The sequence below is a fragment of the Prevotella sp. RM4 genome, assembly GCF_000701965.1.
GTDB lineage: Bacteria > Bacteroidota > Bacteroidia > Bacteroidales > Bacteroidaceae > Prevotella > Prevotella ruminicola.
The window spans coordinates 576,715-634,385 of record NZ_JNKG01000007.1 but is presented as its reverse complement, the minus strand read 5'-3'; the positions used below and the strand labels follow the sequence as shown (position 1 = coordinate 634,385).

45 protein-coding genes (2 of these 45 only partly in view) are annotated in these 57,671 nt (G+C 49.1%); 17 read left to right on the top strand and 28 right to left on the bottom strand.

The genetic code is table 11. From position 1 onward, the window contains the following. The 5 genes in view from T499_RS0103890 to T499_RS0103870 are tightly spaced (at most 28 nt apart) and all read left to right on the top strand, a layout consistent with a single transcriptional unit that may run on beyond the window. Positions 1 to 639, top strand: partial view of a tagaturonate reductase gene (locus tag T499_RS0103890; RefSeq protein ID WP_013064280.1) — the 3' portion only. The gene continues 801 nt to the left of window position 1, outside the view; the window shows 639 of its 1,440 coding nt (coding positions 802-1,440); its start codon lies off the left edge, out of view; it ends in the stop codon at positions 637 to 639. Between the two features lie 6 nt (positions 640 to 645). Continuing rightward, positions 646 to 3,441, top strand: coding sequence for an excinuclease ABC subunit UvrA (gene uvrA / locus T499_RS0103885; protein WP_033149802.1), 2,796 nt, complete (start codon positions 646 to 648; stop codon positions 3,439 to 3,441). A gap of 16 nt (positions 3,442 to 3,457) precedes the next feature. After that, complete coding sequence (locus T499_RS0103880; RefSeq protein WP_157054499.1) at positions 3,458 to 5,491, top strand: DUF5686 family protein; 2,034 nt, start codon at positions 3,458 to 3,460, stop codon at positions 5,489 to 5,491. Beyond that, positions 5,485 to 8,712 (top strand): UvrD-helicase domain-containing protein, encoded by a 3,228-nt coding sequence (locus T499_RS0103875; RefSeq protein ID WP_033149800.1) that lies wholly within the window; start codon positions 5,485 to 5,487, stop codon positions 8,710 to 8,712. Before T499_RS0103880 ends, T499_RS0103875 begins: the two co-directional genes overlap by 7 nt. 28 nt (positions 8,713 to 8,740) lie before the next feature. Beyond that, a complete protein-coding gene (locus T499_RS0103870) occupies positions 8,741 to 11,380 on the top strand; it encodes a PD-(D/E)XK nuclease family protein (protein ID WP_033149799.1) in 2,640 nt (879 codons plus the stop codon). On the opposite strand, the gene T499_RS0103865 is transcribed toward T499_RS0103870, so the two are convergent. Next, the gene (locus tag T499_RS0103865) at positions 11,381 to 12,556 is read right to left on the bottom strand and encodes an MFS transporter (protein WP_033149798.1); all 1,176 of its coding nucleotides are present in this window, start codon (positions 12,554 to 12,556) and stop codon (positions 11,381 to 11,383) included. A 113-nt stretch (positions 12,557 to 12,669) separates the two neighbouring features. Between T499_RS0103865 and T499_RS0103860 the strand changes: the two genes are divergently transcribed. Genes T499_RS0103860 through T499_RS0103850 form a run of 3 tightly spaced genes read left to right on the top strand, consistent with a single transcriptional unit; the run spans position 12,670 to position 14,749 of the window. After that, the gene (locus T499_RS0103860; RefSeq protein WP_033149797.1) at positions 12,670 to 13,479 is read left to right on the top strand and encodes an RsiV family protein; all 810 of its coding nucleotides are present in this window, start codon (positions 12,670 to 12,672) and stop codon (positions 13,477 to 13,479) included. Next, positions 13,476 to 14,102, top strand: a complete 627-nt coding sequence (gene rsmG / locus T499_RS0103855) for a 16S rRNA (guanine(527)-N(7))-methyltransferase RsmG (protein WP_013063284.1) — start codon at positions 13,476 to 13,478, stop codon at positions 14,100 to 14,102. The genes T499_RS0103860 and rsmG overlap by 4 nt, the downstream gene beginning before the upstream one ends. Then, positions 14,102 to 14,749 (top strand): MBL fold metallo-hydrolase, encoded by a 648-nt coding sequence (locus T499_RS0103850; protein ID WP_033149796.1) that lies wholly within the window; start codon positions 14,102 to 14,104, stop codon positions 14,747 to 14,749. The genes rsmG and T499_RS0103850 overlap by 1 nt, the downstream gene beginning before the upstream one ends. A 16-nt stretch (positions 14,750 to 14,765) precedes the next feature. On the opposite strand, the gene T499_RS0103845 is transcribed toward T499_RS0103850, so the two are convergent. Continuing rightward, complete coding sequence (locus T499_RS0103845; RefSeq protein ID WP_033149795.1) at positions 14,766 to 16,463, bottom strand: SulP family inorganic anion transporter; 1,698 nt, start codon at positions 16,461 to 16,463, stop codon at positions 14,766 to 14,768. A gap of 170 nt (positions 16,464 to 16,633) precedes the next feature. Here T499_RS0103845 and T499_RS0103840 point away from each other — a divergent pair, with 170 nt between their 5' ends. Beyond that, positions 16,634 to 17,260, top strand: coding sequence for a hypothetical protein (locus tag T499_RS0103840; protein WP_033149794.1), 627 nt, complete (start codon positions 16,634 to 16,636; stop codon positions 17,258 to 17,260). A gap of 12 nt (positions 17,261 to 17,272) precedes the next feature. Here the strand turns inward: T499_RS0103840 and T499_RS0103835 are convergent, their stop codons facing one another. From T499_RS0103835 to T499_RS0103780, 12 genes are all read right to left on the bottom strand, one after another. Next, positions 17,273 to 18,022, bottom strand: a complete 750-nt coding sequence (locus T499_RS0103835) for an exodeoxyribonuclease III (RefSeq protein WP_033149793.1) — start codon at positions 18,020 to 18,022, stop codon at positions 17,273 to 17,275. Next, complete coding sequence (locus T499_RS0103830) at positions 17,979 to 19,085, bottom strand: PDC sensor domain-containing protein (protein ID WP_084162878.1); 1,107 nt, start codon at positions 19,083 to 19,085, stop codon at positions 17,979 to 17,981. The genes T499_RS0103835 and T499_RS0103830 overlap by 44 nt, the downstream gene beginning before the upstream one ends. A gap of 87 nt (positions 19,086 to 19,172) precedes the next feature. Then, positions 19,173 to 20,585, bottom strand: coding sequence for a glycoside hydrolase family 57 protein (locus tag T499_RS0103825; protein WP_033149791.1), 1,413 nt, complete (start codon positions 20,583 to 20,585; stop codon positions 19,173 to 19,175). A 39-nt stretch (positions 20,586 to 20,624) separates the two neighbouring features. Beyond that, positions 20,625 to 21,893 (bottom strand): glycosyltransferase family 4 protein, encoded by a 1,269-nt coding sequence (locus T499_RS0103820; protein WP_033149790.1) that lies wholly within the window; start codon positions 21,891 to 21,893, stop codon positions 20,625 to 20,627. 12 nt (positions 21,894 to 21,905) lie between these two features. Then, the gene (locus T499_RS0103815; protein WP_084162877.1) at positions 21,906 to 23,855 is read right to left on the bottom strand and encodes a glycogen debranching enzyme N-terminal domain-containing protein; all 1,950 of its coding nucleotides are present in this window, start codon (positions 23,853 to 23,855) and stop codon (positions 21,906 to 21,908) included. 152 nt (positions 23,856 to 24,007) lie between these two features. Beyond that, positions 24,008 to 24,943, bottom strand: a complete 936-nt coding sequence (locus tag T499_RS0103810) for a diacylglycerol/lipid kinase family protein (RefSeq protein WP_033149788.1) — start codon at positions 24,941 to 24,943, stop codon at positions 24,008 to 24,010. 37 nt (positions 24,944 to 24,980) lie between these two features. Beyond that, positions 24,981 to 25,913: a tRNA (adenosine(37)-N6)-dimethylallyltransferase MiaA gene (gene miaA, locus T499_RS0103805; protein WP_033150181.1), complete on the bottom strand. Its 933-nt coding sequence runs from the start codon at positions 25,911 to 25,913 to the stop codon at positions 24,981 to 24,983. Between the two features lie 19 nt (positions 25,914 to 25,932). Beyond that, positions 25,933 to 26,952 carry an AAA family ATPase gene (locus T499_RS0103800; RefSeq protein WP_013064924.1) on the bottom strand — a complete coding sequence of 340 codons (1,020 nt, stop codon included), beginning with the start codon at positions 26,950 to 26,952 and terminating at the stop codon, positions 25,933 to 25,935. Positions 26,953 to 26,955: 3 nt separating this feature from the next. After that, positions 26,956 to 28,335 carry a TMEM43 family protein gene (locus T499_RS0103795; RefSeq protein WP_033149787.1) on the bottom strand — a complete coding sequence of 460 codons (1,380 nt, stop codon included), beginning with the start codon at positions 28,333 to 28,335 and terminating at the stop codon, positions 26,956 to 26,958. A gap of 66 nt (positions 28,336 to 28,401) precedes the next feature. Beyond that, positions 28,402 to 29,829, bottom strand: coding sequence for a bifunctional metallophosphatase/5'-nucleotidase (locus T499_RS0103790; RefSeq protein WP_033149786.1), 1,428 nt, complete (start codon positions 29,827 to 29,829; stop codon positions 28,402 to 28,404). A 40-nt stretch (positions 29,830 to 29,869) separates the two neighbouring features. Further along, positions 29,870 to 30,073, bottom strand: a complete 204-nt coding sequence (locus T499_RS0103785; RefSeq protein ID WP_033149785.1) for a hypothetical protein — start codon at positions 30,071 to 30,073, stop codon at positions 29,870 to 29,872. Between the two features lie 80 nt (positions 30,074 to 30,153). Then, positions 30,154 to 31,797 (bottom strand): DUF2207 family protein, encoded by a 1,644-nt coding sequence (locus T499_RS0103780; RefSeq protein WP_084162876.1) that lies wholly within the window; start codon positions 31,795 to 31,797, stop codon positions 30,154 to 30,156. A 140-nt stretch (positions 31,798 to 31,937) separates the two neighbouring features. Between T499_RS0103780 and T499_RS0103775 the strand changes: the two genes are divergently transcribed. The 6 genes from T499_RS0103775 (at position 31,938) to T499_RS0103750 (ending at position 36,170) form a co-directional block, all read left to right on the top strand. Further along, entirely contained in the window at positions 31,938 to 32,342 is a 405-nt protein-coding gene (locus tag T499_RS0103775) for a PaaI family thioesterase (RefSeq protein WP_033149783.1), read from the top strand. 22 nt (positions 32,343 to 32,364) lie between these two features. Then, entirely contained in the window at positions 32,365 to 32,958 is a 594-nt protein-coding gene (locus T499_RS14040; RefSeq protein ID WP_052173354.1) for a TlpA family protein disulfide reductase, read from the top strand. A gap of 274 nt (positions 32,959 to 33,232) precedes the next feature. Beyond that, positions 33,233 to 33,424 carry a hypothetical protein gene (locus T499_RS14810; protein ID WP_198021235.1) on the top strand — a complete coding sequence of 64 codons (192 nt, stop codon included), beginning with the start codon at positions 33,233 to 33,235 and terminating at the stop codon, positions 33,422 to 33,424. A gap of 35 nt (positions 33,425 to 33,459) precedes the next feature. Next, positions 33,460 to 34,479, top strand: coding sequence for an IS3 family transposase (locus T499_RS0103760; RefSeq protein WP_232221042.1), 1,020 nt, complete (start codon positions 33,460 to 33,462; stop codon positions 34,477 to 34,479). 667 nt (positions 34,480 to 35,146) lie between these two features. Then, positions 35,147 to 35,440 (top strand): HU family DNA-binding protein, encoded by a 294-nt coding sequence (locus T499_RS0103755; protein WP_052173353.1) that lies wholly within the window; start codon positions 35,147 to 35,149, stop codon positions 35,438 to 35,440. Positions 35,441 to 35,612: 172 nt separating this feature from the next. Continuing rightward, positions 35,613 to 36,170: an outer membrane beta-barrel protein gene (locus T499_RS0103750; protein WP_033149781.1), complete on the top strand. Its 558-nt coding sequence runs from the start codon at positions 35,613 to 35,615 to the stop codon at positions 36,168 to 36,170. A 74-nt stretch (positions 36,171 to 36,244) separates the two neighbouring features. Here the strand turns inward: T499_RS0103750 and T499_RS14035 are convergent, their stop codons facing one another. Both T499_RS14035 and gap read right to left on the bottom strand, forming a co-directional pair. Beyond that, the gene (locus T499_RS14035; protein ID WP_049769120.1) at positions 36,245 to 37,297 is read right to left on the bottom strand and encodes an alpha/beta hydrolase; all 1,053 of its coding nucleotides are present in this window, start codon (positions 37,295 to 37,297) and stop codon (positions 36,245 to 36,247) included. 112 nt (positions 37,298 to 37,409) lie between these two features. Further along, positions 37,410 to 38,435 (bottom strand): type I glyceraldehyde-3-phosphate dehydrogenase, encoded by a 1,026-nt coding sequence (gene gap, locus T499_RS0103740; protein WP_013063865.1) that lies wholly within the window; start codon positions 38,433 to 38,435, stop codon positions 37,410 to 37,412. A 259-nt stretch (positions 38,436 to 38,694) separates the two neighbouring features. On the opposite strand from gap, the gene mscL reads away from it, so the two are divergent. Continuing rightward, positions 38,695 to 39,093, top strand: a complete 399-nt coding sequence (gene mscL, locus T499_RS0103735; protein WP_033149780.1) for a large-conductance mechanosensitive channel protein MscL — start codon at positions 38,695 to 38,697, stop codon at positions 39,091 to 39,093. A gap of 38 nt (positions 39,094 to 39,131) precedes the next feature. Here the strand turns inward: mscL and T499_RS0103730 are convergent, their stop codons facing one another. From T499_RS0103730 to T499_RS0103710, 5 genes are all read right to left on the bottom strand, one after another. Continuing rightward, entirely contained in the window at positions 39,132 to 40,892 is a 1,761-nt protein-coding gene (locus tag T499_RS0103730) for a RagB/SusD family nutrient uptake outer membrane protein (RefSeq protein WP_198021234.1), read from the bottom strand. A gap of 13 nt (positions 40,893 to 40,905) precedes the next feature. Then, positions 40,906 to 44,124, bottom strand: a complete 3,219-nt coding sequence (locus T499_RS0103725) for a SusC/RagA family TonB-linked outer membrane protein (RefSeq protein WP_033149779.1) — start codon at positions 44,122 to 44,124, stop codon at positions 40,906 to 40,908. A 208-nt stretch (positions 44,125 to 44,332) separates the two neighbouring features. Next, positions 44,333 to 45,937, bottom strand: a complete 1,605-nt coding sequence (gene guaA / locus T499_RS0103720; protein ID WP_013065020.1) for a glutamine-hydrolyzing GMP synthase — start codon at positions 45,935 to 45,937, stop codon at positions 44,333 to 44,335. Positions 45,938 to 45,979: 42 nt separating this feature from the next. After that, a complete protein-coding gene (locus tag T499_RS0103715) occupies positions 45,980 to 46,741 on the bottom strand; it encodes a nucleotidyltransferase family protein (RefSeq protein ID WP_033149778.1) in 762 nt (253 codons plus the stop codon). Between the two features lie 103 nt (positions 46,742 to 46,844). Then, positions 46,845 to 49,805 (bottom strand): TonB-dependent receptor, encoded by a 2,961-nt coding sequence (locus T499_RS0103710; RefSeq protein WP_033149777.1) that lies wholly within the window; start codon positions 49,803 to 49,805, stop codon positions 46,845 to 46,847. A 156-nt stretch (positions 49,806 to 49,961) separates the two neighbouring features. Between T499_RS0103710 and aroB the strand changes: the two genes are divergently transcribed. Further along, on the top strand, positions 49,962 to 51,011 hold the full coding sequence (aroB, locus tag T499_RS0103705) for a 3-dehydroquinate synthase (protein ID WP_033149776.1): 1,050 nt from the start codon (positions 49,962 to 49,964) through the stop codon (positions 51,009 to 51,011). 92 nt (positions 51,012 to 51,103) lie between these two features. On the opposite strand, the gene T499_RS0103700 is transcribed toward aroB, so the two are convergent. The 7 genes from T499_RS0103700 to T499_RS0103670 form a co-directional block, all read right to left on the bottom strand. Next, positions 51,104 to 52,099 (bottom strand): AMP-binding protein, encoded by a 996-nt coding sequence (locus tag T499_RS0103700; protein WP_033149775.1) that lies wholly within the window; start codon positions 52,097 to 52,099, stop codon positions 51,104 to 51,106. Further along, positions 52,087 to 53,106 (bottom strand): o-succinylbenzoate synthase, encoded by a 1,020-nt coding sequence (gene menC / locus T499_RS0103695; RefSeq protein ID WP_369793364.1) that lies wholly within the window; start codon positions 53,104 to 53,106, stop codon positions 52,087 to 52,089. The genes T499_RS0103700 and menC overlap by 13 nt, the downstream gene beginning before the upstream one ends. A gap of 72 nt (positions 53,107 to 53,178) precedes the next feature. Continuing rightward, positions 53,179 to 54,030: a 1,4-dihydroxy-2-naphthoyl-CoA synthase gene (gene menB, locus T499_RS0103690; protein WP_028908209.1), complete on the bottom strand. Its 852-nt coding sequence runs from the start codon at positions 54,028 to 54,030 to the stop codon at positions 53,179 to 53,181. Further along, the gene (gene menD / locus T499_RS0103685) at positions 53,999 to 55,690 is read right to left on the bottom strand and encodes a 2-succinyl-5-enolpyruvyl-6-hydroxy-3-cyclohexene-1-carboxylic-acid synthase (protein ID WP_033149774.1); all 1,692 of its coding nucleotides are present in this window, start codon (positions 55,688 to 55,690) and stop codon (positions 53,999 to 54,001) included. The genes menB and menD overlap by 32 nt, the downstream gene beginning before the upstream one ends. After that, positions 55,677 to 56,717, bottom strand: coding sequence for an isochorismate synthase (locus T499_RS0103680; RefSeq protein ID WP_033149773.1), 1,041 nt, complete (start codon positions 56,715 to 56,717; stop codon positions 55,677 to 55,679). Before T499_RS0103680 ends, menD begins: the two co-directional genes overlap by 14 nt. Further along, positions 56,717 to 57,130, bottom strand: a complete 414-nt coding sequence (locus T499_RS0103675) for a PaaI family thioesterase (protein ID WP_013064861.1) — start codon at positions 57,128 to 57,130, stop codon at positions 56,717 to 56,719. The genes T499_RS0103680 and T499_RS0103675 overlap by 1 nt, the downstream gene beginning before the upstream one ends. Before the next feature lie 40 nt (positions 57,131 to 57,170). Continuing rightward, positions 57,171 to 57,671, bottom strand: the 3' portion of a protein-coding gene (locus T499_RS0103670; RefSeq protein WP_033149772.1) for an ROK family protein. It continues 480 nt past the right edge of the window; the window shows 501 of its 981 coding nt (coding positions 481-981); its start codon lies off the right edge, out of view; the stop codon is at positions 57,171 to 57,173.

The window sequence follows — 57,671 nt, the reverse complement described above, 5'->3', positions numbered from 1 at the left end:
CTCTTTGTACCATCAGAGGAACCATACCACAAGCGTAAGGTTACCCTGCTGAATGGTCCTCACACCGTATTGAGCCCTGTAGCATTCCTGAGTGGTGTTAACATCGTACGCGATGCCTGCAACCACGAGGTAATCGGCAAATATATCCACAAAGTTCAGTTTGAAGAGCTGATGCAGACACTCGACCTGCCTATGGACGAGCTCGAGAAGTTTGCTGGCGACGTACTGGAGCGTTTCGACAACCCATATGTTGACCACCAGGTAACCAGCATCATGCTGAACTCATTCCCCAAGTTCCAGGCTCGCGACCTGCCAGGCGTAAAGACATTCCTGGAGCGCAAGGGCGAGCTGCCTAAGGGATTGGTATTCGGTCTGGCTGCTATCATCACCTACTACAAGGGTGGTAAGCGCGAGGATGGCGTTGAGATTGTTCCAAACGACGACCAGAAGATTATGGACCTGCTGAAGGAGCTCTGGGCAACAGGCGACACACAGAAGGTTACCGATGGTGTGCTGGGCGCCGAGTTCATCTGGCAGGAGGACCTGAACAAGGTTCCTGGTCTGAACGCTATGGTGAAGCAGGATCTCGACCTCATTAAGAGCGTAGGCATGCTCGAGGCCGTGAAGAGTATTCTTTAATAATGAATGAGTGATTCAATAGAGATAAAAGGGGCGCGCGTTAATAACCTTAAGAATATTGACGTTAAAATTCCCCGAAACCAATTTGTTGTGATTGCCGGAGTCAGTGGCTCCGGCAAATCATCTTTGGCCTTCGACACATTGTATGCCGAAGGCCAACGCCGTTATGTAGAGAGTTTGTCGAGCTATGCCCGACAGTTCCTTGGAAGAATGAACAAACCAGAGTGTGATTTCATTCGCGGCATACCACCTGCCATCGCTATCGAGCAGAAGGTAATATCAAGGAATCCACGAAGCACCGTGGGCACCAGCACAGAAATTTACGAGTATCTACGACTGTTGTTTGCCCGCATAGGTCACACCTATTCGCCCATCAGTGGTTGCGAGGTGAAGAAACACTCTACCGAGGATGTGGTACAGAAGATGCTGGAGTTCTCGAAAGGCACCCGATTCGTGGTGATGGCCCCCATCCATCTGCGCGAGGGGCGCTCTATGGAGCAACAGCTTAAAACCTACCAGTTGGAAGGTTATGCCCGCATCTATGTAAACAATGATTTCCAACGAATAGATGATTATCTGGCAGCAGGAAAGTTCGACGACGAGAATATCTACCTGGTCATCGACCGTATGAGCGTAGATGATACCAAGGATGTGATTGCCCGTTTGGTCGACTCTGCCGAGACGGCTTTCTACGAAGGTCATGGCGAGTTGCGCTTGCTATTCCCACCCACCATCTTCTACGATTTCTCGATGAAGTTCGAGGCTGATGGTATGACCTTTGAAGAGCCTACCGACCAGATGTTCTCGTTCAATTCGCCAGCAGGTGCCTGTCCTGAGTGTCAGGGCTTTGGACGTATTGTTGGTATCGACGAGAAGCTAGTCATCCCCAACACCACTCTGTCTGTTTACGATGGCTGTGTGGTTTGCTGGCATGGCGAGAAAATGAAAGAGTGGCTCGACTGGTTCTGTCGCCACGCGGCCAAGGATGATTTCCCCATCTTTGAGCCCTATATGAACCTGACTCAGAAACAGAAGGACTGGCTATGGCACGGACTGCCCTCGGATAAAGGAAAGAAGGAGCGTCCATGTATCGATGCCTTCTTCGAGATGGTCCAGGAGAATCAGTACAAAATACAATACCGTGTGATGCTGGCACGCTATCGTGGCAAGACCACTTGTCCCAAGTGTCATGGCACACGCTTAAAGCCCGAAGCCGACTACGTGAAGATTGGCGGACGCAGCATTACCGACCTGGTACAAATGCCTGTGGTAAAGGTAAAGGAGTGGTTTGATCGCTTGGAGCTCGACCAGCACGATGCCGAGATTGGTAAGCGTCTGCTAACAGAAATCAAGAGTCGTCTGCAGTTCCTGCTCGATGTGGGTTTGGGTTATCTTACCCTCAACCGACTGTCGAACTCGCTCTCGGGTGGTGAGAGTCAACGTATCAACCTGTGTACATCGCTGGGTAGTTCGCTGGTTGGCTCGTTGTATATCCTCGATGAGCCTAGTATCGGCTTGCACTCAAGAGATACCGACCGCTTGATTCACGTGCTGAAGGAGCTGCAATCGTTAGGCAATACGGTGGTTGTAGTAGAGCACGACGAAGATATCATGCGTGCTGCCGACCACCTGATAGATATTGGTCCTGATGCAGGACGCCTGGGTGGTGAGGTAGTGTTTGATGGCGATGCCAAGGAGGTAAACGAAGCTTCGCTCACCAAGTGGCCTAAGAGCTACACGGTAAAATACCTGTTGCATCAGGAAGAGATTCCCGTGCCCGCATCGCGTCGCCCTTGGAACAGATTCATCACCATCAAAGGTGCTCGTATGAACAACCTGAAGGGTATCGATGTAAAGATACCTCTCAACGTGATGACGGTGGTAACAGGTGTTTCAGGTTCTGGTAAGTCGAGCCTCATCAAAGGCATACTGTATCCAGCCATGCGACGCCGCATTGGCGAAGCTTGCGATGCGCCAGGCGAATATCTGGGACTGGATGGCGACGTAGAGGCTATCAAGCATATTGAGTTTGTAGATCAGAACCCCATAGGTAAGAGCACACGCTCAAACCCTGCCACATATGTGAAAGCTTACGATGCCATTCGCGATCTGTATGCCCAGCAGCCACTGGCCAAGCAAATGGGCTTTACGCCACAATACTTCTCGTTCAACACCGATGGTGGACGTTGCGAGGAGTGTAAGGGTGCAGGAACCATCACGGTTGAGATGCAGTTCATGGCCGACCTGGTGCTGGAGTGCGAGGCTTGTCATGGTCATCGTTTTAAGAAGGAGATTCTGGATGTAAACTATCGTGGCAAGAGTGTTGATGATGTGCTGAATATGACCATCTCTGAAGCCATCACCTTCTTCGAAGAGGGTGGCGAGAACGTCATCGTTAAGCGTTTGAAGACGCTCGAGGATGTGGGCTTAGGCTACATCAAGCTGGGGCAGAACTCATCGTCGCTCTCTGGTGGTGAGAACCAGCGTGTAAAACTGGCCTACTTTATCGGACAGGAGAAACAGGAGCCCACGCTCTTTATCTTCGACGAGCCTACCACAGGTCTGCATTTCCACGATATACAACGCCTGCTGAAAGCCTTCGAGGCCCTGATAGCACGAGGCCATACCATCCTGATTATTGAGCACAACATGGAGGTCATCAAATGTGCCGACCACGTGATAGACTTAGGACCGGATGGTGGCGACAAGGGTGGTAACCTAGTAATAGCAGGAACGCCCGAACAAGTGGTGGCATGCAAAGAGAGTCTGACAGGTAAATACCTGAAAGAAAAACTGGAATAAAAAAAGAGTAACAACTTTGAGATACGATCAACTATTCACCAAAACACTACTGACCGCCATACTTACAAGTATGGTCATGAGTGTATCAGCGAGCAACAAACGTGACTCGCTGAATATCTTGAATCGTATCTACAATTACCAGCAGGCCAACACAGCAGCCATCGACAGTCTTGAGGATCAGGTGTATGCCAAATTCCGATATCATGTAGATAAGCGCAATGCCATACTGTGGCTCATCCCATCGATGTATGTGATGGCTAAGGACGAGAGGGATTATATACGCGAGTCGTACAGCAAGGTATTGTTTACGAATGCGCACGATTACGACATCACCAACCAGTTGCTGTCAGGCACCATCCGTCATAACCGCAAGGCACTCCCTACCCTGCTCAACTACATGACGCCCAACATCTACGATATCGACTTATACAATGGGCACATGCTCTCGCCCTTCAACAAATGCAACCGCAGGTATTACCGTTTTACCCAGAAGCTGCAGCACGACGGCACCACACGTCTGGAGTTCCGTCCGAAGATATACAACACGCAGTTACTGAATGGTTATGCCATCGTTGACACCAACACCGGGCGCATTATCCGTACACTGCTGAATGGCGAGTATGATATGCTCACCTTCCGCACAGAGATTACGCAGGGCGAGGAAGGCGGCCGATCTATCATGCCAGCCAAATGCACTACAGCGGCTACGTTCCGATTCATGGGCAACAGGATTTCTGCTCTGTTCGATGCCAACTATAACTGTAACAAGACGCTACCCGATTCTGTAGAAAGGATGGATAGCAGGGAGCTGATGGATGAGGTTCGTCCCACACCGCTTACAGAAACCGACAAGCATATATACGAGGCCTACGACCAGAAAAACCGTCAGGACTCGATGGTACAAGACACGCTGCCCAAGAAACAGCGACTTTGGAAGAAGATTTTCTGGGACACCATTGGCGAGAACCTAGTTACACCTATCAAGGCCGAATCGGAGGAAGCCAACTTCAGCATGTCGCCTATCATCAACCCGATGTATGTAAGTTACAGTCATGCCCGTGGTGTGCGTTATAAGATGCGCTTCCGCTCGCAGTACAACTTCTCGGCGCATCGTTATCTAACACTCAACCCCACGTTTGGTTACACCTTCAAGGAGCACCAGTTCTACTTTACGGCACCACTCCGTATGACGTATAACCCAAAGCGTAACGGATATACCGAGGTGATATTTGGTAATGGCAACCGTATCAGTACATCTACGGTGATGGATGTGATAAACGCTGCCCATCAGGACACCATCAACTTCGACAATACGGATATGGACAAGTTCAAGGACCAGCATTTCAGCATCATCAACAACATCATGGTGTTCGACTGGCTGGATATCGAAACAGGTTTCATATACCATCGCCGTTCGGCTGTTAACAAGGAGTTAATGAAGTGTTACGACATGCCAACAGAGTATCGAAGCTTTGCACCAAGCATCGGTCTGAAGTTCTCGCCTTGGCTGAATCGTGGCCCTGTACTTTCGGTAGATTACGAGCGAGGCGTGAAGGGTGTTAACAAGTCGGATTTGGAATACGAGCGCTGGGAGTTTGATGCCCAATGGAAGAAGAAAATTCCAGGCCTGCGATTGCTCAACATGCGTGCAGGTGCAGGTTTCTATACCAACAAGAAGGACAACCTGTTTGTGGACTTCGCTAACTTCCGCGACGAGAATCTGCCTGAGGGATGGGACGACGACTGGAGTGGTAACTTCCAACTACTGCGCAGTCGTGTGTATAACCAATCCGATTATTATCTGCGTGGCAACGTGTCGTACGAGTCGCCTATGTTGGTGGCTACATGGATTCCCTACCTGGGAAAATATATTGAGAAAGAGCGCTTCTACCTGAGTGGTGTATTACTGCAGGATTCGCGCCCCTATTACGAATTAGGCTATGGCTTTACCAACAGATATATCTCGGTTGGTGCCTTTGCCAGTTTCCGTAACACCCACTTCGACCGTATTGGCGTAGAGGTAGAATTTGAACTATTCAGAAGATGGTAAACGAAACACAGAAATCACTCACCGTATATAAAGCCAGTGCTGGAAGTGGTAAGACTTTCACCCTGGCCACCGAATATATCCGCCTGCTGGTAGAGAATCCGCAGAGCTATCGCAATATCCTGGCAGTAACCTTTACCAACAAGGCTACCGAGGAGATGAAGATGCGTATTCTCAGTCAGCTGTATGGAATCTGGAAACAGTTGCCTGAGTCGGACAACTATCTGCAGAACATCCAAACCAAGACTGGTCTTAAGCCAGAGGTTATCAGCGAGCGTGCTGGTATAGCCCTCAACAACCTCACCCACAACTACAACTATTTCCGTGTGGAGACTATCGACACGTTCTTTCAGAGTGTGCTGCGTAACATGGCACGCGAACTCGACCTAACCACCAACCTGCGCATTGGGTTGAACGATTATCAGGTGGAAGAGCTGGCTGTCGACCAACTGATTGAGGATCTGACCACAACAGATGTGATGCTGCAATGGATTCTGAAATATATCATGGAGAATATCTCTGATGATAAATCGTGGAACGTGATTGCTCAGATTAAGAAGTTTGGTCAGAACATCTTTAAGGACTATTATAAAGAGGTAAGCCTCACCCTCGAACAGAAGATGGGCGAGGAAGGATTCTTCGAGAACTATACCACCACCCTACGCGAGCTGAAGAAAGCTGCCGAAGGCTATATGAAAGAGATTGGCGAATCGTTCTTCGATACCCTCGAAGGCGAAGGCTTGAGTGCAGACGATCTGTCGAGTAAGCAGCGAGGTATCGCCAGTTACTTTAACAAGCTCCGTAAAGGCACTTTCGATCCAAGCATTATCACAACAACAGTAAATAATCATCTGGAGAATATAGAGAAGTGGTGCCCCAAAAACCACCCACAGCGCGATGCCGTACTGAACGTGGTTGAGGCATCGCTGTTACAGATACTGAAATGTGCTGTAGAGGCCCAGGAAAAACAATGGAAAATCTTCCAGTCGGCTAATCTCACCCTGCGCCATCTCAACCAGCTACGTCTGTTAAGCAGCATTGAGAAAAAGGTACGCGAGATTAACGAGACTGATAACCGCTTCTTGTTGAGCGACACCCAGCAACTACTCCACTCGCTCATTGATGGCAGCGACTCGCCTTTTATTTTCGAGAAGATTGGTACCCAACTCAAGCATGTGATGATCGACGAGTTTCAGGACACCTCTACCATCCAGTGGCAAAACTTCAAGGTGCTGCTTTCAGAGACCATGAGTCATGACGATGGCAGTAACCTGATTGTGGGTGATGTAAAACAGAGTATCTATCGTTGGCGCTCAGGCGACTGGCGCTTGCTGAATGGTATTGAGCAGCAGTTTAACTCTATGCTAATGGAAATTAAGTCGCTTTCAACCAATTACCGTTCTACGCGTAATGTCATCGATTTCAACAACCAGTTCTTTACCCACGCTGCCAACTTAGAGTATGCATCACTCGAGGAGTTGAACTGCGACGAGCGCGACCAGCTAAAGAAGGCCTATGCCGACGTAACCCAGCAGGTACCAGATGGCAAGCCACAAGAAGGCAAGATTACCATCGAGCTGTTGCCAAGCGAAGAGTATCAGGAAGAAGTTCTGGCCCACATGACTGAAAACGTGAGTGAACTCATCAGCCAAGGCGTTAGTCAGAAGGATATCGCCATCCTGGTGCGCTATAACTTCCACATACCCATTATTGCCCAGTATTTTCTGGAGCATCTGCCCTCAGTAAGCATTGTGAGCGATGAGGCATTCCGTCTGGATGCATCGAGTGCTGTAAGTCTAATGATTCAGGCCCTGCAACTCCTGCTCACACCCGACGACCAACTTACCAAGGCAGCAATCGTAAAAACCTGGCTCTGCACCGTTCAGGGCAAGGAACTGAGCGATAACGAGTTTATGATAGCAGGTGCCAACCTCGATACCTACCTGCCCGAGGCCTATATAGCTCACTTTGATGAGCTATTAACCCTTCCGCTCTACGAATTGGCTGAGAAGATATACGCTATCTTCGAATTGCATCGCCTAGAGGGGCAGGGTGCCTACCTGTGTGCCTTCTACGACCAGTTGGCTAACTACGTTAACGAGAATACTACTGATATCCAGGCTTTCCTGACAGAGTGGGAAGAATCGCTTTGCAAGAAGACTATCCAGAGCGATGAAACCAATGGTATCCGTCTGATCTCCATCCACAAATCAAAGGGTTTGGAGTTCGACCATGTGATTATTCCCTTCTGCGACTGGCCTTTAGAGAAAACAACTGATAATATTATCTGGTGCCAGCCTAACGAGGCTCCTTTCAACGATCTGCCCATTGTACCTATCGACTATAGTCAGAAGGCGATGTTAGGCACCATCTACGAGGGCGATTACCTGCACGAACACCTGCAGAACATGGTTGACAACCTGAACCTGCTGTACGTAGCCTTTACACGTGCTGCCAAGAGTTTGTATGTGATTGGTAAGCGCGGCGTTAAGAATTCGCGCTCAGCCTTGATAGAGCTCTGTCTGCCTTTAGTGGCTGGCGATATGCCCGATGCCCAGCTGGAAGGCATGGAGAACAATGATGCAGCGATTGTATTCTCGATGGGTTTGTTCTCAGTTGGAGCAACTGAGCAGAAAGAAAAAGCTCCTAGCAAGAACCCCTTTCTGCAGAAGTCAGAGCCTGTACATGTGGCCATCCGCAACTTCGAGAGCAAGGTAAACTTCCGTCAGAGTAATCGTAGTCGCGACTTTATCGAGGGCGACGAGCTGGATCAGCAGCACCGCTATATTCAGGCTGGTAGCGTGTTACACGAAATCTTCTCGACTATACAGACAGAGAAGGATATCCCTGAAGCCCTGCAGCGTTTGCAGTTCGAGGGTATTCTGTACGACGAGGAGATGACTGCCGAGAAGATTACCACCATGCTGCGTAAGCGCTTGGCCGATCCACGTGTAGCCTCGTGGTTCTCACCCCGCTGGACACTCTTTAACGAGTGTACCATTCTCTCAGTAGAAGATGGCGAAGTAAAGGAGCATCGCCCCGACCGTGTGATGACGGATGGCAACGAGTGGATAGTGGTCGACTTTAAGTTCGGCCATCCAAACCCTGAGTACCATGCCCAGGTGCGCCGCTATATGGACCTATTGCAGTCGATGGGTCACCAAAACATCAAAGGCTATCTGTGGTACGTATATAGCAATCAGATAGAGGAGGTAGAACATTAAACATTAAAGATTAAATATTAAACATTATATGGGTTCATTCCTTGAACATGTAGCAGAAGACCTGCTTTCCAGATATGGCACCAATCTATCACGAGTAGCTGTGGTGTTCCCTAACAAGCGTGCATCGCTGTTCCTTAACGAGCACCTGGCGCGCTTGGCGCAGAAGCCCCTATGGAGCCCTGCCTATATTACCATCAGCGATTTGTTCCGTTCGCACTCCAAACTGCAGGTGGCCGACCCTATCCTGCTGGTTTGTGAACTGCATCGTGTGTTCACAGCCTGTACAGGTATCGACGAGACGCTCGACCATTTCTATGGTTGGGGACAGCTGTTGCTTTCCGACTTCGACGATTTGGATAAGAACATGGCACCTGCCGATAAGGTGCTGGCCAACCTACGCGATATACACGAGCTCGACGACACCTCGTACCTCACACCTGAACAGCGCGAGATGATTAAACGCTTTTTCAGCAATTTCTCTGAGGAGCATAACACTGAACTGAAAGAGCGATTCCTACGCCTGTGGAGCCATATTGGTGAGATTTACCATGCTTACAACCAGCAGTTGGCCGAAAAGCAACTGGCCTACGAGGGTGCCCTCTATCGCCAGGTGGCAACAGACGAGACGTTAGAGTTTGAATACGATACTTATGTGTTTATTGGTTTCAACCTGTTGCAGAAGGTAGAACAAACACTCTTCAGCCGATTGGAGAAGCAGGGCAAGGCCATCTTCTATCAGGATACCGACGAGGTGCCACCACACCACATTAACCTGATTTCGGCTCCTACCGAGAATATTCAGGCACGCTATATCAGCGAGTGGTTGGATGCCGATCGCATTAACGATGGTCGCAAAACAGCCATTGTGCTTTGCAACGAGGGCTTGCTGCAAACAGTTATCCACTGTTTGCCCGAGAATGTTGACAAGATCAATATCACCACAGGTTATCCGCTTGGTCAAACCTCGATAGCGTCGCTCATCAACACGCTTATCAACATGCAGGTGCATGGCTATTCGCTGCGCAAGCAGACCTTTGCACGTAGATGGATTGAGAGCATCAAGCGCCATCCATACGCCACACTGATGCCCGATGATTTTGCCAGTCAGCGTTATACCGATATCCAGCCCTTACTGCATTGGCTCATTAGTCTTACGCAGACCATCGCCACCTCAAAGAGTCCTATCATCGACTCACCACTCGATACTGAGAGCCTGTTCCGTATGTACACCTTGCTTAACAGACTAAGCGGTCTGGTGGATAGTGGCGTGCTGAAAGTGGATGTGATTACGCTGCAACGCCTGGTTGTACAACTGATATCAACCACCTCTATTCCCTTCCATGGCGAACCTGCCGAAGGAATCCAGGTGATGGGTGTGCTCGAAACTCGAAACCTCGACTTCGACCATGTGCTTCTGCTCTCGTGCAACGAGGGTAACATGCCACGTGGCGTTAACGATACCTCGTTTATCCCCTATGCCCTGCGTAAGGCCTACGGACTGACCACAATCGATTACAAGGTATCCATCTACGAGCATTATTTCCATCGTTTGCTGCAACGTGCAAAAGATGTAACCATCCTTTATAACAATGCCACCAGCGATGGTAAAACAGCCGAGATGTCGCGCTTTATGCTGCAACTGATGGTTGAGAACAAGATACCTATCACGTTCGAAACCCTGAAGGCTGGACAAACACCTCAGCTCCATGCGCCTCAGGCCATTAACAAGACACCCGAGGTGATGAGTCAGCTGCAGCGCCGCTTTGCCAAAGATGCAGGCGGCATCAGTCCTACAGCCATCAACACCTATCTGCGCTGCCAACTGCGATTCTTCTATCGTTATGTATGCGAGTTGAAAGAGCCCGACAGCACAGAGGACGATTTGATTGACAACCGTTTATTTGGTAACATCTTCCATAAGGCAGCCCAATTGGTGTACGAGTATCTAGTAGCAACCAAAGCAACCATCACCACGATGGCTATCGACGATTTATTAAAGGAAGAGGTAACGATAGAACGTGTAGTAGATGAGGCCATCAAGCAGGAGTTCTTCCATATCAACGATGCCTCACGTCCACTGCCCCCACTCGATGGCTTGCAGCTTATTAACCGCGAGGTGATTATCAAGTACCTGCGCCAGCTGTTGGAGTGCGATCGCCGTTTGGCGCCCTTCAGCATCCTCGGTCTCGAAAAGCCTGTTAACATCACTTTGAATAATCAGTATATTGCTGGTGTCATCGACCGTTTGGATAGTATTACCGATCCAGAAACAGGACTGGAACGTATCCGTGTGGTAGATTATAAGACAGGTTCGCGCCAGATGAAAGCCATGCCCGATGTGGCAGCCATTTTCTCACAGGAGGCCATCAAGGATCATAGCGATTACTTCCTGCAAACCCTGCTCTATGCCCATATCGTGCGTAGCAAAACACCACAGATGGTGTCGCCATGCCTGCTGTTTATTCAGCATGCAGGTAGCGAGGATTACGACCCTACTCTGAAGATTGGAAAGGAAGCCATCACTGATATAGCAGATTATTCAGATGAGTTTATCACGCTGTTACGCCAACAGCTGGACGATATCTATAATGCCCAGATAGCTTTTGTGCCAACTGACGACCAGCATCGTTGCGAAACATGCCCCTACGCTGCACTCTGTCGAGGGTAATTATCTGTTCTTGTTGTTTGTAAACCAGTTGTGGGTAAAATGGTACATAGCCAAAGCAGCTATTACCAGTACCAAGGCAGCTATCAGTGCGGTTGTAATGTTGCCTTGGAAGATAGCCACACCTGCGCCTACACCCCAAGCGATACCACTCTCCCAGCCTAACAGGAAGGTGCTCTGCGAAGTGCCTCGCTGACAGTGGCGACTCAGTTTGATAAAGAACAGCAGGAAGCGCGAACCTATCAAACCAACGCCCATACCAATAAACAGCGGAGCTGCATACATCACGATAGGCAGATGGCGTGTGATCATCATCAGCAGGGCCACACCCATCAGTATCAAACCTGTTACCACCTCGCTCTTCAACTCAGCATTCTTAAACACAAAGCGCTGCGATAAGATGGCCACAGCAAAGCCCACCATCATCATCGAGTAGAACTGCTCAATCATTACTACCGACAGGATAATACCCACGGCCAAAGTAACCAGTTGCAGGTTTACAAACAGTGGGAATCCATGAGGCAGGAAGAAACGATCCAAGCTAACAGTAGGGATATCATCCTGAGGTGCACGGAAGGGGAAGTTTACCAGCAGCACCAGTACCACCACAGCCATAGCACAAGCCATAGTTGCCAACAGCACATAGTGGAAGCCGGCAATGCGCCCAATGAGCAAACCTGCCATAGGACCCATACTCAGGGCAAATCTCGAGAACCAGGCAGCCGAGTGGTTAGCTTCGGTACGCTGGAACGACTCGCTGGTATCGATAATCAGCGTGCTCGTCAGCACCATCTGGGCCAGTCCGAACACGGCTCCTTGTGCAAAACGCTGCACAAAAACCACCATAGGATTGGCCACACGCATATGCAAACCATCTATATAATACAGGGCTGTAATCAATAGTGCTTCAACCAGCACGGCAAATATGCACACTAAGTTTCTACGATAGTGCTGAACCATATAAGATATGAATGCACCAAGTGCAAACAGTCCTACTCCGAATGCAGCCATAGCAATACCTGCATCCTGAGCCGAGAACTGCTGGGCATCCATCAGCCAGCGGGGCATAGTAGGTACGAGCATATAGACCGTCATAGCCAACAGAAAGTTGGCGATGGCCATCAACCAAAAGTCTTTATGCCACAACCTGATATGTACGGGCGTACTCTGTGAATTCATTCTGGTTTTAATGATTCTTTTATTATTTCGGCTGCAAAAATAGTGATTTTTTATGAGAAATTTGCTATTTTCGAGATTTTAGTGTAATTTTGCGCAAAAATAAGTGCAAAAGTATGACAAACCAACTCAAATACACGCTCATTTTCGTTATTCTCGCCGTTTTTACGGGTTGTAGAAACGATGACGAAGGCAAACTGACTTTCGAGATGCTCGAGTCGGAAAAAACCATACGTCTATCAAACGAAGAGCTATCGCCAGTGTGCAATGTAAGTTTAAAACTGCCCTGCGCCACCAAAGAGAGTGGCGAGGTGGGAAAGAATATTAACGAGGCTGTGGTGTATCGCCTCTTTAACCAGGCCGATATGGGCATGCAAGGTGCCATGGACCAGTTTGCCGAGGCTTACACCATGAGTTATAAAACCAACATGCTGCCTCTCTACAATGCCGATCGTGCCGATACCACCAAGCGCTCGTGGTACGAGTTCCATTACATTATCAATGCCACTACCGAGCAAACCTCGAAGCGCACTTTGGCCTATCTGGCCACCATCGACTACAGCGAGGGCCATGCCAACAGCATCCATCAGCTTATCCCGCTTAATTTCAAAGTCGAGACAGGAAAAGAAATCAGGATGAAGGATATTTTTGTGGATGGCTACGAAACCCAGTTGCCACCCGTATTGCTGAAGGCACTCATGGAGAAAACTGAGAGCCAGAACCTTGACCAACTGAAGGAGAAAGGTTATCTGGACCAGGTAGAAATGTACGTACCTGAGAACTTTATTGTGAGCGATAATACCATCACTTTTATTTTCAACCCCTCCGAGATTGCCTCGTTGGAGTTAGGCACTATCGAGTTGGTGCTTACCTATGCCCAGCTTAAGAAATTAGTAAAACCCGCATTTATCAAATCAGTACAATGACAGCAGAGATTATTCAGAAATATTTTCCAGAGCTGAGCGACGAGCAGCGCCAGCAGTTCGACGCCCTCGATGCCCTTTATCGTGATTGGAACACCAAGATTAATGTTATTTCGCGTAAGGATATCGACCAGCTTTACGAGCACCACGTGCTCCACTCACTGGCCATCGCTAAGATGATTAACTTCCGTCCAGGCACACGCATTCTGGATTTTGGTACAGGTGGTGGCTTTCCTGGTGTACCCCTGAGCATTCTGTTTCCAGAGTGCCAGTTTAAGCTGATTGATGGCACAGGCAAGAAGATTCGTGTGGCCCAGGAGGTGTGCAATGCCATTGGCTTGAAGAACTGCCAGCCCACCCATCTGCGTGGCGAGGATGAGAAGGATAAGTACGACTTTATTGTGAGCCGTGCCGTGATGCCCCTCCCCGACCTGGTAAAACTGATGCGTAAGAACATCTCGAAGCAGCAGCAGAATGCCCTGCCCAATGGCGTTATCTGCTTGAAGGGTGGCGATTTGCAGGCCGAGTTGCAGCCCTATCATAAGATTGTAGAAGCCACAGAGATTTCGCAGTTCTTCAGCGAAGAGTGGTTTAAGGAAAAGTACGTTATCTATCTGCCACTATAATGCTACACGTAAAAACCTTCAGTTTTAATCTCCTGCAGGAGAACACCTACGTGGTTTACGACGACACCTACGAGTGTGTGATTATAGACTGTGGCGCCTATTATCAGGAGGAGCGCGATGCGTTGGTAAACTTTATCAACGAGCATCAGCTAAAGCCCGTACATTTGCTATGTACCCATGGCCATTTCGACCATAACTTTGGAATCAACACCGTGTTTGACACGTGGGGATTGAAGCCCGAGATTTCGGCCGACGATGAGTGGCTGATAACAGATATCCCTGGACAGTTCCTGGCGATGGCAGGCATCAAGCTCAACTTGTCATTCCCTGAACCAGGCCATTACTTTGCCAACGACGAGGTCATCCGTTTTGGCACCCACCAGTTTAAGTTGCTGCGTACCCCAGGCCATACACCAGGTGGTGTTAGCTTCTGGTGCGAAGAAGAGAAGGTGGTGTTTACAGGCGATACCTTGTTCCGTATGAGCATAGGCCGCACCGATTTCGAACGTGGCAGCTATGCCGATATCATGCATAGTCTGCAGCACGTACTTGCAGCGCTACCTGCCGACACCAAGGTTTATACAGGCCACGGCCCACAATCAACTATAGGCGACGAACAGCAATACAATCCTTATATGAACGCATAAAAAAAAGAGTTGGTGTTTAAACCAACTCTTTTGCTCTTTCTAATGCTATATTGATGTGCGAGCAAATGTTTTCCTCGCCTAACATCTTATCAAATCCGGCCTTATGGAGTACAGCCTGCACTGTTGGGTTCACACCCGAGAGTACTACCTGTATGCCATCATTCTGACTCATGGTACACAGGTTAGTAAGGTTGTGGATACCAGTAGAATCAACGAAAGGCACCTTACGCATACGAATAATGCGCACCTTGGGTCGCTGACCACGCAAGCTGGCCATAATCTCCTCGAACTTATTACCTGCTCCAAAGAAGTAAGGACCGTTAATCTCGTACACTTCTACACCCTCAGGGATAGTCAGGTGCTCCAGGTTACCCATCTGGAAGTCGCTCTGCTCCTCCTCTGGGTCGATCTCATCGCTGATAACCTTCACATCGGTAGTCTCTGCCATACGACGCATGAACAGCAAGCAAGCGCAGATCAGACCAACCTCGATAGCGATAGTCAGGTCGAAGATAACGGTAAGCAGGAAGGTTACACACAGCACAATCACGTCGCTCTTGGGGTTCTTCATGATTGAAGCGAACGAGCGCCAGCCACTCATGTTGTAGCTCACGATAACCAGCACACCAGCCAGACAGGCCATAGGGATATACTGTGCCAGTGGCATGAGGAACAGGAAGATGAGCAGCAGCACGGCTGCATGTACGATACCAGCCACAGGTGTACGTCCACCATTATTAATATTGGTCATGGTACGTGCAATAGCACCTGTAGCGGGGATACCGCCAAATATAGGACTGGCCAGGTTAGCCACACCCTGTGCAATCAATTCGGTATTAGAGTCGTGGCGATCGCCAATCACACCGTCAGCCACAGTGGCTGAAAGCAAAGATTCTATGGCACCCAAAATGGCGATGGTGATAGCTGGCGATACCAGACCCTTAATCACATCCCACGACAAAGCGGGCATTTCAGCATCAGGCAACTGGTTCGAAATACTGAATCTGTCGCCAATGGTTTCTATACTCATTACGCCAGCATACTGCTTCAACAGCAGAGCGGCTACAGTCATGACGATAATTGCAATCAGCGATCCTGGCAGCTTCTTCAGCAGACTGTTGTACTTAGCAACCATAGGCCATGTGGCAATTACAGCTACCGAGCCGATGCCCACAGCAGTGCTCCACCAGTCGATGGTACCAAAGTCGCCGATGTATGCGCCCCACTTCTCGATAAAATCGCTGGGTACGCTCTCCATGGTTAAACCAAACAAGTCCTTAATCTGTGTGGTAAAGATGGTGAGCGCAATACCGCTGGTAAAACCTACCACAATGGGGTAAGGTATGTATTTGATGATGGTTCCCAGATGCAGCACACCAAACAGAATCAGGAACACACCAGCCATCAGTGTGGCGATGGTCAATCCCTCGAAACCGTACTGCTGAATAATACCATAGATAATAATGATAAACGCACCAGTAGGTCCACCAATCTGTACTTTCGAACCACCCAGCAACGAGATAATCAGTCCGGCTACGATGGCGGTGATGATACCCTTCTCAGGGGTTACACCTGATGCAATACCAAAAGCGATGGCCAGAGGCAGTGCTACGATACCTACGATGATACCGGCCAGCAGGTCGGTGGTAAACTGTTGTTTGTTGTAGTGCCGAAGTGTCGACAAAAGTTTCGGCTTGAATGCAAATGTTGTCATCATCTTCTATTAATCTCTATTAATTCCTTTGTTATCTTGAAAAAACGCATGCAAAAGTATAAAAAAAACAAATTTTATACAACTTTTGCGCTAACGTATTCTAAAATACTTTATTTTTGTTGCCGAAAATCAAGTCAAATTAATTGTTTTACTTAAAAATTCAAAGCATTATGAAAAAAGTACTTTTCGCAGTTGTGGCCTGCATGGCCATGGGTTTCGCATCTTGTGGAAACAAAACTCAGGCTCCAGCCGAAGCCGCCGATTCAACTGTAGTAGCCGAGCAGAGTGTAGATGAGGCTGTAAGCGCCATCACCGCTGCCCTCACAGAGCAGATTGAGGCCAAGGATGCCAACAAGTTCCAGGCTACACTGGCCACTGTACAGGAGCAGGTTAAAGAGTTCCTCACCACCAATCCTGAGTTGGCCAAGGAGTATGTAACCAAGGTTCAGGAGTTCCTGAAGGCCAATGCCGAGCAGATCAAGGCTTTTGCTGGCGACAATGCCGCTGTAGCTGCTGCTGTTGAAACACTCACTGTTACCCCTGCTGAGACATTCGTTAATGGTCTTACCAGTGCTGTAGGTGGTGTTCAGGAGGCTGGTCAGGCTGCTGTAGATCAGACCGTTGATGCTGCCAATGCTGCAGTTGAGGGTGCCAAGAAGGCTGGTCAGGATGCTGTTGACAACACCAAGAAGGCCGCTGAGGATGCCGCTAACGCAGCTAAGGAAGATGCCAAGAAGAAGGCTAACGATGCCATCGACGAAGGCGCCAATAAGCAGAAGAAGGGTCTGGGACTTTAATCCCAAACACACTTACTTCAATGTTAACTCTACTGGGCAGTGATCGCTGCCCAGTATTTGTGTATGTATCCGGGCATCGTCCATGCGCTCACGCAATCGATCGCTAATCACAAAATAATCGATACGCCAGCCAGCGTTCTTCTGGCGTGCCTGGAAACGATAGCTCCACCACGAGTAGGTTACCTGCTCAGGATACTTATAGCGGAACGAATCGGTAAAACCACTGGCCAACAGGGTTGAGAACTGCTCGCGCTCCTGATCGGTAAAGCCGGCATTCATACGGTTGGTCTTGGGGTTCTTCAGGTCAATCTCCTGGTGTGCCACATTCAGGTCACCACACAGTATCACAGGTTTCTTGGCATCGAGGCCCTTCAGATAGGCACGGAAGTCGTTCTCCCATGTCATACGATAGTCAAGGCGCTTCAACCCGTCCTGCGAGTTTGGTGTGTAGCAGGTTACCAGGTAAAAATCCTCCATCTCCAAAGTAATCACACGGCCCTCGTGGTCGTGCTCATCAATCCCTATGCCATAGGTCACGCTCAATGGGTGGTGCTTGGTAAAGATAGCCGTACCACTGTAGCCTTTCTTATCGGCATAGTTCCAATAGCTCTCATAGCCCTCAAAGGCCAAGTCGAGCTGACCAGCCTGCATTTTTGTTTCCTGCAGACAGAAGAAGTCAGCATCCAACTCACGGAAAGTGTCGCTAAACCCCTTTCCTTCACACGCCCTCAGGCCGTTCACATTCCAACTTATCAGTTTCATATCTATTCTTAAAATCTTTTTTCATATAAACATACGCCACAGCTACCAGGACAAACATGCCCACCAGCACATAGGCCATCAGCTTGAGCACGTACATAAGGCCCAGCATATCAATCTGTCGGCAGGGCACCACCGTTACCATGGTCCAGTCGGTGTACTTCAGCGGTGTATAGAAGAAGTAGCTCTCCTCGCCATTAAACAGATAGCGCTCCTGTGTTTCGTCGCTACTCTGCTTTCCTGCCTTCATCTTGCGTTCCAGCAGGGTTTTCTTACCACTCTTGCTACCCCTTACGTGATAGAAGAACTGGCCCTCCAATAGCTTTTCTGCCTTGGGGTGCGTGATAAACTTACCATCGTAGTTGATGATGAAACTCTGCGATTTCAGTCCCATCACCTTGGCAGCAAAATTGTTCTGGGCATTATAGGTGCTGTCTGTCTCGTCCAGCTTCCCTGTCAGCCATTCCAGTGAAATATCGGCTCCTAATACAGCCACAGGCTTGCCCTCAGCATCGTGTATGGGCACCATATAGGCCACCAGTGTGGTTGATTTGTCGTAGCCATCGTAGAAGGGATCACTCCACTCACAGGTGTCGCCCTCAATCACGCTTCTGAACCAACGGTCGTTCAGGTAGTCAAAATCCTGATCGCCCTTCAAATCCGTCAGTATCTCATCGCGATTCTTGGGGTTACGCCAGGCAAAGGGACAGTATTTCTCACCCTTCTCCGGATAGTAGTTCTTGATAAAGTTCATGCCACAACTATGCACACGATTACCATTACGCACAATACGTGTCATAGCGTCGATTTGGGTCTCAGGTTTGTCGAGCGATTGCTCAATGTAATACACATGGTTAGAAACCTGTACATACACATCCGACAGCACGCGGCGCGTGTACTCATAGTTGATGAGCATACGCATATGAAAGTTCTCTGCATACTGTTTGGTGATACCGTTCAGCGTGTAGTGATATGAAACAACCCCCACGCACACAGTAATTACCAAGCCACACAACAAGAGTCGGACAGCAATTTTTGCAGGTAACGATTTAATTCTTCCTTTCATAAGCCCAAACTTTTTTTGATTCTCTTTGAGTGCAAGAGAGCTCGCTATAGGGTTAGCAAGCTCTCTTAATGGTATAGCAAAGCCGATTTATGCTTCGGCCTTTGTCTCTGCTTTCTTGGCTGCCGGTTTTTTAGCAGCAGGCTTCTTGGCAGCCTTTGGCTTGGCAGCGGGTTTCTCGGCCTTGGCAGCCTTACCCTTGCAACCCTCCAGCTTCTCCAGCTTGGCCTTGAGTCGGGTAATCTCCTTATCCTTCATCTCAATCTCATCACCCTGGTTCTTAATGGTGGTGAGCAAGCCCTCCAGCTCGTCGTTATCGATATCGAGTGGATAAAGGGCATTTACACGATTGATAAAGTCGCCCAGGATGTTCATATAGTTGGTGAAGGCATCGAATGGTCCGCTGTAGATACCACGATCCAGTCCTACGTTCGAAGGCTTGGTGGTCATGAAACGGAAGTTGTTCGAGGCCTGCAGATAATCCCAGTCCTGATTGATGCGGGGATCGTTGGCGATACGCAGACGATCGGCCACACTGTACAGTTTGTTGAAAGCCTCGCGCTGCATAGCGTTACCCAACCAGCTGCTAACGTCGCGTTCCTCGTCGACCCATGAGAGGGTATCGGGCACATCCAGCTGACTCACGCTCTTGCATGCCTTGCAGATTTCTGTAGGTGTAGAGAAGGTGATACCCTTGGCCTTGGCCTGTGCAGGCAGAGCCTTCAGGAAGTCGAGGATGTTAGAGCTTAGTGGCTGGGCAATACCCAGAGCCGAGAGCTCCATGAAGATATTCACAATCTGCTCCTCTTCGGGCAGACGGGCGATACGATCGATATAGGCATCGGCAAACAGTGGATAGCCATCCCACTCTGAGTTGTTGAATCGCAAAGAAATATCATCGCTCAGTTCGATATCACGCAGCAACAGCTTCAGGTTTGGAGCCAGGTTGCAGTGGTAAACATAGTGTGGACTCTTCCATCCCAGCACGTGCTTAGCACCCTCAGTAAGCATACCCTTGAAGCCCATCGAGGCTACCTGAGCACCAATATCATCGCTATAGATAAGTGACGAGTTACGCAATACAGAAGGCTTCTTACCAAACATCTCCTCGATCTTAGCACACTGCTTCTTTACATCCACAGCAAAGCTATCGGGGTTAGCCAGCGACGACAAACCGTGACTGTAAGGTTCGGCCAGGAACTCTACGCAGCCAGTCTCGTTCATAGCCTGCAGCTTTTCGAGCACCTGTGGTGCATGCATCTCCAACTGCTCGATACCAGTACCACTCAGTGAGAAAGCCACCTTGAAGTACTTGCCATGCTCGTTAATCATATCGTGCAGGGCATTGAGTGCGGGCATATAGCTGCGCTCGGCGATGTCGCTGATGCTACGCTCGTTCTCGTAGTCATCATAGTAATAATGATCGGTTCCGATATCAAAGAAACGGTAACGCTTCAGATGAATAATCTGATGTATCTCGAAATATAAACAAATTGTTTTCATAACATTTTTAATCTTTAATGTTTAATCTTTAATGTTTAATTATTCCCATCCTAAGGTGCGGAGGTAGAGGGTACGGATCCATGCGCCCACCTTCTCCCATGTAATCTGGTCAACCTCCTTCTTACCCTCGTCCTTGAGGTAGTTAAAGAGCGACTCGTTATGACAGATGGAGTAGATGGCATCGGCCAGCGCGTGGATGTCCCAGTAGTCGACCTTGATACAGTTATCAAGAATCTCGGCACAGCCACTCTGCTTTGAGATGATGCTTGGGGTTCCGCACTGCATAGCCTCCAAGGGCGAGATACCGAATGGTTCGCTCACCGAAGGCATGACGTACACATCAGAGTTCTTCAAGCACTCGTACACCTGCTTGCCACGCATAAAGCCAGGGAAGTGGAATCTGTCGGCAATGCCACGCTCGGCAGCCAGATGGATCATAGCGTCCATCATATCGCCTGAGCCAGCCATACAGAAACGCACGTTGCGGGTACGATGCAGCACCATGGTAGCGGCCTCTACAAAGTACTCAGGTCCCTTCTGCATGGTGATACGACCTAAGAAGGTAACCACCTTTTCCTTGCCAGTATGGTCAGGACGTGGAATATCCTGATACTCCTGTGGCAATGGGTACACAGCATTGTGAACGGTAAAGCACTTGCGTGGGTCCTGATGATACTGGTTGATAACCGTCTGACGGGTTAATTCGGATACACACATGATACAATCGGCCCAGTCCATACCATTCTTCTCGATGCTGTAAACGGTAGGATTAACCTTACCACGCGAGCGATCGAAGTCGGTAGCATGAACATGGATACACAGAGGTTTGCCACTTACCTGCTTGGCATGGATACCAGCTGGGAAGGTGAGCCAGTCGTGAGCGTGGATAATATCAAACACCTCCGTGCGGGCCACCTGTCCGGCAATGATCGAGTAGTTATTAATCTCCTCGTGCAGGTTGCCAGGATAACCACCGGCAAACTCCATCGCACCAAGGTCGTTCACGTTCATATAGTTAAAGTCGGCGTAGATATGCTCGCGCAACTTAAAATAGTAATCGGGATCCATGATATTGCCCACGCGCTGCTTCACGTAGTCGTAATCTACATCGCGCCACGCAATGGGCACAGCGTTCATGGCAACGATACGGCAGGCATGCTGACTCTCATCGCCAAAGGGGTGAGGCAAGCACAGTACCGTCTCGATATCGCCCTGAGCCTTCAGGCCTTCAGAGATACCATAGTTAGCGGTGGCCAATCCACCGAATACGTGAGGAGGATACTCCCATCCAAACATTAATACCTTCATAGCAGTTCCTCCTTACTTTTGATATGAATACTTTTCCATCAACTTGAGCGTGCGCAGAATCTCGGCCACGTTCATAGCAAACGACATGGCACCACGACCATGGAATGGCGGGTTACCGTCGAAAAGTTCAGAGATGGTACCAATGGCATGATAGTCCATTTCGTCTTCATAGCCCACCATCTGTCGCTCCACAAAGCTCAGGCGTGAGCGCTTGTACAGCTTCAGACAGGCCTCCATATAGAAACCACCCAGCCAAGGCCATGCGGTACCCTGATGGTAAGCATAGTCGCGCTGGGTCTGCGGACCCACATAGATAGGATTATAACCACCACTCTTTGGTGAGAGCGAACGCAATCCCTTTGGTGTCAGAAGCTCGCGGGTACAGATATCCACCACGCTCTTCATCTGCTGCTGGTTCAGTGGCGAGTAGTCGAGGGCTACAGCGAAAATCATATTCGGACGTACGCTCCAGTCCATCATCGTGCCATCCACATAGTCCAGCAGATAGCCGTACTCGTTTACAAAGGTTTCTATGAACGAATCCTTCACCTTGGCAGCCAGTTTTTCAATCATTTCAGCGCCCTTTGCATCACCCTTCTCGCTAGCCATCAGGGCGCAGAATTTCAGGGCGTTATACCACAGGGCGTTAAACTCTACAATGTAGCCTGAACGTGGCACCACGGGCTTACCGTTGGCAGTAGAGTTCATCCACGTTACAGCCTTATCCTTTCCGTTCGAGTAGAGCAAGCCGTTGTCATCCAGTCGCAAGTTAGGATGCTTACCGTCCAGAATGTACTTGATAATCTGGTGCAACAGTTTACCATACATCTCGAAGCACTTATCGCGACCCACCTCCTTGGCGTACTGCTGCATGGCCCATACCGCCCACAGGGGCACATCGGGTTGCTCCATCTCGTATATCTTACCACTCAGTGGTTTCTCCTCCATAAAGGCTCGCAGGTCGCGCTCGGCCGTCATCATCACCTTCTCAAAGTAGTCGATCTCGCCGATAGCGAGGGTGAGTCCTGGCAGAGCGATAAATGTATCGCGGGCACGGCACTTGAACCAGGGATAACCTGCCAGCAGATAGCGGTCGTGGTTCTTCTCCTTGCGGTGGAACTGGTGTGCAGCTGTTACCAAGCAGTGGTAGAAGTTATCGCGAGGCACACGATCGTTCACCTCGTTGTCGAACAGCTTCTTCATAGCCGTTGGCTTGATAGCCGAGGTAGAGGCTGCAAAGATAATGCTCTCACCCTTCTTGATAGGCAGTTCGAAATAACCAGGCACGTAAAGGTCCTCGTTCGAAGCGTAACCACGCTCCTGCTCCTTAGGATACTCTATGCCACGATACCAGTCGGGCTGGAAGATAAACTCGTTCTTCTTCGAGAACTGCATGTACAGGTCGGGATAGCCGGCATACATACAGGTCTTAATTCCATTTTCAACTTCGCTGTACTCTCTGCTGGCAGTAGCGTTCTCGTGTGTAAACTGTCGCACGCTGCGGAAAGCCAGGAATGGGCGGAAACGTAGTGTAGTAGCTGAGTGTGCATCCACCAAAGTGTAACGAATTAAGATGCGATCCTCGTAATGCTGAAAGATTACCTCTTTCTTTAAGATCACACCACCAACGCGATAAGTAGTAGTAGGAACGGTAGTGGCGTCGAATTCTCGGATGTACTTGTGTCCGTTAGGACTAAAATTGTTGCCCTGATACTTGTGCAGTCCGAGGTTGAACTCGGCTCCATGCTGGATAACCGTACAGTCGAGCGATGAAAGCAGCACATGGTTTTCATCGTCCAACTCAGGCACGGGCACTACCAGCAATCCGTGGTACTTTCGCGTATTACAGTCCACCAGTGTAGAGCTGCTATAGGCGCCCGAACGATTGGTTCGGAGGAACTCACGGACCAGACTTTCCTGCAGGTTAGTCATCACGGCCTTTTCTAAACGTAGGTAGCTCATAGTTCCTGTCTAAAGGTATTTATTAGTGAATATTCAAGTTTGATTTTCCAAAGGTAGGCATTTTTATGCAGAGTTCAAAGAAACCTAAATGATATTTAACATTTATTTACGTTTAAAGAAAAAAGGTGCACAATCGTTGCGCACCCTTATTCTTATTCTGGTATCAAGAAATTTACAACTTCTTGTTCAACCGTGATCCTGCACGAACCCACAGGCGTTTTCATCATGCGCCCATCAATGCCCACGATGGCTTTCTTGGCGTACTCCACCTCAATCTCCTTGGTGCGGTAGGGGTGTACGCTACGATGGTTCAGGAATCGGCCTGCCACCAACAGCCACAAACCCTCAATCAGCTGCACCACCTCGGGGTGGTAAACCACGCTCACATCCAGCATACCGTTATAGGGCACTGCATTAGGTGTTTGACCGTAGCCAGGACCCGATCCTATGCACACCGTCATCACCTTGCGCTCTATCACCTCGCTGTTAATCTTCAGCTTCATCTTATACTCCATACGATGGAACAGCATCACAAACAAACTTACCAGGAACGATAAGGTTTGCGAGCCGAACAAACGACGTGTCTGCCGACGCAGATTCATGATGTCGGCAGTAAGTCCGATGTTAATACAATTCAAGAAATAACGATGACATTTGTCGCCTTTCTTGTTGATATAGCGAATGCAGCCCAGGTCGATCTTGCGCACACGACGCTTGATCAGCCAATCGATGGTTTGCTCTATCTTATCATCGTCGAAATCCCAGAACTTGGCAAAGTCGTTCAGCACGCCATTGGGTATCACGCCCAAAGCAATCTCGTCGCGTACGGATTTCTCTTCCATCATCAGACAGTTCACGGCATCGTTCAAGGCCGAGTCGCCACCCACGATTACAATGGTTTTGTAGCCGTTCTGTATCATCATTTTCACTAATCGTTCCACGCTGTCGGCTGTCTCGCTCTGTACAAAGTCGTACTGCACCTGACGCTCGTCCAGCACCTTCTGTATCTTCTCCCAACGCTTATGCGAGTTAAAGACACCTGTTTTGGGGCAATAAAGTATAGCCCATCTTGTAGTTTCTACTGCCATCGGAATATATTAAACATTAAAGATTAAACATTAAAGATTAAACATTAAACATTAAAGATGCGATTTGGGCAATCTTTGCCTCCATGGGGAGGGTGGCATCAATCCAGTGGATGGTAAAGCCACGACGCTCCATGCCGCGGAACCACGTCATCTGTCGCTTGGCAAACTGATGAATGGCTATCTCGAGCTTGCTGAACATCTCATCGTATGTGAGCTGTCCTATAATATATTCTGTCAAGAATTTATACTCCAATCCGTAGTAAATCAAATCCTCGGGTGCAATGCCTTCGTCGAGCAAACGGCGCACTTCGTCGACCATTCCATTTTCCAAACGGGCCTTCAATCGGCGGGTAATCTTTTCACGGCGCAACTCTCTGTCGATATCGATACCGATGATGAGCGAATCCACAGGTGGCAGCTCTCTACGGGGCACTGGGTTCTCGAAATTATACGTCTCAATCTCGATGGCACGGATGGCACGCTGACACGAATCCACATCTGTCTTGTTATGCATGTTCGAGCCCGTTCTGGCCTTCAGCTCCTGCAGCATCTGTGTAAGCTCAGGTAGTGTTTTGCCCTCCAGACTGTCGCGCAGCGCCTGGTTCTGGGGCACAGGCGATAGTTTGTAGCCCTTCAGCACAGCCTCGATATAAAGGCCCGTGCCACCACACAGCACGGGTGTTTTGCCCCTACCCTGTATGTCCTGGTAGGCATCGTAAAAGTCCTGTTGGTATTGAAACAAATTGTATTTGGTACCTGGTTCGCATATGTCTATCAGATGGAAAGGAATGTTTAATGTTTCATCCTTAATGTTTAATGTATAATCATCGAGGTCCTTACCCGTTCCGATATCCATGCGACGATATACCTGGCGCGAATCGGCCGAGATAATCTCACCCCCGATCTTGGCTGCCAGGTGGGCCGCCACGGGTGTTTTACCCGAGGCGGTTGGTCCCAATATCGTTATCATTCTATTCATTAGCACATTATTATATATTCGATTTAGAAGCGAAGCCGGCCTTCAGATCATCGGCTGTCAACTCCGTCAGCTGTTCCTTGTTCAGGTTGCTCATACCGCCCAAACGGTTGGCCTGGGCCTGTATGCTCTTCTCAAACACGTTGCGAGCATAACGGGCATTACCAAAGTTGCGGTCCTTATGGGCCACAGCATACTCAAAGCGTTCCTTCAGATACTGCTCAGCATCGGCCGAGAGGGTGTACTGGTTCTTCTTCATGTACATCTTGAATATCTGAGCCAGCTCGCCACCCGTGTAGTCGGGGAAGTCGATGTAGCGATTAAAGCGCGACTGCAATCCAGGGTTCGAGTCGATAAAACGCTGCATCTCGTTCTTGTAACCAGCCACGATCACCACCAATCTGTCGCGATAGTCCTCCATACGCTTCAGGATGGTAGATATGGCCTCCTGTCCGTAGTCGTTGCCGTTGCCCTGTTCAGGTACCAGCGAGTAGGCCTCGTCGATAAACAGCACACCATCCAGCGCCTTCATAATCACGCTGTCGGTCTTGGGTCCTGTCTGTCCCACGTACTGGGCACACAGGCCTGCACGATCGGTCTCAACGGTATGTCCACGCTTCAGCACACCCAGGTCCTTGTAGATACGACCCACGATACGTGCCACGGTGGTTTTACCCGTACCAGGCGATCCGTAGAACACCAGATGGTAGCTCACCTTAGCCGTTTTCAGTCCCTTTGCCTCGCGCTGCTTTTGCAGCTTCACAAAGTTGGCCAGCGATCGCACCTCGTCCTTCACACTTCCCAAGCCTATCAGCTCGTCAAGCTCCTGGTAGGGGTCGCCCTCCAGGGGTTCGTTCACGATCACGCTGTCACGTTTCTCTACCTGTTCCGTCTGGGCTGTCTGGTTCTCATCCTTGTTCTCCTCTTCCTCATCGGGCACGAAAATGCAGATGAGGGCTACCACTACGAAACAGATGATGCTAACACAGCCACACCCTTTCAGGAACTTATTGGCAAACTCTTTAAAATCCATATATTACTTGGTTGCAGCCTTAGCGGCCAATTCCTTTAACTTGTCCTTACCCTTAAAGGCGAATACCCATACCAGGAAACCTGCGATAACCAGCAAGGTAATGCCCAACAGCGGACGGTAGAACAGCCATGCCAGGGCAATCACTATCAGGCTCCACACTACACCCAGGATGGTGCATACCAATCCAACACCCCAGCCGAAAATGCCAGCGATGAATGGTACCACCTTCAGGATAGTCTCCAGGAATCCGAAGATGCCCTTCAATCCGCCAATCACCATCAGGATACCCACAATGCGCAGGGCCCACTTAATAAAGTTGTTACCCTCTTGCTCGGCCTCAATAATCTCGTCGCCACTCTTCTTACCCATCACCAGCGTCTGGAATCGCTTGCCGTTCTTGGCCTTAAAGGGCTTAAAGGTGTCGCCATCTACCACGGCCATCACCGTTACCTTGGCAGGCACCACTTTCTCGAAGGTTACACGCACATCACCCACCTCAGGACTTCCAGGCACACGTCCAAAGTACAGCACGTTGCCAGCCTGGTGTACATACGCCAGATCCTTCTTATTCTGAGCAGCCTCCATGGCTTTGTTAATCGAGTCGTTCACAGCCTGTATCGAGTCCAACTGAGCCTTTACCGAATCAGGCAGCAGGGCCTTGATCGAATCGGGGATGGCAGCTGGTTGCTGGGCCTCAGGTGCAGGCTGATTGTTATTCTTTGGGGCACCGTAGAATCGCTCGTAAGCGGTCTGGGTGTTCTTATCGAATTGCTTCAGCAGATCCTCGGCAATGGCCAGGTCGAGTGCCTCACGCGAAGAAATGGCGTGAATCAGACTCTCGTTCAGCTTATAGGCACCCCACTCTACGTTCTCGGCATACTGCTGGTCATTCTCAACAGTTGTCAGCACCATGTTCTTTTTCTGGTAAGCGGGATCCTTAAACTCAGCACTCTCAACGGGGCGGCTCACCCACTCTTTGGTATAGGTATAGGTGGTAGTAGTTACCTCTTTGCCACCCAACTTGTCTTCGCTCTTTTCCTTAGCATGCTCTACCCACTGGTAGTACTCCACGGTGCGTCGCATGGCGATGGCTGTGGCACCTACGCCAAAATCCTTGTCAATCAACGAATCCTGTGTGGTGGCCAGTGCCGTACCACAAATCAGCTCGCCCTCCAGCTGGGCATCCTTCTTGGCGGGGTTAGGCATCTCTACATAGGCGCTCCCTGCCTCTTCCAGCATCTTTTCGGTCTTCACTGCACGTCCTTCGTTCCACCAAAGTAATGCAGTACCCAAGCAGAACAGCACAATGCCGCCGCCTATAGCCTTAAACGAATTTCCTACGCGGGTTCCATATCCCGTGGTTCTTACTTCTTGATAAGCCATAATAATAAATAATAGGTTATTGGTATAATGTTTAATGTATAATGTTTAATGTTTAATCTTTAATGTTTAATGTCTAAAAATTCTCCTACTGCCCTGATAGCTCACGTGGCCCTGGTGCTCCAGATAGTCCATCACCAGCTGGGCAGTAATCTTACCGATACCCTTACCTGGGTCCTTACGGTTAGTAGTGCTGATGGCCACCGTATAGCTGTTGGTAATCACCTTGTAGGTCTTTTTCAGGTTCAGCTTCTTACCGTCCTCACCATACAGCACCACCTTTGTCAGGGCCTTGGTAGCAGAGTCAACGGTGTAATCCACCTTCATGCCACCTACATAGGGGAATCCCTGGTTATCGTTGTCGTAGCACTTCTTCATCATGTCAATCAGCTCCTTACCAGTCAACTGCAGTTCGATAGCCTCGTTCTGGAATGGGTCCAGTCGCAGGGCATCGGCCACGGTAAAGCCACCCACAGGCTTTGTCTCGTAGCGCACACCACCCGGATTCTGGAAACTCAGGTCGGCATGACCCTCTTGTACGTAGGCATCGCACATCATGTTACCCAACTCCTCGTAGCACTCAAATGGTGTGTCCACCTGTGCCAGCACACGATAGAAGGCAGGGTTCTGCGAGAAATAATCCACCAAGGCTCTTACCACCTTATTCTCGTTCTTACCACCGCGAATGGCGATGTTTTCGGCCTGGCGATCCACCACCTTACCATCCTCAAGTGTCAGTGTGGTATGGGTAACACAAGCCAGTCGGTTCTTGTTCTGGGTGATAAACAGGCCATTGTGCATCTCACCACCCTTCAGCTGGGTGTGACTGTGTCCACCTACGATGATATCCACCCAAGGCAGATCCTTCGACACCTTTACATCGCTCTCAAAGCCCAGGTGCGAGAGGAACAGCACCACATCGCACTCCTTGCGCAGAAACTGGTACTGCTGCAATGTCTCCAGAGGGTCGGTAAACTTGATATCAACCGTATTTTTAGGGTGACTCTCGGGGATACCCATCGCACCCAGTGCCACAGCACCTACGATACCCACCTTAATACCGCCGCAATCAAACACCTGGTAAGGCTTTACGTGCATGTTCCACTTGGCATCGGGCTGCACATTGGCACACAGCGTGGGGAAAGCCGACATGCTAACCAGCTTAGCCAAACCCTCCTGCCCTGAGTCGAACTCGTGGTTACCCAGTGTGGTAGCATTAAAACCAATGATATTCATCAGTGCCACCATCGGATAGGCTGGTATCTCGTACATATCGTTCAGGGGTTCGCCCGAACGGTTATCGCCGGCACTCAGCACCAGCAAGTTGGGATACAAGGCACGCAGCGAGTCGGCCACAAAACCCACTCGTGGCATGCACTCTATAGCCGCATGCATATCGTTAGCACTCAGTATGTGTAGCTCTTTCTTTTCGCCGGCCTGAACACACAGTCCTGCCAGCAGCATCATCGATGCCAATACATATTTCTTTTTAAACATAATGTTTAATGTTTAATGTTTAATCTTTAATGTTTCATGTTTAATCTTTAAACTTCAGTCTGATTTGTGTAAATGCACTCGCGGGCGCATCAAGGTCAATCTCATGTCCCCACACGTCAGTTACTTCCAACTGTTCCAAAAACTTTAAGCTCATCCGCCGTCTGGTCAGATAAGAAATCAATGCGTGGCGTATCTCTGCGCCTTCAAACAACTCGATGGTTGTACGATTCACTTTCAGTTTCATTTCGTTATACGTTCCTTAATGTTTTAATCTTTCAAGCTCAAAGCTTAATGTTTAATCTTTAATCTTTAATGTTTCATGTATCATCGTACGCCGCCTCCGCCGCCGCCGCCCGAGAAGCCGCCTCCGCCGCCTCCCCACGACGAGTGTCCGCCACCACCGCTTGCACGGTGTTCGCGTGCTGCCTTGGCAGCCACGGCACTCGATGTACTACGCTGCAGGGTACTGTAAATCAGTGGCAGCGTCATGTTGTCGGCCATGGTACTGGCCACACGGTCCATATCAAAGTAGGCAGGGTTCACCTGCTTCATTTCCTTAATCACCTTATCGGCTATACCAAACAGCGTGGCATATATCATATAATCCTTCCACAGCTTTACTTCCTTCAGTTCGCGCTCATCCAGCAGCGTAAATTCTTTCAGGAATTTTCGCAATCCAAACACCTCGTTCACGCCCTTATCGTATGGAGGATACTTCGACAGATCCTTCTTGGCGTGCAAGGTAGTGATAAACTGGTCGATAGCACTCTGATGGGTTCTGCTCTTCATATACGATTTCAGCTCCCATGGCTCCAGTATTCTGTCGCTGCCTGCCGCATCCTTAAACATCTTGTACAGCTGGCGCATCAGCACAGGCTGCTTGTCAATATCCTTGTAGTCGTGCATCACGAAGTTGGGTTCCATCTTACCCTTCGAGTTAGGTTTTGTCTCAATGGTGATAACGCCCATGCTGATCAATTTCAGGATACAAGCCGACATCAGGTTATTATAATCGCTGTTAAAATATTTATAGGCATTCAGTATCTTGTTAGCCTCCTGCAGATTGCCGTTCACTGGCACATCACGATACCACGTCAGCCCTTTGTTCAGTTGGCGCTTGGCCCGCCATACACGGTACATCTGCCACACGGCGCCACCAATTACCACCAGGGCTGCACCGCCGTAAAACAGGATAAACAGCACCCACTCAAAGGGACTCATATCATCCTCGTCGTCCTCATCATACACGTAGTCGCTACCCTCAAAGGCCTCTTCCTTCTTGTTCTCAAAGGTATCGTTCTCCCATACGGTAGGCTCAAACATGCTCTTGGGGAATTTCACCATCAGGTACAGTCCAGCCTCGCTGCTCATGGGTTTGGTGGTCTCGGCCATCACAAAGCCGTCCTGCATCCATATCTCACCCTCGAACCTAAAGCCCCACACGCCGCACGAGTCCTCATTGATTATCATCGTACTGTCGGCAGTGGTAATGGCCACACGGGCATGCTCAGGTTTTGGCGATACAGCGGTATCCAGAAACACATGGCGGATGGCACACGCATCGGGATAGCCGCGCACCAGTCCAGTCATCACATAAGTGGTGGTGTACGTACGCTCGCCCTCGGCACCCAGGCCCCAGCACAGCTCAAAGCCGCGCTTGGTGGTAACAATACCGCATTTGTACTGTTTCCAACTGCGCGTCTGGTTCACGTCCCAATCCGTATATACATATCGGGCGCCCGTTTCGTCGGTCACTGTCAGGTTCTTTACAATGCTTGGCCCCATGTTAGCCAAGCCAATATAGCACTCTGTACCCTCGCTATCAATGGTCATCTGTCGTGTTTCAGTAATCAGGGCGTCGCCATTCCTGTCAAGCACCACCCGTATGTCCAGGTCGTGCAACTGCGGACGGGCCAATACCTGTATTACCCCAAGCAGCAAAAGTACGATTGTCAATTTCGCTTTCATTACAAGGTGCAAATTTAAAAAATAGTGCCGAAAGTAGCACCCTTCGACACTAATATTTAACGTTTCTTCCTTTAAACTATGTTAATTGGCTTTAATAAAACATATTTTTATGTATCTTTGCACGCAAAAACAGTACAATCATGGATATTAAAGAATTATTAAACCAGACCGACCATTTTGCAGCCAACGCAGGTTGTAGGATAGTAGAGGTAGACGATCAGCATGCTGTAGCCGAGATGACCGTAAACTCCACGCACCTGAATGGCGGCCATGTTTGCCAGGGTGGAGCTTTGTTCACTTTAGCCGACCTTGCCATCGCCGCCTTGATGAACCAGCACGGCGAGCTCACCTTCGGCATCTCCAACAACATCATGTTCGTGGCCAGCGCCTTGGAGGGCGACCATCTTAGGGCCGAAGCCACCTTCGTAGCCGATCACCATAAGATCCCCTCTGTTCAGGTTAGCGTCACCAACCAGGACGGCAAACCCATCTGTCACGTCACCGGCATGGGCTACCGCAAATCCAAGCCGCTTCCCCAAAAATAAATCATACATAAAACTAATAAAAATGAAAGCAATCATTCTCCTAACGGCATTAACATTATCCATCACCGCCTCGGCACAGGATAAAGAGCGCGATGCCATCGTTCAGCACTACATGAGTCTTTCTGCCCAGCTGAAAGCAAGCACGCAGTCAGCCATCAAGTCCGATGGTTCGTTCTACTATCCCCATGCAGGCGATAAGTTCCCAACTTTCTCTGATAAAGACATCGATGGCAACACCTGGAACTCCGATAGCATCCGTGGTCGTGTAGCCGTATTTAATCTATGGTATTCCGGCTGTAGACCATGCCTTGCTGAGATGCCGATTCTTTCAGAATGGAAGCAGCAGCTACCCGAAGTGTTGTATTTTTCAGCAACATTCCACGATGCTGCCACCACCAAACGAATCACCGACAACCGTCAGTTCAACTGGATCCATCTTGTTGAAGACAAGACCATGATGCCATGGATTGGTTCATTAGGATTTCCACTCACCATCGTAGTCGACAAGCAGGGCATCGTACGCTACGCCGTTCACGGCACATCCGAGCAAAAACGCGCCGAAATCCTCGACGCCATCAAGTCCGCACTCTGTCTTACCCTGAAAAACGTTGAATAAAAAACAACGTTTTAAAATGGAGAAAAACGAAGATTTATTAGGGTTGCAAGAATTAGCGAAGAAGCACAGAGTCGTCAATAGACGTAAAACTTTGGAGGAAAAACAAATGATTGTGAAGGCTCATTTGTTAAATCATGTTCCAATCGAGCAATTATGTGCAGATTTTCGTATTGGTAGGAAGAGTATTTACAGATGGATTTGTACCTTTGCAGACGGAAAGGTGCCTGCAAATAGTGGTAAAGGCATTCCTAATGTCAAACCAAATCCGTCAATTATGCCAAAGAAGAGTCAGAAACCAGTAGAGACCGAGGCCGAGGAACTGGCCCGTCTCAGGGAAGAGAACAAGCGCCTGGCGGAAGCATTGAAGATGGCAGAGTGGATGAATCATGCAAAGGACGTGATGATTGACGAGGCCGAGAAAACATTCAAGATTCCGATCAGAAAAAAATCTGGTGCCAAACAGTAAAGACGCTTGCCGCAGAGAAGGTCAAGGGCCAAACCATGGGCCTTCTCTGCCGGCTGTTTGGCAAAAGCTGGCAAGCGTACTACCAGCACAAGGAAACGTTAGGCAAGCAACGATTGACGGAGGAAATGGTCATCCAATTCATTAAGGATATACGCCAGATAGATCCTGGCATAGGCGGCCCCAAACTCCACTACATGTATCGCGAGCGCTTTGGCGAAGACTACGAGTATATGGTGGGGCGCGACAAGATGGAAACAATCATTGCCCGTAACGGCTTGAACGTAAGGCTTCCAAGGCGTCGCCCTCGCACAACAGACTCCACTCACGGCCTCCCTACGTATCCTAATCTGGTAAAGGATATCATACCGATACGTAAAAATCAAATCTGGGTGACGGATATTACATATATCCCTATTTGGAATCCTGATGGTAGCTATGACTTCTGCTACCTCTCGATGATAACGGACTGCTATACCAAGGAAATCATCAGCTGGTATATAGGCGAGACAATGGAAGCCTGGTGCAGCGTAGAGTGCCTCATGAAGGCTCTTGAGACATTGCCCGTAGACGAGGTAGTCAACCTCATCCACCACTCGGACAGAGGTATCCAGTACGTCAGTGCAGCATATACATCGCTGCTTATTGAGGCGGGTATCAAAATCAGTATGACGGAGAGCGGCGATCCCAAGGACAATGCAGTGGCTGAGCGTCAGAACAACACCGTCAAGAACGAACTGCTCAAGGATATCAAATTCCACTCCATAGGAGAGCTCAGAAGAGCTTTGGGTAAAGCAATAGCCTTCTATAATAATGAGCGTCCACACATGTCGCTGAACAACAGGACTCCACGTCAGGCAGCCTCTTGTATGGGTAAAATACAGAAAAAATGGATAAGTTATAGAGAAAAGTACCTCGAAAATTTGGAAATTCAAGAAGGAGCATGTACCTTTGCACCGCAAACCCTGAATATGATTGAACGGCTTTCCGCGGAGCCTATTCAACAAAAACAAGGGTTAAGAGAGAATTATTCAACCTCTGTCAGGGATAAGGATTAAGGTACCAAAAGAGCATTCAACCTATGGCAGGGTTAAGTTAAAAACCATTCAACTTTTTCTAGGGAAGTACACTCAAATGACACTCTCCACAATGGTACAATAGTTCATTAGTTCATTTCCAATTCTAAGAGACACAAGCAGGAGGGCGAGAGAGGGTAACGGGAGGTGGAGACTGTATTTATTCTATATTATATATTAAATTTATATATATTATAATATATATAAATTATATAAAGCAATAAGAGCCCACGGATGCGCTACTAAATTTTACAAAATGAACTAATGAACTAATGTACCATTCCAGCCCGCCAGCAGGGCATTTTATGTAGTACGGCAGAATCTGGTGGATAGTTTACGAGTTTTCTGTAAATCCTGCCGAACTTTCTCTTAGATAGTAAAGTGGTATTATTAAGATAGTATATATAAGGCTCCTTATCTATCGTATTATTTCTTTACATTTTAACATTTCAGAAAAACTCAAGGAATAACTTTAAAAAGTTTTGGTGCGCATCGATTTTATTTGTACCTTTGCAGTGCAATTAGGAAATAATGCAACGTCAAAAAGAAACAAAGTGCACACGTGGATTGAGACACACGAGAGTAATTAACATTAGTATTAACCATTAAAATTAAAAAAGTATTAGAGTATGGCGAAGATTTTTATGAGTTGCGACAGAAAAAGAACAACAAGTCGCAGGTATTTGGCAAGTGGTTCGCTCACAGCAAGAGTATTGAAACCCTGAACACCCGAAAGCTGGCAAAGCACATCAGTGAGCACGGTAGCGTTTATACGCAGGATGTAGTATTTGGTGTGCTGGAGAAGTTCCGTAGCTGCCTGGTGGAGATGCTGCTGGAGAGCAAGCGAGTGAAGATCTCGAGTCGCGAGTTCCTGAAGAAGGCCGAGTTTGTGATTTCCGTAGGGTTTTCCCTATTCACAAAGGATTTTTACTATATTTTTTAAATAGGCCGTTTTTTGTGATTCTAGTCAACAATATCAGCCTAATTCGGTATTTTCTACGAAACTTTTGCTTGGTTTAAAGTTTTCGCCTTACCTTTGCAGTGCATTTAGAATCAAAACAGGCGGTCCTTTGGGAGACCAAATGTATATGTTTAATTATTAAAAAGAAAAGAAAATGAAAAAGATTTTTATGACACTCGCAGCAGTGTGTGTAGCTGCAACAATGAATGCACAGGTTTACGTAGGTGGTGGTCTTGGTCTGGCTTCTACATCTCAGGATGGCGACACCAACACTAAGCTCAAGCTCATGCCTGAGATTGGTTACAACATCAACGATAGCTGGGCTATTGGTGTAGCTTTCGGATATGCCGAGAACGAGCAGAAGGTAAAAGCTGGCAATCTCACTGTATCAGCCAAGGACAAGGCATTCCAGATTAATCCTTACGCCCGTTACACCTTTGCTAAGTTCGATAAGGTAAATCTCTTCCTGGATGGTGGTTTAGATTATATCCACGAGGATCCCGCTGTAGGTAACAAGGTAAACACCTTTGGTCTGGGCATCAAGCCAGGTATTGCAGTTAACCTCAACGATAAGCTAAGCTTTGTAGCTCACGCTGGTTTCCTGGGCTGGCAGAGCGAGAAGGAGGATGTAGATGGCGCCAAGGCTGCTAACACCTTTGGTTTCGACCTCGATGGTTCTAACCTCAGCTTCGGTGTTTACTACAACTTCTAATAGTAAAACCTTAGTTTATATAAATCTAAAAAGATGGCTGCATCATTCCGGTGCAGCCATCATTGTTTGTGCATTTAGAAGTTCTTGCGGACGCCTTGCCACTCGGGGAATTTGAGTTTGAGATACTCATCGTCGAGGAAGAGGGCCGACTGGCCTACCTGGCCTTTGAGCTGCCAGTCGAGCCATTTTACAACGGCCTTGGCATAGTTGCCACCGTGAGCCTCGTAATAGGTACCACTGTGGCCATCCTTTGAGTTGAGCATCACTACAGGAATATCGTCGGCAATACGCTCGTAATCCTTCTGGGCGTTGGCATAAGCGATATCGGCTGGACCACCAATCATATAGAACATAGGGGTGTGCAGATTCTTAAGGCACTCCTTAGTGGCGCCCATCATCTCCATATCGCCAATACCGGTGTTAAGCATCACGCAGGTGCGGATACGGGGATCGTAGGCGATGGCAAGCACCTGGGCACCACCACACGACTGACCCATGGCAGCAACACGCTGCAGATCGAGACAGTGGTAATACTCGGAACCAGCGGCGGCATTCTGCTCGGTGAGCCAATCGAGCACCTCGAGCAGCATCTTAGGATAGGTACTGAACTGAGGAGCAGCGGGCTGCTTAGCGGTTTTCTTAGCCTTCTTGGTGGCCTGGGCCATCATCTTGGCCTGCTCTTCCTGCTGGGCCTTGATCTCCTCAGGTGTAAGGGGCTGAATCTTCTCGCCATTGGCCATCACAACCTCGGCCTTGGTGGCAGGATAGGCTGATTTGAGCACACCACGCCACTGAGCCATCACGTCGGCCTCGTCGTAAGGACCGATAGCTGCAGCCACGTAGCCATACGAGGCTACCTCGCTGAGCAGCAGGCGCATCTCTACATTATTATTAAAGCAGGCGCCATTGGCATAAACGATAACGGGCAGGGCGCCTTTCTGGGCCACCACCTGCTGCAGGTTCTGGGGACGATAAACGGTGAAGCCTGGGCAAGAGGCATCGCCTACCACCTCGGACTTAAAGGGGCCTGTACCACCCTCTTCTACAATCTGTTTCTGAACTGTCTGGGCATTAACCAGCCCGGTACTTGCTGCGAACAGCATAGCTGATAATAGTAACTTTTTCATTTTTACGTTAGGTTTACTGTAATAATACGTTATTTTACGATGGCAAAGGTACACAAAAAAAGCCACCCGACAAAATCGAGTGGCTTAAAATATGTCAAACTAAGATTTGATCTTATTTGAGCTCAGCGAGGTACTTGATAGTACGAACCATCTGAGAAGTGTAAGAGTTCTCATTGTCGTACCAAGAAACAACCTGTACGAGTGAGTTGCCGTCCTCCATCTTGCTTACCATTGTCTGGTTAGCGTCGAAGAGTGAACCGAACTTCATACCGATGATGTCGCTTGAAACGAGCTTCTCCTCAGTGTAACCGAAGCTCTCGTTAGCAGCAGCCTTCATGGCAGCGTTGATGCTCTCAACAGTTACATCACCCTTAACAACAGCGTGCAGGATAGTTGTAGAACCAGTTGGAGTTGGAACGCGCTGAGCAGCACCGATGAGCTTACCGTTGAGCTCAGGAATTACGAGACCGATAGCCTTAGCAGCACCAGTTGAGTTAGGAACGATGTTCTGAGCACCAGCACGAGCGCGCTGAACATCACCCTTGCGCTGAGGACCGTCGAGAATCATCTGGTCACCTGTGTAAGCGTGAACAGTTGTCATGATACCGCTCTGGATTGGAGCGAGGTCGTTCAGAGCCTTTGTCATAGGAGCCAGACAGTTTGTTGTACAAGAAGCAGCGCTGATAACAGTGTCAGCAGGAGTCAGAGTCTTGTGGTTTACATTGTAAACGATAGTAGGCAGATCGTTACCAGCAGGAGCAGAGATAACAACCTTCTTAGCACCAGCAGTGAGGTGAGCAGAAGCCTTCTCCTTAGATGTGTAGAAACCTGTGCACTCCAGAACAACGTCTACATCCAGCTTACCCCAAGGGAGCTCAGCAGCGTTAGGAATAGCATAGATAGTGATCTTCTGACCATCAACAACGATGTAATCCTCACCAGCCTCTACAGTGTGCTTGTTCTCACCAATCTTGCCACAGAAACCACCCTGAGCGGTATCGTACTTCAGCAGGTGAGCGAGCATCTTAGGACTTGTCAAGTCGTTGATTGCTACTACTTCATAACCTTCAGCCTCGAACATCTGACGGAATGCGAGACGACCAATACGGCCAAAACCGTTAATTGCTACTTTTGTCATTTTCTTAATTATTTAAATGGGTTATACCTATTATTACTAACTTTTTTAGCTCGAAAAACGAACTTTTTTTTATTTTCGGATGCAAAGTTACAAAATTATTCCTATATTTGCAGCATAAATCACTTAAAAATAAAGTGAAAAGTGAAAACTGGAAAGTAAAAAGTATAAAAATCGGCGGCAAAAAACCAATGATTGCAAAATACAGATTACAATTCACACATTAATATATTAAACATTAAACATTAAACATTTAAAGCTTATGGGATTTATTAAAGAATTCAAGGAGTTTGCCGTTAAGGGCAATGTGATGGACATGGCAGTGGGTGTTATCATTGGCGGTGCCTTTGGTAAGATTGTTAGCTCGCTGGTTGACGATGTACTGATGCCTGTTGTAGGTATGGTTACTGGCAATGTAGATTTTACCAGCCTGGCTTTCCAGATTGGCGACGGCGAGGGTGCAGCTGTGCTGAAGTATGGTACGTTTATACAGAACGTGGTAGATTTTGTGATCGTGGCATTCTGTATTTTCCTGATGCTGAAGGGTATTAACAAACTGAACCGCAAGAAGGAAGAGCCTGCTCCAGAGCCCGAGGCTCCAAAGGGTCCCACCCAGGAAGAGCTGCTGGCTGAGATCAGAGATCTGCTGAAAAATAAATAAACAATAAAAAAGCCCCGCCGATTGGCGGGGTTTTTATTTTACTTGAACTTATACGGCAGGTCGCCCTTGGCCCAGTTGGTGCCATCGCCCCAACCGGGGTTCTGCTCGAGCACACCCTCCGACAGGGTTACCTGATCCTCAGGAATCTTGAAGAATCCACCACCCGTTTCGTTATAACGCTGCATAAAATCGTTGGTAAAGGCATACTCGCCAGGAATACCCTGGTTGGTAATCTTGTTGCCTACCTGATTCTTAACCTTCTCGGCCACATCGCCCCAACGGCGCAGGTCGTTCCAGCGCAGAGCCTCGAAACACAACTCGTAGCGGCGCTCCTTTTTCAGGGCGGCCAGACTATAGGTGATATCGTTCAAGCCGGCACGCTGGCGAACGGCATTCAGTCCGCTCTTGCCATTGAGCACAGCCTTACCATCGGTAAGCTCGGAGTGCATGAGCAGCACATCGGCAAAGCGCAGCCATACCAGCGACTGGGTAAGACCCGACTGGCGGTTGTTCTCAGAGCCATAGTAGTAAGCATAGCTAAGGTAGCGGCTGCTGTGATCCTCGCTATAGGCCTCGCAACCTATGTACTTCTTAGCCAGCAGGTTGGTGTTCTCTACCTCCTTGGCGGGATCGCCCTTGTACTTAGGAATCTCGACGGCACGATCGCAGATAGAACCTACACGGCGATAGTCGCCCTGATAGTCGGGATCGGCAGCCCAATCGGTCCACAGTTTTTCGCACACAGGACCGTTAGAATAACCCTGAACTGAGAATGGGAAGGCATCAACAGTGGTCTTGCGCAGGCCGTAGAACTCAACAATACGGTTGTGGCGCAACTGCGAGTCGGCACTCCAACCGGCCTTGTTACTCATCTTAACGGCAAACATGTTCTCCATATTCTCGTCGGTCACCCAATTCAAACCGTTGTCGAGGGCATAAGGATAATCCTTGGCGGTATAGGGGTTGGTGTAAGGCCACAGGTTGCGCTGATCGCTAACCAGGCCAAAGCCAGAGTTCTGGATACAATCCTCGAGCCACGAGGCTACCTGAGCCTTTGAGATGCTACCACCCTCGGCCAAAGGCAGCTCGCTCTTGTTATAGAAGCCTGTATAGAACAGCCATACACGGGCCATCAAACCCTCGGCTGCCCATTTTGAGGCACGACCCTCGCCAAAGGCGGGATACTTGGTTGAAGGACCATTCTCGATAGCAGCCTTCAGGTCGCTACCGATCTGGGCATACACATCGTCGGCTGTGGCGCGTGGCAGATTCTGCGGCTCGGTGCTGAGCACCAGGGGCACGCCATTAAACACCTGGGCGAGGTTGAAATAATAGAACGCGCGCAGGAAATAGATTTCGCAAAGCAACTGCTTTTTCTTATCGGGCGAGCTCCACTCGGTAACGTTGTCGATGGTTTCGAGCGCGTTGTTGGCACGGTTGATACCTGCATAGCGCTGCTTCCAAAGGGGTTTCATCCAATCCACATAGGCATTCATGAGGCGATCGACACCCTGAGCGCCAATGTTACTCTGACTACCACCACCCAAGCGGTCGTCGCCAGCGATATCGAATATAAAGAAGGGGTCTTCCTCGGGGTCGGCCAGGTTGCGGTTCATAACAGAGTAGATACCATTTACCATCTGCACGGCATCGGTCTCGTTAACAGGGAAGTTCGAGGTATCCTTCATCGTAAGGTTCTCGGTATCCAGGAAATCGTCGCAGGCGCAAGCCAGCACGATGGCTGCTACTGCAATGCCAAAATTACATAATTTAAGCATCAAAGATCTATAGTGTTTCATAATTACCATGTGTTTAGAAGTTTATATTCAGTCCTACCTGCCATGAGCGAGCCGATGGATAGTAACCACAGTCGATACCCGAAGCCCAGCTGGTGCCATTGCCGAAACCTACCTCAGGATCCATACCCGAGTAGCCGGTAAAGCAGAAGTAATTGCTGAGGGCCACGTAGAGACGGCACTTCTGCACGGGCAGCTTGTTGTAGAGCTTCTTAAAGTCGTAGCCAAAGGCAATGCGAGAGATCTTGAAGAAGTCGGCATCCTCTACCCAAACCTTCGAGATTTCGCTCATGTTCACGTTCTTACCATCAGAGAAGCGTGGATACTTGTTGGTGCTACCCTCGCCTGTCCAGTACTTGGTGTAAACATCGGTACAGTAGTTGTCATCGGGGTGATCGGAGAACTGACGATAGCTCTTGGCCACCTGCTGTCCGAACGAGCCGTAGCCATTCAGAGCCAGGTCGAAGCCCTTATAAGCCAGGTTGATGTTAAGACCTACGGTAAAGTCGGGGTTAGGATCACCAATCATGGTCTTATCGGCATCGCCGGTATCAATCTTACCATTGCCGTTCACATCCACGAACTTCACGTCGCCAGCCTGCAGCGATTCGCCCTGCAGCGAATTCTTCTTATCGCCACTACAGTTACGGTTGATGTAATCCTGCAGGTCGGCCTCGTTCTGGATGATACCCTCCATGGCATAGCCCCAGAAGTAGCCGATAGGATAACCTACCTGCAAGCGATACAGCTCGGCGGTGTTCTGGGCGATGGCATTAGAACCACCATGGATGATACCCTCGGAGTTAGCCAATCGGGTAACCTCGTTCTTATTATGCGAGAAGTTGAAGGTTACGCCATATACAAAGTCCTTACCCACCTTATCGTTCCAGGTAAGCTGCACCTCGTAACCCTTGTTCTGGATATCACCACCGTTGACGTAAGGCGCACCTGTACCGTACGACAGCAGCATGGGCGCACGTACCAGCCAGTCCTTGGTGGTTTTGTTATACCAGTCGAAGGCCACGCCCAGACGGTTGTTCAGGAATCGGGCATCGAAACCAAGGTCTAACTGCTCAGAGGTTTCCCACTTTACATCCTTGTTAGGCAGGATGTTAGGATAAGCACCGATGCCAGGATTATCCTTGCTCTCGAAATAGTAAGGATCGTCGAACGCGATGGTACCTACATACTGGAAGTTAGAGATGTTACAGTTACCATTCTGACCCCAGCTGGCACGAATCTTCAGGAAGTCGAGCCACGACTTGGTCTTCTCCATAAACGATTCATTGGTGATAACCCAACCAGCGCTGATTGATGGGAAATAACCCCAGCGCTTGCCACGGGCAAAGTTGGATGAACCATCGGCACGCAGCACGAGCGAGAGCAGATAGGTTTCGTCGTAGTTATAGTTGATACGACCGAAGAACGACGACAGGGCACCCTGATCCTCGGGACTACCACCTATCGAGGTGTAGGCAGGGTCAACCACATTGGCGTTGGTGATATAGGCATGATCGAACGAGCCTGGGAACAGCGAGTTACTGTTGGTGACGCTGACGCTGCTGCCATAACCCCACTTCTCGATACTCTGACCCAGCAGGGCGTCGATATTATGCAGGCCGAACGACTTAACGTAGTTGATAGTATTCTCTAACGACCAGCGGATGCTGTACGACTGGTTCTGGCTCACGTCGTCGTTAGGATTCGACTTCTTGGTGCTGAGCTCGTAAACGGGCTTGTAGCTGCGGCCCTCGCGATGGCGATACAGCCAACCGGCACTGGCACGATAAGTAAGGTCCTTGATGGGCGAGAACTCGAGGAAGAAGTTGCTCTGCAGGCGCCAGCCCTTGGTATAGCCATAGCCCTCGTCGTACTTCATCTGAGCCAACGGGTTGGCCATCTCGGCACTGAAATCCCAGCCATCGGCCACGATATCCTTGTACTCGTAGAAGCTGCCATCCTCGTTGTAAGCTGGCAGCAGCGGACTCATGGCCAGCAGGTTACGGATGCTGTTACCATAAATACCACCAATGCTTACACCTTTCTTATTAGTAGCCGAGAAGGTGATGTTCTCGCCAAACTTGAGCACGTCGCGCCCCTTCTTGCGGATGAGCGAGTAATCGGAGTTAAGGCGAACGGTATAGCGATCGTACTTAGGATCGGCAGGATAGCCGATAGTACCCGTCTGGTGATACTTACTGAAACCTAACGAGAAGCGCGACACATCGCTACCACCAATGATATTGATTGAGGCATTGTGCATGGGCGCATCGTGGATGGTAGTCTCCTCCAGCCAGTTGGTACCATTCCAAGTGCCATTCATAATCTGTGCATACTGCTTGGGGATAAGCGTGGCCCAGTCGTAGGTGCTCACACCCTGTATCTGGTAGGCCTTATCGTTAATCTCCATATACTGCTTGGCATTCAGCGGGGTAACACCATTGGTATTAGGATTCTGCCATCCCATATAACCATCGAAGGTTACCTGCACCTTGCCACTCTTACCCTTCTTGGTGGTTACCAGGATAACACCGTTTGAGGCACGGGCACCATAGATGGCACTCGAAGCAGCATCCTTGAGCACGTCGATACTCTCGATATCGTTAGGCGACAGGTCGGTGATAGATCCACCAGGCACGCCATCGATAACATACAGCGGGGTGTTGCTACCAGCTGTACCCATACCACGGATAACCACCTTGTAGCTCTCGCCTGGCTGACCAGAGTTCATCACGATGTTCATACCGGCAGCCTGACTCTGCAGGGCACCAAAGGCATCAACGGCATTGATGGCTGCGATATTATCAGAGGTTACGTGTACGGTTGAACCTGTAACCAGCTTTTTGCGCTGGGTACCATAACCCACTACCACCACATCGTTGAGCACCTCGGAATCCTCTTCCAAAGTAACATTCACACTCTTGCCGGCGGTAGGCTTAACAGTTACATTCTTGTAACCCACAAAAGAGATACGGATACTTGCACCCCTGGCAACGGTAATGCTGAAGGAACCATCGGCTCCTGTAAGCGTTCCATTACTCTGTGTGCCTAACTCAATGACACTGGCGCCTATAACAGGTTCGCCACTGGTGTCGAGAACCACACCCTTTACCTGCACAGTAGGCTTAGCCTGAGTAACAACCTGACTAGCTCGCGCCTGAGCCACGGGCATGGTTGAACCCATAACCAACATTCCTGCACAAACAGCAGAAAGGATCTTTGAATAGTTGTACATAATGATAATAATTAATTAGTAATATAACCGGTATTTGGTTTTTAGTTCCATGTTATATCAACCCTATGTTTATGGCTAGGATTGATTAATTCAGCATGTTTGATTTTTAACGTCGCAAATATACGATATATATCTGATAGTTGCAAGTAATTTAAGGATTTTAACAAAAAAGCCCTGCCTTGCGGCAGAGCTTTTAATGTGATGATGTTTACTCCCACTCGATGGTTGCGGGTGGTTTCGACGAGATATCGTAGCAAACGCGGTTTACGCCACGTACCTTATTAATAATCTCGTTACTTACCTTAGCCATGAAGTCGTAAGGCAGATGTGCCCAGTCGGCTGTCATTGCATCGGTACTGGTTACAGCACGCAGGGCTACGGGATGCTCGTAGGTACGCTCATCGCCCATCACACCTACACTGCGAACAGTAGAAAGCAGGATGGCACCTGCCTGCCAGATCTGATCGTAGAGCGAAACCTCGATCTCGCCATCCTTCATATCGGCAGGGATACCGGCAGCCAGCACCTTGCGGGCCTCTTCGCCACTCAGCTTAACCTTGTAATCGCGCAGGCCGCGGATATAGATATCGTCGGCATCCTGCAGGATACGTACCTTCTCAGGAGTGATATCGCCCAGGATACGAACAGCCAAGCCAGGACCAGGGAAGGGGTGACGGGTAATCAAGTGTTCGGGCATGCCCAACTGGCGACCTACACGACGAACCTCGTCCTTGAACAACCACTGCAGGGGCTCGCAAAGCTGCAAGTGCATCTCCTTAGGCAGACCGCCTACGTTGTGGTGGCTCTTAATCACCTTACCTGTAATATTCAAGCTCTCGATACGGTCGGGGTAGATAGTACCCTGAGCCAGCCACTTGGCATCGGTAATCTTCTTAGCCTCGGCATTGAACACCTCAACGAAGTCGCGACCAATGATCTTACGCTTCTGCTCAGGATCGGTAACACCAGCCAGATCGGCAAAGAACTTAGCGCTGGCATCAACACCAATCACGTTCAGGCCCAGCACCTTGTAGTCGTCCATTACCTGGTTGAACTCGTTCTTACGCAGCATACCATGATCTACAAAGATACAGGTAAGGCGATTGCCGATAGCCTTGTTGAGCAGTACAGCAGCAACAGATGAATCGACACCACCTGAGAGGCCGAGAATCACACGATCGTCGCCCAGCTGAGCCTTGAGCTCGGCTACGGTAGAATCGACGAACGAAGCGGCACTCCACTCCTGCTTACTGCCACAGATATCAACTACAAAGTTCTTCAGGAGCTGTGTGCCCTGCAGGGTGTGGAACACCTCGGGGTGGAACTGTACAGCCCATACGCCATCGCGCCAGAATGCAGCGTTCTTAACGTCCTTAGTAGAACCAATAACCTCGAAACCCTCGGGGATTGAGGTGATGGTGTCGCCATGGCTCATCCATACCTGTGAGTGCTGCTCGAAACCTTTGAACAGGGGATTCGTGGTGTCGACAGTCTCAAGGTTGGCACGTCCATACTCGCGAGAGTCGGCCTTTTCGACCTTACCACCCAGGGTGTGACTGATGAACTGAGCACCATAGCAGATACCCAGCACTGGCACACGACCTACAAACTGCAACAGGTCGACCTTGAAAGCCTCAGGATCGTGTACCGAGTAGGGCGAACCACTCAGAATTACACCAATCACCGAGGGATCGTCCTTCGGGAATTTGTTGTAGGGCATAATCTCGCAGAAGGTGTCCAGCTCGCGCACACGGCGGCCGATAAGCTGCGTGGTTTGCGAACCGAAATCGAGAATAATAATCTTCTGTGTCATACTTATATTAATAATTGAACATTGAGCATTGAACATTGACCATTATAAGCCGTCAATGAAGGCTTCGGCTTGATCGAGGGTGTCGAGTTTGCCTACGTCCATCAACCTCAGATCCTTGGCCTCGTAACCACGAATCAGATGGGTGCCACAGGCCTTGAGATAAAAGTCCATAATGGGGAAGCGATCGGGCCACTCATCCAACAATGGCACGAGTGATGGGTGGAACACGTGAATGCCGGAGAAAGCGAGCTTTCGCAATTGACCATTCTTGCCTTGCAAGCCAGCAGAGCTGGAGCGGACCATTGACCATTGACCATTAGAGATGGGGCCTTTGAGGGCGCCGGTTTCGATGTTGGTCCAGCCATGCAGGCGCATCTCGTCATCGAACATCAGATAACGCTTGGTCTGGCGCTCGCTAACTACCAGCAGGGGCGCATCCATGGGTAAAGCCTCGAGGTCGAGATTACTCAGGATATCCACATTATGAATCAGGATGGACTCATTAGCATCAAACAAAGGCAGCGCCTTCTTGATGCCACCACCTGTTTCGAGCAGCGCACTGGTTTCGTCGCTGATACGGATATCCAAACCAAAGTTATGATTTTCCTCGAGATAGGTTACAATCTGATCGGCAAAGTGGTGAACATTTACCACAATGCGCTCATAACCAGAGGATTTAAGTTTTTGTATTACATGCCAAATGAGCGGCTGCCCCCCTACCCTCACCAGTGCCTTAGGCATGGTGTCGGTTAGTGGCTTGAGACGAGTGCCAAGCCCTGCGGCAAATATCATCGCTTGCTTCATTCGGCGCACTATGCTTTATTTGGGGTGCAAAGGTAGCACTTTTTTGGGAGATAAAAAAGAAATTGCCCCAAAAAATTTTGGAGCAATTCTGTTAATAAGTTAGTTAGAACATACGTGGACCTCCGAAGCCGCCGCCACCACGACGACCGCCGCCGAAGCCACCACCACCTGGGCGACCACCGCCAGGACCACCAAAGCCACCACGACCAGGACCACCAGGGCCACCAAAGCCACCCTGACGACCAGCCTTACCACCAAACAGGTTCAAACGATAGATGACGTGAACCATGCCATAGCTGGTAACGGCATTGTACTGGGTATCGTTACGCATCATAGCTGTGACTGTGCTCGACAATGTGCTCTGCTGGTGCAGGATGTCGTACAGCTGCAGCGAGATGGTAAGGGGTTTACCCTTGAGGAAGCTCTGCGAGAGCTGGGCATTCCAGATAAGCTCGTTGGTGTTCATCGAGGCATCATAGTAACCACGACGGCTCTGCATGTTCAGGTTGGTGGTAAGCGATGTGCCCCAAGGCGCTGTTACGCCCACCATACCTCCGTAGGTAAACTGCCAGGTATCAAGGTTATTGCTGGTTTGCAACTCGCTACGGTTGCGGTTGTAGTTGAGCGATCCGTTAAGCTCGATCTCCAACCAATCGTTACGATAGCTGAAGGCCAGGCGCTCCATGATGGTCTGCGACTTGGTAACAGCCTTGGCATCGCTCACACCATCATTAACAAAACCAACGTTGTGGTTGTATCCAAAGTTAGTAAATGTATTCACGTTAAAGTAACCAGCCGAGTCGATGGCTGTGTTGAACATAAAGCCAACGTTGGCATTCCAGTTACCATTGATATTCTCAGGACGAGTCATACGTGCACCACCATCCAACAGGGTAACCTTGTTGGCGATAGAGTTAGCGGTGGTAGAGAAGTTTACGAATGTCATCACAGCACGCTGGTGCTTCTGGAAGTAATCGTTGTAGAACAGCTGGAAGTTCTGACGGAACGAAGGCTTCAAGCCTGGGTTACCTCGTGTAATGTTCAAGGGGTCGCTGTTATCTACGATATCCAGCAGATCGCTCATAGAGGGCTGCGAGGTGTTGGCACGATAGGTGAAGCGCAACTGACCAGTCTGCGACTTCTTCCAACGGAAGTCCATGGTAGGTGCAAAGTTGGTAACAGTGCGGGTGGTATCGGCATGGATACCCTTGTAGTCCTGAATAAAGTGCGACTTCTGAGGCACCATCTGCACACCAATATTAAAGGTATATGAGTTGCGAACGATACGCAGCATCAACTCAGCGGTGTGGATGTAGTTCTGATACTCAGAGTAGCGGCTCTGGCTATCATCGCGATAAGGATCGAGCGAAGTGATACGACCAAACTGGCCCAGATACTCATCCCATGAGCGATAACCACCATTCCATGCAGCAACGGGATCAATCTTACTGAAATCATAGGTACCACGATCGCTCTTCTGGAAACGGTACTGGTACTGATAGCTGAACTGCAAGTAAGTGCGAGGCAGAATAGGCTCGCTATAAGTAATGCGTGCGCTATAGTTCCAGTTCTTGGTTGGGGTGATAGAATAACGATTGGTAATGGTGGTTGAATCGACAATTCCTAAGGTGTAATAGTTAATCAGGCTGTTTGAAGCCGATTTGCTGGTGCCGTCGCTCCAACCTGCATTCAGCTGTACAGTAATGTTACGACCTGTATTGCTGAGACGACGGTTGAACTGCAACATACCACTTACATTCTTTGAATCGCTATACGATACGCTGTTCTGCGTACGGTTGTTCTTCAGGAAATCCTTCAGCTCATCCAACTGGTCGAGCGGACTAGTGATACGCTTATTGTCGAAAGGATTGGCAGTAAAGGTAGCCTCGGCACCCTCGTTATCGCCATCCTGAGAGTTATAACGGAAGTTGGGGCGGAACATGATGTTGGTCATCGAGTCGGGGGTCCACTCCAAACGCATCTGGGCATTCCAGTTGTTAGAACGGGTATAGTTCTGTGTAAGACTGTTACCATACTGCGAGTTGGTAGCACCATACATAGTCATGCTGGTAACCTTTGAGAGGGCATCGCCATCGCTGTGGTTCCAACGTACACTACCATCCAGAACCAGCTTACCTGTATTCTCGTAGTTCAGGTTGATACCAGTCATCTTATTAGCTGTAAGACCCTGGCGACCACCGCCAAAACGGCCACCACCGCCACCACCGGGGAATCCCATATCGTTGGTGTTGTTGGCATTGGTCATCAGGAACACCTTCATATCGCTATTCATGATACCACCGAAGATACGGCCTGCATAACGGTTCTTAGTACCTGCGGCAAGGTCGGCATTCATCATAAAGCCCTTGTTCATACCCTGCTTGATACCAAAGTCGAGCACAGTCTCCTCTTCGCCATCTTCGATACCTGATACACGGGCCAGGTCGCTCTGCTTATCGTAAGCCTTAATGCGGTCGATGATATTGGTAGGCAGATTCTTCATAGCAGTCTTGGTATCGCCAGTCATAAACTCCTTACCATCTACCAGAATCTTCTTCACCTCCTTACCATTAATCTTAATAGTACCATCGTCGCTCACCTCGGCACCAGGCAGACGCTTAACCAGCTCCTCAACTACCGAACCCTCGGGGGTACGGAAGGCAGCAGCATTATATACAAAGGTGTCGGCCTTCAGTGTCACCTTCGAGGCGCGTGCTGTAACAGTGGCACCCTTCAGCATGATAGCATCGGGACTGAGCGAGATGGTGCCGGCATTGTAACCCTTACCATCCTTTAAAGTAAACTTCTTGGTGTAAGTCTTAAAGCCCACGTAGGTAATCTTCAAGGTGTAAGTACCATCGCTGGGGGCTGTAACACGGAATGCGCCATCGGTGTTGGTAACACCATTGGCCACAACCTTCTCGCCTGAGAGAATAGAAGCGGTGGCCTGAATAACTGCATCCTGCGTATCCTGCTCAATCACTTTACCTGTAACCACGCGCTGTGCGTGTACCGACAATACCGTAAACATTACGGCCATCATGAATAGTAATAATCTTCTCATTGCTACTTTTTTCTACGTTTTTTTGAAAGTTTGACGCCTTTTCAAAAAAAAAGTTTAACCTATAGGCTATTTTTTTGTTTAATTTGTTACGTTTTAAAAAAATAATGTTATCTTTGCACTCAATAAAAATTAAAAAGTCAACTACGGCACCAAACAATGAGCCCACAGAAAGTTGTCATATCAGACCAGCTAGATCGTACACTCGCTGAAGCAATAGCCGAGTGTGAACACGATAAGGTTTTCGTCCTGGCCGACGAGACCACAGTTGAGTGCTGTCTGCCAGTTATCGAGCAGTTCGAATGCATGGCAGGCACTAAGCGCATCACGATCGAAGCCACTGATACGCATAAGAACCTGGCTTCGCTGAGTCATGTATGGCACAACTTGAGCGAGGGCGGTGCAACACGTCACACCTTATTAATAAATATAGGCGGTGGCATGGTAACCGACTTAGGTGGTTTTGCCGCTTCGACCTTTAAGCGCGGCATTAACTACATTAACATCCCCACTACCCTGCTCTCGATGGTAGATGCATCGGTAGGTGGCAAGACAGGCATCAACTTCCTAGGCCTGAAAAACGAGATTGGCGTGTTTAACAATGCCAAGAGCGTGATACTGGATACTGAATTTCTGAAAACCCTGGATACTGAGAACATGCTGTCGGGTTATGCCGAGATGCTGAAACACGGACTGATTAATGATGCGAAGATGCTGGGCGAGTTACTCTCGTTTGATATCGAGCACCCCGATCTGGAACAGTTAAAGCGTATGGTGGCCGAATCGGTAGCTGTAAAGCAGCGCATCGTAACCGAAGACCCCACCGAGAAGGGTATCCGCAAGGCATTGAACTTAGGTCATACCGCTGGACACGCGTTCGAATCGTTCGCTCTGAAGCACAATCCCGTACTGCACGGCTATGCTGTGGCATGGGGCCTGATAGTAGAGCTGTACCTGAGCGCCATCAAGACGGGATTCCCCACTGATAAGATGCGCCAGACGGTAAGATTCATATTGGATCACTACGGAAAGATGAACATTACGTGCGATGATTACCCCACCCTGTTGGAGCTGATGACGCACGACAAGAAAAATATAGCTGGCATCATAAACTTCACACTGCTGGGAGGTGTAGGAGATATCCTTATCGACCAGACGGCTACGAAGGAAGAAATCTATGAGGCATTCGACTTCTATAGAGAAAGCTGATGCTGGTGTCTTAACACAAACCAATTCAACTTAATAGACCTAATCATATTACTAACTAATCAGAGTAGGACTGCTCGCGAGAGTAGTCCTATTCACTTTTTAGCCAGTTCTTCGGCCCTTTTTCGGGCTGGTTTGCCTGTTTCGGTAAGCGGTATTTGGTTTACGTGCAAGTAAACTTTAGGTTGATGGTACTTGGGCAGCACCTGTTGACAGATGGTTTGCGCCTCGGCGGTATCACCCTCGGTCAACAGCACCACTATCTCACCAAACTTCTCGTCCTTACGTTTACTTATAATATAAGGTACGCGCATGTACTTTTTTAGAATTTGCTCAACCTCCTCGATCTGAATCTTGATACCACCCGAACAAATCACATTGTCCTTACGACCACGAATACGGAATCTTCCATCGGACTTCAACTCTACAATATCGTTGGTAGTCAATGTCTGGGCGCAAACCTCAGGAGCATCAATCACCAGACAACCCTCGTCGGTAGTACTCAACTTAACGGTGGGGAAAGGCATGTACCACTCAGAGGCCTCAGGGCCACTGATGCGACGCAGGGCGATATGCGAGAGTGTCTCCGTCATACCATATGTGCTCCAAACAGCATGGGGGAAGGTACGCAGCTCGGCCTCCATCGCCTCGTCGATAGCACCACCACCAATAATCAGATGTCGGATAGCCATCAGTTGCTCCTTCTCCTCAGGCACCTGCAATGAGTTATACACCTGCATGGGCACCATGGCGGCGAAATCAAATTGAAAATTGAAAATTGAAAATTGAGAATGTTTAATGTTTAATGTTAAATGTTTAATGTCAAGTGGATGCCCGCAGGGCTCCACCTCAATTAATTTAAGGCCACGCTCAATAGAGCGTACCACCATCATCTTACCAGCAATATAATCGGTACTCATACACAGCAGCGCCGTATCGCCAGGCTTCAATCCCAAAAAGTCGCAGGTTATGCGTGCAGAATTAAGCATCCTGCGCTTCTCTACCAGCATACGTTTGGGCTCACCAGTACTACCACTGGTTTTCACCTCAACATACGCCGAATCATTATTCCACTCGTCTATAAACGCCATAGTTGATCGCCTTGAATGGTGAGGGGCATTTCGATGTTATCAGTAAACAGCTGACCAGTGCCTAAGCCCTGTGGCATGCTGATATCGTCGCCATACACACTCGAAGCAAACTGGGCGATGGCATTCAAACCGATATTACTCTCAAGGGCCGAGGTAATCCACGAGCCGATATGCAGACTGCGAGCGATATCAATCCACTCCCTACTACCCATCATACCACCATGCAACGAAGGCTTGAGGATGATATAGCGGGGCTTGATAATCTCGAGCATATGACGCTTCATATCAGCATCATTCACACCTATCAGCTCCTCATCAAGGGCGATAGGCAGGGGCGACTCCCTGCAGAGTTCGGCCATATAAGCCCACTGACCTTGCTTGATGGGCTGCTCGATAGAATGGATATTGTACTGCGACAAGAGTTCAAGTTTATACAGCGCCTCATCGTAGGTAAAACCACCATTGGCATCCAAGCGCAACTCCACCTCGTGATGCGAGAAGCGCTCGCGGATACGCTTTACCAAATCAAACTCCTTTTCAAAGTCGATGGCACCAATCTTCAGTTTCACACAGCGGAAACCCAACTTCAGTTTCTCCTCCATGCGCTGCAGCATCTCCTCGTAATTGCCCATCCACACCAGTCCGTTGATGGGGATGCCCACCTCGCCACGCGAAAAAGCAGTATCGAAGAGTTTTTCGCCCTTTTGCAGATTCAGCCAGGCTGTTTCCAATCCAAACAGCATCGAGGGATAATCGCGCAGAGCATCATAATCCATCTCGCCCTTGGCACAGAATGCCTCGCAAAACTCCTTCAGTTTAGCTTCATACTGCTCGTCGGGCATCGCATCGCTACTCAGATCGGGCAACGGTGCACACTCGCCCACACCCTGCTTATCACCATCACTCAGATGAATCAGCCACATCGTGCGGGTTAAATAAACCCCGCGAGAAGTCCCCGCGGGTTGTTTAAAATGCAATATTTTTTTTTCTATTTCAAATCGCATAATTATCTTCATTAATAAAGGCCGTGTTCGCTCGGCTTTGCCGCTTGGCTCGTCCAAGAATCCGTGCCTAATAAATCAAGGCATCTTTGGATATTTCTTGAAATCAGGCTTACGTTTTTCAAGGAAAGCCTTGCCACCCTCCTGGGCCTCATCCAGGAAGTAATACAGCATGGTGCAATCGCCAGCTAACTCCTGGATACCAGCCTGACCATCCAACTCGGCATTCAAGCCAGCCTTGATCATACGCAGGGCCAATGGCGAACGTTCCATCATAATCTCAGCCCACTCTACGCACTCGTCCTCCAGGCGCTCGATAGGCACAACCTTGTTTACCATGCCCATCTCCTCGGCCTCCTTGGCAGTGTACTGACGACACAAGAACCATATCTCACGCGCCTTCTTCTGACCCACGATACGAGCCAGGTACGACGAACCAAAACCAGCATCGAATGAACCTACCTTAGGACCAGTCTGACCAAAGATAGCATTCTCTGAGGCAATCGTCAGGTCGCACACCAGGTGCAGCACGTGTCCACCACCAATGGCATAACCATTCACCATTGCAATAACAGGCTTGGGCAAGCGACGAATCTGCATCTGCACATCAAGCACGCTCAAACGGGGCACACCCTCTTCATCTACATAGCCACCACGACCCTTTACGTGCATATCGCCACCAGAGCAGAAAGCATGCTTTACATCGGCCAGGGTCTTACCCTCGGGTACTTCGCTCATAGCACCAGTCAACAATACCACACTGATATCCTGCATCTCGCGACACATAGCAAAAGCCTGACTCAACTCCCAAGTGGTCTTTGGGGTAAAGGCATTGCGATAGCGCGGACGATTAATGGTAATCTTGGCGATACCGTTATACTCCTCAAACAAAATCTCCTTAAACTCTCTTATCGTTTGCCAGTTTCTCATTTTTCAAAATTTGATAATATGTTTTTGCTACACGCTCGTCCTCATCAGCATCGGTAAATATCTCGAGCAATACAGGACGAGTAGATTTCTTATTTAATAAAGTGTCGATACACTGCTGCATCTCCTCCATATTGGTGGCCTTCATATAGCGGATGTTGTTCTGCTTACAGATGCCCTGGGCTGTGGTGTGATGCGCACCAGAAATGAAGCTATCACGAACAGGACTCTGTTCCAGACCCTTCAGCATGTTAAAGATACCACCCTTGCCATTATTCAGCACAATGATATGCAGGTTGCCATTCAGGTTCTGATTCCACAGGGCATTCTGATCGTAGAAGAAACTCAGATCGCCCAGCACGCACAGCACCTTCTCGTCGCCAGTAACAATCGAACAGCCTGCAGCTGTAGATAGTGAGCCCTCGATACCATTCACACCACGGTTACAGAACACATAGTGCTTGGCAAAGAGGTTGGCAAAACGGATAGGACTACTATTACCATAATGGATATAGCGATAGATGGCCTTGCCCAGTTTATCCTCGAGATACTTGATAGCTGCCATCTGCGAATACTCTGGCTCGAACTTCATGGCGCGGTAGGCTGCCAAACGGGTGGCCTGATCCCAACGGGCCTTAAAGGTGGCTGTAGAACTGATGGCCTTGAACTTGATGGCGTTCACCAGATCCTCGATCACATCGGAAGGACTACCCTCGATCACGCCATACAGCTGCATAGAGGTATCGTGAATGCTACCATCCTCGGTAACAGCCCAGATATGACAATCCTTCAGGCCACGCAACCACTTTTTAAAGCGCTTGCTAACCAGTGTATCGCCTAAGTAAAGCACAAAGTCGGGCTGGTAAGCGGGGTTGTCGCCCAACACATGTATCACCTCATCGAAATTGGTACCACCCTTACCTACACTCAGTGCCTCGTGTACCACCACAGCACACTGTGAGAGCATGAACAGCTCCTGAGGAATCAAGTCTTCGGTAGACATCTGACCAATAACCACCATAGGTTTCTTGGCCTCGGCAAACTGGCCTGCGCACTCCAACGATATCAAAGCCGCATTGCTACGTGGTGTGAGTAACTGAATAACACGCTCCTGAGGAAGTTCTTCGACATTATACTCGAACAGGGGCTCTGAGATGGGCACATTGATATGTACAGGACCACAACCATGGTGACGGGTCTCGTTCATGGCCTCGTTAACCAGGCGGTTACAGTACCAATGCAACTCATCGTTATACACCTCGGGCAGGTTCACAGCCTTTTTCACAAAGCGCCCCAAGGCATCGGGCTGAGGTAGCGTCTGACCATCCAACTGATCGATCCACTGTGCAGGACGATCGGCTGAAATCACCACCAATGGCATGTGCTGATAATAAGCCTCGGCCACAGCTGGGGCCACATTCAGCAAAGCCGTACCACTGGTTACACATACGGCTACGGGGCGATGAACCACCTGTGCGATACCTAAGGCATAGAATCCTGCACTACGTTCATCAGTTACAGGATAGCACTCGATATCAGGGCACTCGTTCAGGTTATGAACAATAGCCGAGTTACGACTACCAGGACAAACTACTGCGTATCTAACTCCATGCGCTACCAACAAACTTGTCAGTATGTTTACGTTCTGCTTACTGCTGTACATATAATAGCTTTTTCATTGTTTCCATTTTCGCTTCAGTTTCCAACCACTCCTGCTCTTCGACGCTGTCTTTCAACAGTCCGCCGCCAGCGTAGAGATGACACACATCGCCATCGATGTTCATACATCTTAGCGACACATAGAGATGGGTATCCTTCTGTGCAACAGGTCCCATAAACCCACTGTAATATCGACGTGGGGTATGCTCGTTCTTTACTATAAACTTAAAGGCCTCGCGCTTAGGCAGTCCACACACGGCAGGTGTAGGATGCAAGGCCTGTAACAAATCGCCTATTTTGTTGTTGTCGGCCAACTTAAAGGTAAAGTCGCTACGCAGGTGTACCAGGTTAGCGGCTCGTACAGTGCGAGGACCCTCCTCACGGAAATCACCCGTAAACAGCTCCAGGCACTCGGTGATATAGGTGGCCACAATGCGCTGCTCCTGAATATTCTTGGTGCTCCAGGTAAGTGTTTCGCCTTCGCCATCCAGCTGGTCGCCCTCCAGTTTCATGGTTCCTGCCAAAGCGATGGTTCGCCAATCGGCACCATGCCCATCCAGCAGGATCTCTGGGGTAGCAGTTAACCAGCACCCACTCTTCTCAGTATCCACCAGTGCGATGAACAGACGGGGGTAAAGCTGGCAGGCACGATAGAACAGGTCGATAGGTTTTACACCATTGGGCATCTGCTCATCGGCACAGCGTGCCAACACTATCTTGCGGAACTTATCTTCCTCTAACTGCGAGTGATAGTTCGCAAAGTCAACCTTATAATAATTCGACATATCGCTTGGCAACCTGTTTTTTCCATCATCAGCAGTTAGTTGCTCGTTGCTCAAAGCAATCGTCTCTGTTTTTCCTTGTATCAAAACCACGGGCTGGTCGGCCTTCACCTCGAAGGGGGCCACTACAAAACCCTGTTTACCATTCAACTCTGTCAGCGAATGCAATTCCATGGGCTCACCCACCGATTGGGTAATCAGTGTGGCGTGGTCTTCATGGGGTAATCTGTAAATAGCGTATGCTGACATTATTTCTTCTGCTTAATAACATAGTTAGTAACTCGCACATTTGATATCAGATCGCCTGCCGTGTCCTTGATATCCACATTCCACACATGCAGCGTCTTTCCCTTGTGCAACATCTTTGCGAAGGCAGTTACCGTGTCGCCTTCAACCACAGCTTTCACATGACTCCCAGTAACCTCGATGCCCACACAGGCGCATCCAGGACAGAGAGCCGACGATGCCACCCCGGCCACATTCTCGGCCAGAGCCAACGAAGCGCCACCACTCAAAAAGCCGAATGGCTGGCGATTTCGCTCATCAACTTTCATTTTCGCCAAACAAGTATCAACCTCGGGAGTAGAAATAAATTCCATCCCGAGGGCTGTACTTAAATTCGGCTTTGCGTTAATAATCTCTACTATCTTCTCTACGTTCACTCTGAATTTTTTAATTCTTAAATTTTTGAATTTTTACATTTTATTTAAACAGCGAGTACTCTGGTACACTCCAGGCCAGGGCACTGGCACCAAGCACATCGCGTTCTCTATCTTCAAGTTTCGAAACAAGCATCTTAACCTTGCCTCGCAAATTGCCAAACACATGCTCCTCGAACGACTTGCACGTTGGGTCTAACAACCACTTGCCAGCATGCGAGATACCACCTGTAAGGATGATAGCCTCAGGATCCACAAGCGATGCGTAGTTGGCTAATCCCAGACCTAACATCTCACCTGTACGACGGTACACCTCGATAGCCATCTCGTCGCCCTGGTCGCAGCACTCCTTGATGGTACGTGGTGATAGCTTCTCAAGATTGCGCATCAGTGTAGGTGCATCGCTCTCGGCCATCAGTTCCTTGGCAGTATTCACAATACCTGCGGCACCAACGTACGACTCCAAGCAGCCAGTATGACCACAACCACAAGCACGACCGTTTTTCACGACACAGGTGTGACCAAACTCACCGGCATAGCCATT

Excerpts from the sequence above, each read along its gene's own strand:
- uvrA (WP_033149802.1), top strand. The coding sequence starts at position 646 with ATGAGTGATTCAATAGAGATAAAAGGGGCGCGCGTTAATAACCTTAAG.
- T499_RS0103875 (WP_033149800.1), top strand. The coding sequence starts at position 5,485 with ATGGTAAACGAAACACAGAAATCACTCACCGTATATAAAGCCAGTGCT.
- T499_RS0103870 (WP_033149799.1), top strand. The coding sequence starts at position 8,741 with ATGGGTTCATTCCTTGAACATGTAGCAGAAGACCTGCTTTCCAGATAT.
- T499_RS0103865 (WP_033149798.1), bottom strand. The coding sequence starts at position 12,556 with ATGAATTCACAGAGTACGCCCGTACATATCAGGTTGTGGCATAAAGAC.
- T499_RS0103860 (WP_033149797.1), top strand. The coding sequence starts at position 12,670 with ATGACAAACCAACTCAAATACACGCTCATTTTCGTTATTCTCGCCGTT.
- rsmG (WP_013063284.1), top strand. The coding sequence starts at position 13,476 with ATGACAGCAGAGATTATTCAGAAATATTTTCCAGAGCTGAGCGACGAG.
- T499_RS0103850 (WP_033149796.1), top strand. The coding sequence starts at position 14,102 with ATGCTACACGTAAAAACCTTCAGTTTTAATCTCCTGCAGGAGAACACC.
- T499_RS0103845 (WP_033149795.1), bottom strand. The coding sequence starts at position 16,463 with ATGACAACATTTGCATTCAAGCCGAAACTTTTGTCGACACTTCGGCAC.
- T499_RS0103840 (WP_033149794.1), top strand. The coding sequence starts at position 16,634 with ATGAAAAAAGTACTTTTCGCAGTTGTGGCCTGCATGGCCATGGGTTTC.
- T499_RS0103835 (WP_033149793.1), bottom strand. The coding sequence starts at position 18,022 with ATGAAACTGATAAGTTGGAATGTGAACGGCCTGAGGGCGTGTGAAGGA.
- T499_RS0103830 (WP_084162878.1), bottom strand. The coding sequence starts at position 19,085 with ATGAAAGGAAGAATTAAATCGTTACCTGCAAAAATTGCTGTCCGACTC.
- T499_RS0103825 (WP_033149791.1), bottom strand. The coding sequence starts at position 20,585 with ATGAAAACAATTTGTTTATATTTCGAGATACATCAGATTATTCATCTG.
- T499_RS0103820 (WP_033149790.1), bottom strand. The coding sequence starts at position 21,893 with ATGAAGGTATTAATGTTTGGATGGGAGTATCCTCCTCACGTATTCGGT.
- T499_RS0103815 (WP_084162877.1), bottom strand. The coding sequence starts at position 23,855 with ATGAGCTACCTACGTTTAGAAAAGGCCGTGATGACTAACCTGCAGGAA.
- T499_RS0103810 (WP_033149788.1), bottom strand. The coding sequence starts at position 24,943 with ATGGCAGTAGAAACTACAAGATGGGCTATACTTTATTGCCCCAAAACA.
- miaA (WP_033150181.1), bottom strand. The coding sequence starts at position 25,913 with ATGATAACGATATTGGGACCAACCGCCTCGGGTAAAACACCCGTGGCG.
- T499_RS0103800 (WP_013064924.1), bottom strand. The coding sequence starts at position 26,952 with ATGGATTTTAAAGAGTTTGCCAATAAGTTCCTGAAAGGGTGTGGCTGT.
- T499_RS0103795 (WP_033149787.1), bottom strand. The coding sequence starts at position 28,335 with ATGGCTTATCAAGAAGTAAGAACCACGGGATATGGAACCCGCGTAGGA.
- T499_RS0103790 (WP_033149786.1), bottom strand. The coding sequence starts at position 29,829 with ATGTTTAAAAAGAAATATGTATTGGCATCGATGATGCTGCTGGCAGGA.
- T499_RS0103785 (WP_033149785.1), bottom strand. The coding sequence starts at position 30,073 with ATGAAACTGAAAGTGAATCGTACAACCATCGAGTTGTTTGAAGGCGCA.
- T499_RS0103780 (WP_084162876.1), bottom strand. The coding sequence starts at position 31,797 with ATGAAAGCGAAATTGACAATCGTACTTTTGCTGCTTGGGGTAATACAG.
- T499_RS0103775 (WP_033149783.1), top strand. The coding sequence starts at position 31,938 with ATGGATATTAAAGAATTATTAAACCAGACCGACCATTTTGCAGCCAAC.
- T499_RS14040 (WP_052173354.1), top strand. The coding sequence starts at position 32,365 with ATGAAAGCAATCATTCTCCTAACGGCATTAACATTATCCATCACCGCC.
- T499_RS14810 (WP_198021235.1), top strand. The coding sequence starts at position 33,233 with ATGCCAAAGAAGAGTCAGAAACCAGTAGAGACCGAGGCCGAGGAACTG.
- T499_RS0103760 (WP_232221042.1), top strand. The coding sequence starts at position 33,460 with ATGGGCCTTCTCTGCCGGCTGTTTGGCAAAAGCTGGCAAGCGTACTAC.
- T499_RS0103750 (WP_033149781.1), top strand. The coding sequence starts at position 35,613 with ATGAAAAAGATTTTTATGACACTCGCAGCAGTGTGTGTAGCTGCAACA.
- T499_RS14035 (WP_049769120.1), bottom strand. The coding sequence starts at position 37,297 with ATGAAAAAGTTACTATTATCAGCTATGCTGTTCGCAGCAAGTACCGGG.
- gap (WP_013063865.1), bottom strand. The coding sequence starts at position 38,435 with ATGACAAAAGTAGCAATTAACGGTTTTGGCCGTATTGGTCGTCTCGCA.
- mscL (WP_033149780.1), top strand. The coding sequence starts at position 38,695 with ATGGGATTTATTAAAGAATTCAAGGAGTTTGCCGTTAAGGGCAATGTG.
- T499_RS0103730 (WP_198021234.1), bottom strand. The coding sequence starts at position 40,892 with ATGAAACACTATAGATCTTTGATGCTTAAATTATGTAATTTTGGCATT.
- T499_RS0103725 (WP_033149779.1), bottom strand. The coding sequence starts at position 44,124 with ATGTACAACTATTCAAAGATCCTTTCTGCTGTTTGTGCAGGAATGTTG.
- guaA (WP_013065020.1), bottom strand. The coding sequence starts at position 45,937 with ATGACACAGAAGATTATTATTCTCGATTTCGGTTCGCAAACCACGCAG.
- T499_RS0103715 (WP_033149778.1), bottom strand. The coding sequence starts at position 46,741 with ATGAAGCAAGCGATGATATTTGCCGCAGGGCTTGGCACTCGTCTCAAG.
- T499_RS0103710 (WP_033149777.1), bottom strand. The coding sequence starts at position 49,805 with ATGAGAAGATTATTACTATTCATGATGGCCGTAATGTTTACGGTATTG.
- aroB (WP_033149776.1), top strand. The coding sequence starts at position 49,962 with ATGAGCCCACAGAAAGTTGTCATATCAGACCAGCTAGATCGTACACTC.
- T499_RS0103700 (WP_033149775.1), bottom strand. The coding sequence starts at position 52,099 with ATGGCGTTTATAGACGAGTGGAATAATGATTCGGCGTATGTTGAGGTG.
- menB (WP_028908209.1), bottom strand. The coding sequence starts at position 54,030 with ATGAGAAACTGGCAAACGATAAGAGAGTTTAAGGAGATTTTGTTTGAG.
- menD (WP_033149774.1), bottom strand. The coding sequence starts at position 55,690 with ATGTACAGCAGTAAGCAGAACGTAAACATACTGACAAGTTTGTTGGTA.
- T499_RS0103680 (WP_033149773.1), bottom strand. The coding sequence starts at position 56,717 with ATGTCAGCATACGCTATTTACAGATTACCCCATGAAGACCACGCCACA.